59 protein-coding genes and 6 pseudogenes (1 of these 65 only partly in view) are annotated in these 55,416 nt (G+C 60.0%); 32 read left to right on the top strand and 33 right to left on the bottom strand.

The genetic code is table 11. The features are described from left to right. The 6 genes from IVA80_RS29875 to IVA80_RS29850 form a co-directional block, all read right to left on the bottom strand. Positions 1–405 carry the 5' portion of a VOC family protein gene (locus IVA80_RS29875; RefSeq protein WP_247438231.1) on the bottom strand. It extends 48 nt beyond the left edge of the window, so 405 of the gene's 453 nt are visible here — the first part of the coding sequence; the start codon lies at positions 403–405; its stop codon lies beyond the left edge, outside the window. 21 nt (positions 406–426) lie between these two features. After that, on the bottom strand, positions 427–2,190 hold the full coding sequence (locus IVA80_RS29870) for an MOSC and FAD-binding oxidoreductase domain-containing protein (RefSeq protein ID WP_247438229.1): 1,764 nt from the start codon (positions 2,188–2,190) through the stop codon (positions 427–429). 64 nt (positions 2,191–2,254) lie between these two features. After that, the gene (locus IVA80_RS29865; protein ID WP_247438227.1) at positions 2,255–3,118 is read right to left on the bottom strand and encodes a DUF427 domain-containing protein; all 864 of its coding nucleotides are present in this window, start codon (positions 3,116–3,118) and stop codon (positions 2,255–2,257) included. Positions 3,119–3,127: 9 nt separating this feature from the next. Then, positions 3,128–4,021: an alpha/beta hydrolase gene (locus IVA80_RS29860; protein WP_247438225.1), complete on the bottom strand. Its 894-nt coding sequence runs from the start codon at positions 4,019–4,021 to the stop codon at positions 3,128–3,130. Continuing rightward, on the bottom strand, positions 3,987–4,643 hold the full coding sequence (locus IVA80_RS29855) for a TMEM175 family protein (RefSeq protein ID WP_247438223.1): 657 nt from the start codon (positions 4,641–4,643) through the stop codon (positions 3,987–3,989). Before IVA80_RS29855 ends, IVA80_RS29860 begins: the two co-directional genes overlap by 35 nt. A gap of 9 nt (positions 4,644–4,652) precedes the next feature. After that, positions 4,653–5,540: a haloalkane dehalogenase gene (locus IVA80_RS29850; RefSeq protein WP_247438221.1), complete on the bottom strand. Its 888-nt coding sequence runs from the start codon at positions 5,538–5,540 to the stop codon at positions 4,653–4,655. 210 nt (positions 5,541–5,750) lie between these two features. Here IVA80_RS29850 and IVA80_RS29845 point away from each other — a divergent pair, with 210 nt between their 5' ends. The 4 genes from IVA80_RS29845 (at position 5,751) to IVA80_RS29835 (ending at position 9,241) form a co-directional block, all read left to right on the top strand. Continuing rightward, positions 5,751–7,700, top strand: a complete 1,950-nt coding sequence (locus IVA80_RS29845; protein ID WP_247438220.1) for a transcriptional regulator — start codon at positions 5,751–5,753, stop codon at positions 7,698–7,700. Positions 7,701–7,953: 253 nt separating this feature from the next. Then, positions 7,954–8,181, top strand: a complete 228-nt coding sequence (locus IVA80_RS38250) for a DUF417 family protein (protein WP_253075740.1) — start codon at positions 7,954–7,956, stop codon at positions 8,179–8,181. Between the two features lie 20 nt (positions 8,182–8,201). Further along, on the top strand, positions 8,202–8,450 hold the full coding sequence (locus tag IVA80_RS38245) for a DUF417 family protein (RefSeq protein ID WP_253075739.1): 249 nt from the start codon (positions 8,202–8,204) through the stop codon (positions 8,448–8,450). Between the two features lie 470 nt (positions 8,451–8,920). Next, on the top strand, positions 8,921–9,241 hold the full coding sequence (locus tag IVA80_RS29835; RefSeq protein WP_018454792.1) for a DUF736 domain-containing protein: 321 nt from the start codon (positions 8,921–8,923) through the stop codon (positions 9,239–9,241). 255 nt (positions 9,242–9,496) lie between these two features. Here the strand turns inward: IVA80_RS29835 and IVA80_RS29830 are convergent, their stop codons facing one another. Then, complete coding sequence (locus IVA80_RS29830) at positions 9,497–9,724, bottom strand: helix-turn-helix transcriptional regulator (RefSeq protein WP_007594546.1); 228 nt, start codon at positions 9,722–9,724, stop codon at positions 9,497–9,499. Positions 9,725–9,954: 230 nt separating this feature from the next. On the opposite strand from IVA80_RS29830, the gene IVA80_RS29825 reads away from it, so the two are divergent. The 8 genes from IVA80_RS29825 to IVA80_RS29790 all read left to right on the top strand — a co-directional run bounded on the left by IVA80_RS29825 (position 9,955) and on the right by IVA80_RS29790 (position 14,632). After that, a complete protein-coding gene (locus IVA80_RS29825) occupies positions 9,955–10,227 on the top strand; it encodes a DUF2285 domain-containing protein (protein ID WP_247438218.1) in 273 nt (90 codons plus the stop codon). Positions 10,228–10,392: 165 nt separating this feature from the next. Next, complete coding sequence (locus IVA80_RS29820; protein WP_247438216.1) at positions 10,393–10,587, top strand: DUF6499 domain-containing protein; 195 nt, start codon at positions 10,393–10,395, stop codon at positions 10,585–10,587. 136 nt (positions 10,588–10,723) lie between these two features. After that, positions 10,724–11,164: a DUF2285 domain-containing protein gene (locus IVA80_RS29815; protein ID WP_247438214.1), complete on the top strand. Its 441-nt coding sequence runs from the start codon at positions 10,724–10,726 to the stop codon at positions 11,162–11,164. 132 nt (positions 11,165–11,296) lie between these two features. Beyond that, positions 11,297–11,578 carry a helix-turn-helix domain-containing protein gene (locus IVA80_RS29810; RefSeq protein WP_247438211.1) on the top strand — a complete coding sequence of 94 codons (282 nt, stop codon included), beginning with the start codon at positions 11,297–11,299 and terminating at the stop codon, positions 11,576–11,578. A gap of 22 nt (positions 11,579–11,600) precedes the next feature. Then, on the top strand, positions 11,601–12,482 hold the full coding sequence (locus IVA80_RS29805) for a replication initiator protein A (protein ID WP_247438209.1): 882 nt from the start codon (positions 11,601–11,603) through the stop codon (positions 12,480–12,482). Between the two features lie 289 nt (positions 12,483–12,771). Continuing rightward, complete coding sequence (locus IVA80_RS29800; protein ID WP_247438208.1) at positions 12,772–13,236, top strand: DUF2840 domain-containing protein; 465 nt, start codon at positions 12,772–12,774, stop codon at positions 13,234–13,236. Continuing rightward, positions 13,233–13,745 carry a S26 family signal peptidase gene (locus IVA80_RS29795; protein ID WP_247438206.1) on the top strand — a complete coding sequence of 171 codons (513 nt, stop codon included), beginning with the start codon at positions 13,233–13,235 and terminating at the stop codon, positions 13,743–13,745. The genes IVA80_RS29800 and IVA80_RS29795 overlap by 4 nt, the downstream gene beginning before the upstream one ends. Further along, a complete protein-coding gene (locus tag IVA80_RS29790; protein ID WP_346348033.1) occupies positions 13,742–14,632 on the top strand; it encodes a lytic transglycosylase domain-containing protein in 891 nt (296 codons plus the stop codon). Before IVA80_RS29795 ends, IVA80_RS29790 begins: the two co-directional genes overlap by 4 nt. Before the next feature lie 429 nt (positions 14,633–15,061). On the opposite strand, the gene IVA80_RS29785 is transcribed toward IVA80_RS29790, so the two are convergent. The 4 genes and pseudogenes from IVA80_RS29785 to IVA80_RS29770 form a co-directional block, all read right to left on the bottom strand. Next, positions 15,062–15,250, bottom strand: coding sequence for a hypothetical protein (locus IVA80_RS29785; protein ID WP_247438205.1), 189 nt, complete (start codon positions 15,248–15,250; stop codon positions 15,062–15,064). A 151-nt stretch (positions 15,251–15,401) separates the two neighbouring features. After that, a pseudogene (locus IVA80_RS29780) lies at positions 15,402–16,922 on the bottom strand (IS66 family transposase). A 69-nt stretch (positions 16,923–16,991) separates the two neighbouring features. Then, complete coding sequence (tnpB, locus tag IVA80_RS29775; protein ID WP_027545505.1) at positions 16,992–17,345, bottom strand: IS66 family insertion sequence element accessory protein TnpB; 354 nt, start codon at positions 17,343–17,345, stop codon at positions 16,992–16,994. Next, positions 17,342–18,217 (bottom strand): transposase, encoded by an 876-nt coding sequence (locus tag IVA80_RS29770; RefSeq protein ID WP_247438204.1) that lies wholly within the window; start codon positions 18,215–18,217, stop codon positions 17,342–17,344. Before IVA80_RS29770 ends, tnpB begins: the two co-directional genes overlap by 4 nt. Positions 18,218–18,478: 261 nt before the next feature. Here IVA80_RS29770 and IVA80_RS29765 point away from each other — a divergent pair. The 8 genes and pseudogenes from IVA80_RS29765 to IVA80_RS29730 form a co-directional block, all read left to right on the top strand. Then, a pseudogene (locus tag IVA80_RS29765) lies at positions 18,479–20,242 on the top strand (DUF3363 domain-containing protein). A gap of 35 nt (positions 20,243–20,277) precedes the next feature. Further along, positions 20,278–22,268 (top strand): annotated as a pseudogene (locus tag IVA80_RS29760) (conjugal transfer protein TraG). 6 nt (positions 22,269–22,274) lie between these two features. Continuing rightward, the gene (locus tag IVA80_RS29755) at positions 22,275–22,703 is read left to right on the top strand and encodes a CopG family transcriptional regulator (protein ID WP_247438203.1); all 429 of its coding nucleotides are present in this window, start codon (positions 22,275–22,277) and stop codon (positions 22,701–22,703) included. A gap of 132 nt (positions 22,704–22,835) precedes the next feature. Continuing rightward, a pseudogene (locus IVA80_RS29750) lies at positions 22,836–24,147 on the top strand (MFS transporter). A 216-nt stretch (positions 24,148–24,363) separates the two neighbouring features. Continuing rightward, on the top strand, positions 24,364–25,278 hold the full coding sequence (trbB, locus tag IVA80_RS29745) for a P-type conjugative transfer ATPase TrbB (RefSeq protein ID WP_247438202.1): 915 nt from the start codon (positions 24,364–24,366) through the stop codon (positions 25,276–25,278). 1 nt (position 25,279) lies between these two features. After that, positions 25,280–25,606, top strand: a complete 327-nt coding sequence (locus IVA80_RS29740) for a TrbC/VirB2 family protein (protein ID WP_247438201.1) — start codon at positions 25,280–25,282, stop codon at positions 25,604–25,606. Next, positions 25,606–25,869, top strand: a complete 264-nt coding sequence (locus IVA80_RS29735; RefSeq protein WP_247438200.1) for a VirB3 family type IV secretion system protein — start codon at positions 25,606–25,608, stop codon at positions 25,867–25,869. The genes IVA80_RS29740 and IVA80_RS29735 overlap by 1 nt, the downstream gene beginning before the upstream one ends. Positions 25,870–25,879: 10 nt before the next feature. After that, positions 25,880–26,140, top strand: a pseudogene (locus IVA80_RS29730) (conjugal transfer protein TrbE); the annotation flags it as partial. Here IVA80_RS29730 and IVA80_RS29725 read toward each other — a convergent pair. The 3 genes from IVA80_RS29725 to msrP form a co-directional block, all read right to left on the bottom strand. After that, a complete protein-coding gene (locus IVA80_RS29725; protein WP_247438199.1) occupies positions 26,090–26,575 on the bottom strand; it encodes an autoinducer binding domain-containing protein in 486 nt (161 codons plus the stop codon). The pseudogene IVA80_RS29730 and the gene IVA80_RS29725 sit on opposite strands and share 51 nt — an antisense overlap. A gap of 282 nt (positions 26,576–26,857) precedes the next feature. Beyond that, positions 26,858–27,499 carry a protein-methionine-sulfoxide reductase heme-binding subunit MsrQ gene (msrQ, locus tag IVA80_RS29720; RefSeq protein ID WP_247438198.1) on the bottom strand — a complete coding sequence of 214 codons (642 nt, stop codon included), beginning with the start codon at positions 27,497–27,499 and terminating at the stop codon, positions 26,858–26,860. Then, positions 27,499–28,443: a protein-methionine-sulfoxide reductase catalytic subunit MsrP gene (msrP, locus tag IVA80_RS29715; RefSeq protein WP_247438197.1), complete on the bottom strand. Its 945-nt coding sequence runs from the start codon at positions 28,441–28,443 to the stop codon at positions 27,499–27,501. The genes msrQ and msrP overlap by 1 nt, the downstream gene beginning before the upstream one ends. A gap of 360 nt (positions 28,444–28,803) precedes the next feature. Here msrP and IVA80_RS29710 point away from each other — a divergent pair, with 360 nt between their 5' ends. From IVA80_RS29710 to IVA80_RS29700, 3 genes are all read left to right on the top strand, one after another. Beyond that, a complete protein-coding gene (locus IVA80_RS29710) occupies positions 28,804–29,223 on the top strand; it encodes a lysophospholipase (RefSeq protein ID WP_247438195.1) in 420 nt (139 codons plus the stop codon). Next, positions 29,220–29,555 (top strand): hypothetical protein, encoded by a 336-nt coding sequence (locus tag IVA80_RS29705; RefSeq protein ID WP_247438193.1) that lies wholly within the window; start codon positions 29,220–29,222, stop codon positions 29,553–29,555. The genes IVA80_RS29710 and IVA80_RS29705 overlap by 4 nt, the downstream gene beginning before the upstream one ends. A gap of 118 nt (positions 29,556–29,673) precedes the next feature. Then, a complete protein-coding gene (locus IVA80_RS29700) occupies positions 29,674–30,468 on the top strand; it encodes a TlpA disulfide reductase family protein (protein ID WP_247438192.1) in 795 nt (264 codons plus the stop codon). A gap of 259 nt (positions 30,469–30,727) precedes the next feature. On the opposite strand, the gene dsbD is transcribed toward IVA80_RS29700, so the two are convergent. The 12 genes from dsbD to IVA80_RS29640 all read right to left on the bottom strand — a co-directional run bounded on the left by dsbD (position 30,728) and on the right by IVA80_RS29640 (position 41,291). Then, positions 30,728–32,581 carry a protein-disulfide reductase DsbD gene (gene dsbD / locus IVA80_RS29695; RefSeq protein ID WP_247438191.1) on the bottom strand — a complete coding sequence of 618 codons (1,854 nt, stop codon included), beginning with the start codon at positions 32,579–32,581 and terminating at the stop codon, positions 30,728–30,730. Between the two features lie 6 nt (positions 32,582–32,587). Beyond that, entirely contained in the window at positions 32,588–33,088 is a 501-nt protein-coding gene (locus IVA80_RS29690) for a thioredoxin family protein (RefSeq protein WP_247438190.1), read from the bottom strand. Between the two features lie 2 nt (positions 33,089–33,090). Continuing rightward, positions 33,091–33,804, bottom strand: a complete 714-nt coding sequence (locus IVA80_RS29685) for a L,D-transpeptidase (protein ID WP_247438189.1) — start codon at positions 33,802–33,804, stop codon at positions 33,091–33,093. Between the two features lie 243 nt (positions 33,805–34,047). Next, a complete protein-coding gene (locus tag IVA80_RS29680) occupies positions 34,048–35,088 on the bottom strand; it encodes an acyltransferase family protein (protein WP_247438248.1) in 1,041 nt (346 codons plus the stop codon). A gap of 80 nt (positions 35,089–35,168) precedes the next feature. Continuing rightward, positions 35,169–35,738 (bottom strand): hypothetical protein, encoded by a 570-nt coding sequence (locus IVA80_RS29675; RefSeq protein WP_247438188.1) that lies wholly within the window; start codon positions 35,736–35,738, stop codon positions 35,169–35,171. Positions 35,739–35,933: 195 nt separating this feature from the next. Beyond that, entirely contained in the window at positions 35,934–36,452 is a 519-nt protein-coding gene (locus tag IVA80_RS29670; RefSeq protein ID WP_247438187.1) for a hypothetical protein, read from the bottom strand. A gap of 170 nt (positions 36,453–36,622) precedes the next feature. Further along, a complete protein-coding gene (locus tag IVA80_RS38720) occupies positions 36,623–36,772 on the bottom strand; it encodes a DUF2798 domain-containing protein (protein WP_346348034.1) in 150 nt (49 codons plus the stop codon). Positions 36,773–36,879: 107 nt separating this feature from the next. Then, entirely contained in the window at positions 36,880–37,950 is a 1,071-nt protein-coding gene (locus IVA80_RS29660) for a hypothetical protein (protein WP_247438184.1), read from the bottom strand. A gap of 16 nt (positions 37,951–37,966) precedes the next feature. Then, entirely contained in the window at positions 37,967–38,539 is a 573-nt protein-coding gene (locus tag IVA80_RS29655; RefSeq protein WP_247438183.1) for an MFS transporter, read from the bottom strand. Beyond that, entirely contained in the window at positions 38,497–39,312 is an 816-nt protein-coding gene (locus tag IVA80_RS29650) for an MFS transporter (protein ID WP_247438182.1), read from the bottom strand. The genes IVA80_RS29655 and IVA80_RS29650 overlap by 43 nt, the downstream gene beginning before the upstream one ends. Before the next feature lie 60 nt (positions 39,313–39,372). Beyond that, positions 39,373–40,566 carry an aminotransferase class V-fold PLP-dependent enzyme gene (locus tag IVA80_RS29645; RefSeq protein WP_247438181.1) on the bottom strand — a complete coding sequence of 398 codons (1,194 nt, stop codon included), beginning with the start codon at positions 40,564–40,566 and terminating at the stop codon, positions 39,373–39,375. A 41-nt stretch (positions 40,567–40,607) separates the two neighbouring features. Further along, entirely contained in the window at positions 40,608–41,291 is a 684-nt protein-coding gene (locus IVA80_RS29640) for a glutathione S-transferase family protein (protein ID WP_247438180.1), read from the bottom strand. Positions 41,292–41,381: 90 nt separating this feature from the next. Between IVA80_RS29640 and IVA80_RS29635 the strand changes: the two genes are divergently transcribed. Next, positions 41,382–42,293: a LysR family transcriptional regulator gene (locus IVA80_RS29635; RefSeq protein ID WP_247438179.1), complete on the top strand. Its 912-nt coding sequence runs from the start codon at positions 41,382–41,384 to the stop codon at positions 42,291–42,293. Between the two features lie 43 nt (positions 42,294–42,336). Here IVA80_RS29635 and IVA80_RS29630 read toward each other — a convergent pair whose 3' ends face one another. Next, positions 42,337–43,218, bottom strand: coding sequence for a LysR substrate-binding domain-containing protein (locus IVA80_RS29630; protein WP_247438178.1), 882 nt, complete (start codon positions 43,216–43,218; stop codon positions 42,337–42,339). Positions 43,219–43,379: 161 nt separating this feature from the next. Here IVA80_RS29630 and IVA80_RS29625 point away from each other — a divergent pair, with 161 nt between their 5' ends. From IVA80_RS29625 to IVA80_RS29615, 3 genes are read left to right on the top strand one after another with little or no spacing between them, the layout of a single operon-like run. Next, entirely contained in the window at positions 43,380–43,691 is a 312-nt protein-coding gene (locus tag IVA80_RS29625; RefSeq protein WP_247438177.1) for a DUF485 domain-containing protein, read from the top strand. Further along, complete coding sequence (locus IVA80_RS29620) at positions 43,688–45,211, top strand: cation acetate symporter (RefSeq protein ID WP_247438176.1); 1,524 nt, start codon at positions 43,688–43,690, stop codon at positions 45,209–45,211. The genes IVA80_RS29625 and IVA80_RS29620 overlap by 4 nt, the downstream gene beginning before the upstream one ends. Positions 45,212–45,234: 23 nt before the next feature. Further along, positions 45,235–45,975, top strand: a complete 741-nt coding sequence (locus IVA80_RS29615; RefSeq protein WP_247438175.1) for a haloacid dehalogenase type II — start codon at positions 45,235–45,237, stop codon at positions 45,973–45,975. Positions 45,976–46,045: 70 nt separating this feature from the next. On the opposite strand, the gene IVA80_RS29610 is transcribed toward IVA80_RS29615, so the two are convergent. The 3 genes and pseudogenes from IVA80_RS29610 to IVA80_RS29600 form a co-directional block, all read right to left on the bottom strand. Continuing rightward, positions 46,046–47,221, bottom strand: a complete 1,176-nt coding sequence (locus IVA80_RS29610) for an acyl-CoA dehydrogenase family protein (protein ID WP_247438173.1) — start codon at positions 47,219–47,221, stop codon at positions 46,046–46,048. Further along, positions 47,157–47,789 carry a hypothetical protein gene (locus IVA80_RS29605; protein WP_247438171.1) on the bottom strand — a complete coding sequence of 211 codons (633 nt, stop codon included), beginning with the start codon at positions 47,787–47,789 and terminating at the stop codon, positions 47,157–47,159. The genes IVA80_RS29610 and IVA80_RS29605 overlap by 65 nt, the downstream gene beginning before the upstream one ends. Positions 47,790–47,832: 43 nt before the next feature. Beyond that, positions 47,833–48,729, bottom strand: a pseudogene (locus IVA80_RS29600) (crotonase/enoyl-CoA hydratase family protein). A gap of 153 nt (positions 48,730–48,882) precedes the next feature. On the opposite strand from IVA80_RS29600, the gene IVA80_RS29595 reads away from it, so the two are divergent. From IVA80_RS29595 to IVA80_RS29575, 5 genes are all read left to right on the top strand, one after another. Further along, a complete protein-coding gene (locus IVA80_RS29595) occupies positions 48,883–49,836 on the top strand; it encodes a LysR substrate-binding domain-containing protein (protein WP_247438246.1) in 954 nt (317 codons plus the stop codon). A gap of 123 nt (positions 49,837–49,959) precedes the next feature. Continuing rightward, the gene (locus tag IVA80_RS29590) at positions 49,960–50,658 is read left to right on the top strand and encodes a DUF1223 domain-containing protein (protein ID WP_247438169.1); all 699 of its coding nucleotides are present in this window, start codon (positions 49,960–49,962) and stop codon (positions 50,656–50,658) included. A 116-nt stretch (positions 50,659–50,774) separates the two neighbouring features. Beyond that, on the top strand, positions 50,775–51,017 hold the full coding sequence (locus IVA80_RS29585) for a pentapeptide MXKDX repeat protein (protein WP_247438167.1): 243 nt from the start codon (positions 50,775–50,777) through the stop codon (positions 51,015–51,017). Positions 51,018–51,190: 173 nt separating this feature from the next. Beyond that, complete coding sequence (locus IVA80_RS29580) at positions 51,191–52,288, top strand: enolase C-terminal domain-like protein (RefSeq protein WP_247438165.1); 1,098 nt, start codon at positions 51,191–51,193, stop codon at positions 52,286–52,288. A 20-nt stretch (positions 52,289–52,308) separates the two neighbouring features. Continuing rightward, on the top strand, positions 52,309–53,061 hold the full coding sequence (locus tag IVA80_RS29575; RefSeq protein WP_247438163.1) for a fumarylacetoacetate hydrolase family protein: 753 nt from the start codon (positions 52,309–52,311) through the stop codon (positions 53,059–53,061). A gap of 8 nt (positions 53,062–53,069) precedes the next feature. On the opposite strand, the gene IVA80_RS29570 is transcribed toward IVA80_RS29575, so the two are convergent. The 3 genes from IVA80_RS29570 to IVA80_RS29560 are packed head-to-tail and all read right to left on the bottom strand — an operon-like array spanning position 53,070 to position 55,274. Beyond that, positions 53,070–53,690 (bottom strand): glutathione S-transferase family protein, encoded by a 621-nt coding sequence (locus IVA80_RS29570; protein ID WP_247438161.1) that lies wholly within the window; start codon positions 53,688–53,690, stop codon positions 53,070–53,072. Between the two features lie 44 nt (positions 53,691–53,734). Then, positions 53,735–54,538, bottom strand: a complete 804-nt coding sequence (locus tag IVA80_RS29565; protein ID WP_247438159.1) for an SDR family oxidoreductase — start codon at positions 54,536–54,538, stop codon at positions 53,735–53,737. 19 nt (positions 54,539–54,557) lie between these two features. Further along, positions 54,558–55,274 carry a glutathione S-transferase C-terminal domain-containing protein gene (locus tag IVA80_RS29560; protein WP_247438158.1) on the bottom strand — a complete coding sequence of 239 codons (717 nt, stop codon included), beginning with the start codon at positions 55,272–55,274 and terminating at the stop codon, positions 54,558–54,560. Positions 55,275–55,416: the final 142 nt, after the last annotated feature.

Raw genomic sequence — 55,416 nt, 5'->3', positions numbered from 1 at the left:
CGGGTCGGAGAACTCGCAGAAGCTGGCGTAATCCTTGCGTGCGGGATCGAGGCCGGGCGAGAAACTGCCGTCCCATGCATCAATTGGAGTCTTGTGCCTGATGTGGCCGACGGCGACGCCGCGTTTGCTCAGTCGGCTGCGTGCGACCTCGATATCGTTCACGACGAGATGGATGTTTTGCACTGATCCGGCGGGGGCGGAGCTGATTGCCTTGCCGATCTGGATCGAACAGCCGGAGCCCGGCGGCGTGAGCTGCACCACGCGAAACGCCTCGTGCGGTGCATAGTCGATGTCAAGGGCGAAGCCGACTTGATCGACATAGAACCGAAGCGCGCGATCAACATCGCTCACCGGCAGGACGACTACCTCGACCGAGAAATTGATTGCTGTGCCGGTTGCTTTCATTGCGCTTCCGTCCGTCTAATTTCAAAGATCGATAACGACATCGCCTGTCGGCTGCGAACAGCAGATGAGCACGTTGCCTTCCGGCGGCATGTCTAGCGGTTGTAGTCCATAGGCAACCGCCCCCGAGATCAGGCCGCTTTCGCAGTTGTGGCAGACGCCGGTCCGGCACGACCACCGCACGGGGACGTCGCAGGCCTCGGCCAGCTCCAGAATGTTGCGATAGCCCGAAGCGTTCCAGCGCGCCGCGACGCCGCTGCGCGCGAACGAGACCAGTGGGCCAGTGCCGGCATCGTCCGCCGGCGGATGCGGCGCGCGGATTGTTGCGCTGACGATGCCGGGATTGAGCGGCTCGCCGCCGTTGAAGATCTCGATATGCTGCCGCTCCGGCGCAACGCCATAGGCGACAAGCGCTGCCTTCATGTCGGCCATGAAGCGATTGGGCCCGCAGAGATAGAAGTCGGCATCTTGCGGCATCCCGACCACATCGAACATTGATAGAGACAGGTGCCCGGCGGCGTCAAAGTCATCGCCCGGTCTGTCTTGCGCGCCGGGTTGGCTGTAGCAGACATAGAGGCGGCCCCGGGGAAGCGCGCGTATCAGGCGCCGGACTTCGGCGGCGAAGGGATGATGCTGCCGGTCACGCGCGGCATGCAGCCACAGGATCGGCCGCGGCGAGCGCGCCTCCGCCAGCGCCGACAGCATCGCCAGCACCGGCGTCGCGCCGATCCCGGCGCTGAGCAGCACCACGGGCTGCTCGCCGAATTGCAGGATGAAGCTGCCGCGCGGCGAACTGACCTCGACGAGATCGCCGGTTCGGACATGGTCGCGCAGATAGGTGCCGGCGGCGCCATCCGGCTCGATCTTGACGCTGATGCGATGGTATTCGGTCGACGGCGGACCAGATAGCGAGTAGCTGCGCAGCAGCGGCTGACAATCGCCCGCCGGCCGCAGCCGCAGCACGACATACTGGCCGGGTAGGGTCGACGGCAGCTTCCGGCCGTCCGGATCGCGCATCGTCAGCGAGAGGACATCGGCGGATTCCTGCTCGATCGCGGTGATCGCTAGCGGGTGAAATCCCGGCGCAACCGGATGCGCGGCCGATGCAGGCGCAAGCCCCGCATTGCCGCTTGCGTTGCCGGTCGCCTGGCCCTTGAGCAAGGCCTCCAACGACCAGCGCCATCCCGGCGAAAGCGCTCCGATCCGCAAGGCGCTCTCAAGGCGCTCGCGCGGATGCTCGGACGAATAGAGCAGGGCATTTATCTCGGCGACGGTCATGCGCTCGTCCGCCCCGCCGACCTTGACGATCGCGTCGCCGGCGCCGACCTCGCCTTCGGCGAGGACGCGGAAGTAAAAGCCCGGCCGTCCGCTCGAGGTCAGCAGGGCCGGCATCCGCGGCTCGCCGACCCGGATGCCCACGCGATAACAGGTCACCCGTGGCTGCGTGACCTCGAACAGCGCGCTGCCGATGCTGTAGCGGTCGCCGATGCACACGGCATCGTCCGACAGGCCTTCGATGGTGAAGTTCTCGCCGAACTGGCCGTGGACGAAGTCAGTGCGCTGCAACTGATCCTGCCAATGGCGATAGGATTCGATCTGGTAGACGAACACGGCGCGCATCTCCCCGCCATGACCGGCGAGGTCGCCCTGGCCGTCACCGGCAAGGTTGAGCCGACCGACCTTGCAGCGGCCCTGCACCGGATCCTTCCAGATCCCGGTATGCACCGTGCGGCCCCTCCACGCGATGTCGCGCGGCAGTCCGACATTCACCGACAGCAGTCGCGCCATATCCAGCTCCGCTTCAGATGGCTCAGCCTCGCGGCCCGCGGCGACCACGCGTTGCGCGCGTTTCTCACGCGCGGGCAAACTCTTCGACATCGAGGTTGCGGTCGGGACCGTGCGGCACCACCGACTGACCGGGCTCGAGATGAAGCTGAACGCCGTCCAACTGGACCGTGACGACGTCGGGCTCGAATGAGACCATGTTGGCGATGCGGCGCACCTCGAGATAGGGGTCGGGATACGACCAGGCCGCTTGCCGCGCGTCGCCGATGGAGAAGTAGCTGCAGAGCCCCTTGTAGGGGCAGAAGGTCTGCAGCTTGACCGGCACAAGCGCCGCTTCGTCGATGTCCTCGCGCGGAACGTACCAGCGCGGCGCGAAGCCGGACTCGTAAAGCACCAGCGGCCGCTTGGTGTCCGCGACGACGCGGTCGCTGTGGCGAACCACGAGATTGCGCGAAGCCTGGCGAATGTCGATGCGGTGGTAGGGATCGGCGGCGTGGCCGACGATCCTCTCGTCCTCCTCATAGAATGCATCCATCCCCCGCCATGCGAAGGCGATGCGCCCCTGCAGATCGCTAGCGTGGGCCGGCAGGTCGGTGTGCTGCCACGCTCCGCGCGCCGCAACGTGCTGCGCGTCGGCGCAGACGCTGTACCAGGAGGTAGCTCCGAGATCGGCATGCTGAGTGACCTGCTCGACGCGCTCGAGCACGCCCGGCGCGATATCGGCCTCAGGGAAGTAGGCGACCGGATAACGGGCCGGCTCGAACAGGAGCAGGACGTTTTCGCTGTCTGCGACCCAGGCGCCGCCGAAACGCACCCGCATCCGCCGCCGCTGCCGCTCGATGTAAAGCAATCGCTTCGGCAATGGTTCGGGCACGATGAATCGGCCGACCGCGCCCGGTGACAGCGGACCTTGTTGCCAGGACAATCCCATGAGTTTCTCCTAATGCTCGAGGCCCTGAGACATCTTATGTTGCCCCCCATGTTCACCCAAGAATTCGTTGATGGCTTTCGCGATTTCAGCGCAGTGCGTCTCCAGCGCGAAGTGGCCGGTGTCGAAGAACCGAACCGTTGCCTCCGGAATGTCGCGCTTGAATGCTTCGGCGCCGGCCGGGAGGAAGAATGGATCGTTCTTGCCCCACACCGCCAAGAATGGTGGCGTGTATGTCCGGAAATATCGTTGGAACGAGGGATACAGCGCGATATTGCTTTTATAGTCGCCGAGAAGGTCGAGCTGAATTTCATCTGCTCCGGGACGTGCCAAGTAGAAGTTGTCAAGATTCCGACCGTCCGGCGACACGATCGAAGGATCTGGCGCGCCCTGCGCGTACTGCCAAGCCGTCGTTTCGGGCGTGAGAAATGCGCGAAGCACTTCGCGGTTCGCTTGCGACGCGTTCTCCCAGTACGCCCGGATCGGGGCCCACCCATCACTGAGGCCCTCTTCGTAAGCATTCCCGTTCTGCGAGACGATCGCCGTGATCCGTTCTGGGCGTCGGACCGCCATTCGAAAGCCGGTGGGCGCACCGTAATCGAAAACGTAGAGAGCGAAGCGATCGAACTCGACGATCTCCGTAAAGCGCTCAATTACCCGAGCTATGTTCTCGAACGTGTAAAGAAACTTTTCTCGCTCCGGCATCTCGGATTGGCCGAAGCCGGGAAGGTCCGGCGCGATCACGTCGAATCTTTCGGCAAGGAGAGGAAGCAGATCGCGGAACATATGACTTGCGGTCGGAAAACCGTGCAAGAGCAGCAGCTTCGGCGCACCGACATTCCGCGCTTCGCGATAGAAGATACTGATGCCGCTAACTTCGACTGTCTTGTATCTGACCGGACTCATCAGACCCTCCTATTATCCGCGCTGGACTCAGGTAAACGAATAGACAAAGGCAGATCAGCGCCATGCCTGCGATCGGATAGCGGAGCGCTACAATTCCCGCGGCGGCGAACACCGCCAGCGTCGCAAACGAGCGGATACGCATCATCGATCGGGCTCTCGGCTCAACCTTGTGGGGGGCGGACCTATCCACGGCCTCCAAGCACAGCAATAGATAAGTCACATTCACTAGGAAAAAGTCGCCTGCGTAGAAGGCGACCGGCACGGCGCCCAATCGGGTGCTCGCGATCCAGGCGGTGGCGAAAGGGATCAACGAGACAGCGAACAGATGCGCGAAATTTGACCAAATTAGGCGTTGAGATGCCACATCAGGAAACCGCAAAAGGTGATGATGATTTACCCAAACGATTGCGATGAAGATGTAGCTGATTGTGTAGCTGATGGCCGTCGGCCATAATTCCAATAACGCTGCAAAGCTCGCCTCCCTTGGAGGGTGGAGTTCCAGAACGAGGATCGTGATGATCACGGCGAACACGCCATCGGAGAAGGCGTTCATCCTCTCGGGCGTCACTGCCGGTTCATTCACCATCGCGTCACCGCTAATCGCTCGCCGGAAAGTGGCCATCGATTCGTGTCAACCAAGCGTCTTCATCCAGGTTGCGATGGCGCTGCCGATCTCGTCGGGCGAGTCCTCCTGGACGAAGTGGATTCCCTTGACCGTCACTTCGGTCTGCCTGGGCAAGCTTTGAGCCAGTTCAAGAACCTTGGGACTTGCCAAGATTCCACCGGGCTCGGCCTTGATAAATAGCTTCGGTACGCTGCTTGATTTCAGCCAGTCAGCATAAGCGTCCACTATTGCAGTTACGTCGGCAGGATCGCCTTCGATAGGGATCTCTCGGGGGAAGGTCAGCGTCGGCCGTCGACCCTCGCCAGGTCGGGCAAATGGCCGTCGGTATTCTGCCATCTCCTCTTCCGAGAGTTTGCGCAGTATAGCCCCCGGCAAGATCTTCTCGACGAAGAAGTTGTCTTGCAGGACCATCTGCTCGCCAGCCTCGGAGCGCAACGCTTGCAAGACCGAGCGCATTCCAAATTTGTCCCAGTGGTCCCAATACTGCCTTCCTAATATGGCCTCCATATACGCGATACCCTTCACGGCATCGCGGTGGTTATTCGCCCAGTCGAAGCCGAGGGCCGACCCCCAGTCATGGATGATAAGAAGCACGCGCTGGCGCACGTTCAGCGCCTCGAGCAGAGCTTCGAGGTGACGGCGGTGCTCGACGAAGCGATAGGAATCACGCCCACTGGAAGGCAACTTTTCGGAATCGCCCATCCCGATCAAATCGGGGACGATGCAACGTCCCAGCGGCTCGAGATAGGGTATCACATTCCGCCAAAGATAGGATGACGTGGGATTGCCGTGCAGGAACACGATCGGATCGCCATTCCCAACTTCAACGTACGCCATCTCATGGCCCAGGATACTCCGGCGCTTTTTTTCGTAAGGGAACCCTGCGGATATCATGACTGCTTCTCCGGATGAGTTCCGGGCTGCTGCTGCCCGCCGTGCGAAGTGAAAAACATGCGGAACGTTCATCTTCCTGCCATGGCAGGGCTGTGTTAGCTTGCCGCCAGCCAAAAAAACGTCCGATGCTCCCTGCCGTACACGGCCATCGTTGGAGCGAGCGTTGGAGTAATCGTGGAAATGGCAAGTCTGTCGGCGGATCGGGTGCTGTTGCTGGGGCCACTGCAGGTCATCCAGAATGGTGTCCCTTTGAACCAGCCGCCTTCCCGCAAAGTGCGGGCCCTCCTCGGTTACCTGGCGATGGCGCCTCGGCCTGTCTCCCGCGAAAAGTTATGCGATTTGCTTTGGGACGTCGCGGACGACCCCCGAAGCGAGTTGCGCTGGTGCCTTTCCAAGCTCCGCGCGCTCCTTGACCGGCCAACGGCGAACCGGATTGTCGCCGACCGATATGAGGTCTGGATCGATAGCGGTTCGCTGGACGTGGACGCCCAGTTGGTCGCGCGACGTGCGCAAAAGACGCTGACCGACTCTTCACCGGGCGAGCTTCGGTCGCTGTTGGAGTTGTTCAGGGGGGACTTTCTCGAGGGCCTGTCTGTCGACGGAGCTCCATCGTTCGAAAACTGGCTCGCCGGCCAGCGGCACCGCTTCAGTCAGATGCGCCAACAGCTTCTCGAACGGCTCAGTTCGGTCCTACCGCCGGAGAGCGACGATCGTATCGAATTCCTGCGAGAATGCATGGAAGTGGCCCCGTTCGACGAAGCGGTTCACCTCGAACTTGTTCGCTCGCTTCTCCGCCGTGGCCTGTATGAGGAGGCCCAGCGCCAAATCAACGCATCCGTAACACGCTTTCGGATCGAAGGCATCGACTCGGGATCACTCAAGGAAGCTTTCGCGGCAGCACGACGAGTTATGTCGAAGCCGGACGTCGTGAGCTTAGTCGACACCCCTCGCTTAGATGCTATTTCAAACTCACCGGCAACGAACGCGCGGGGGCCTGCGCTGCTTTTGCTCCCTTTCACAGCAGCCCCGGAATGCAAAGCGGATGCCAATAGCATCACTAGCGACATCATCTTTGGCTTTTCGAAATTGCGAAGTTTTAGCGTTATTGCTCAAGGAACGGCTTTGTCGCTCCGGAGCTTGACGCCCGGAACGGCTGCCGCTCTGGTGAATGCTCAATATGTGTCATCCGGCCATTTGCGACGCGACGGAAAAGGTTATGTTGTTTCAGTGGAGCTAATCGACCCCAAGACTGATCGTATCTTTTGGGTCGATGAGTTCAGGTGCAATGCTGAGGAGTCGTTTGCGGCACCTCCCTTGTTGGCCGCGCGCATCATCGCGGGTCTCGATGCCGAGATTCATGTTATTGAGCGAAACCGCGCGCTGCTTGTCCCACCGGCCTCTCTCGATGCGTGGCAAGCGTATCATCGGGGTCTTGCCAGCATGTCTCGCTTTACAAGCGACAGCAATCGCGAAGCCCAGTCCTTCTTCAAAAAGGCGATCGCTATCGATCCGACTTTCTCGAGAAGCTACGCTGGATTGTCCTTCACGCATTTTCACAATGCATTTCATTTGAACGTGCGTGAATCCGAACGCGAGATCGCTTTAGCATTCGAAGCGGGGGGAGAAGCAGTTTTGGCGGATCCCAGCGACCCGGCCGCACATTGCGCACTCGGTCGAGCGCAATGGCTCGCGTACGCCCACGATGACGCCATCCGGGACCTTAATCAATCCGTTCGATTGAGTCCCAACTATGCTTTTGCCCACTATTCCCTTGCGTTCGTGCAAGCTCAGACGGGTGATCCCAGGAACGCGATAGACGCCGCCGACATCGCAGCTCGTCTCAGCCCATTCGATCCGATGATGTTTGGGACACATAGGGTGCGGACGTTCGCATTGCTTCGTCTGGGCAAAGTTGAAGAGGCGGCTCGATGTGCCAAATTTGTCGGGCAAAGTGCCGGCGATCATGTTCATGCGCATGCCGTGTCGGCGCTGACGCTTGCGGCAGCCGGACGCCTAGACGAAGCTCGCGCAGAGCGTCGACGCATCAGCGACTTACGGCCGGATTATAGCTTTAGGCAATTCAAAGAGGTGCTTCACATGCTCGACGATCTTACGGATATTTACAAGAAGGCCGCAAGGCTGCTTGAAATACCTGAGTAAGTCAAAATGCCTGCTGGGCAAAATCTGACGTGACGTTCGTTGTTTTCCGTGGCTCTACCACTTTCCTCCTATCCCATTAGGCTCGTCTTTTCGGAACCCGTCACTTGATTGTCGACTGCCGACCTGCACGTTGCGCTTCGGCAATGCGTGATCGAAAGATCGCACGGTATCGTGAACTGAAGTTTCTGCAGCGTTCGTAACATGTGGGCCTACGCGCACGTACAGCCAGCATCCATAATATGGGAGCGGCGAGATGCGAGAGCTGACGAGAACCACCTTCAACATTGCAGAAGCTGGAGCGGGGTCCTATCGACTTTTGGCCGTCCTGCGCTGGGTCATGGTGGTGATTTTCGTGTCCTTCGGCATGCAGAAGTTTACCCTGCAGTCGGCTCAGGGCATCGAGCAGTTCATAAGTAACAGTCCGCTAGTTTCCTGGTTATCGCTCTTCGGCTTTAGGGGGAAGCTTATGTCCTTGGCGTAACCGAATTTGTCATCGCACTGTTGCTGGCTGCTGGCGCATTCATTCCGGTACTGTCGGCATTGGGATCGCTCATGGGGGTCGTCACTTTCATGGTGACCTGGTCGTTCTTCTTCACGACTCCCGGAGTCGTCAAATGGAGCATTTCAACGGACCCCATGGCGTGGAATTTGGCCGGCGAGTTCTTATTCAAAGACATTGTGCTGCTGTGCGTTTGCGCAGTGCTGCTTTTGGCATCACTGCCTCAGACCATCACGCGGCTGCGCGCCTAACCCCGCTTTTCCTCGTAGCCTTTTGACCAAGCCCCAATCTCCGCCTGGTCCACATTGCTGCGGTGGAGCGGCGCGTCGCGCTCGATCCTTCCTTCCGGGACGATACCGCCCTTTTGCGGCAGATTGTTTCTCTTTCTGCGCCGAACCGTACCAACCTCTTGTGCAGCTCAACCGAGATTCGCCAAGTCTTCTCCTTAAGATTGCGGTTCAGCACGCGGACGCACGCGCCTCTTTGATGGCTTGATCTGGCCGAAGACCGGCTTCGCCTCGATCGCCTGAGCCGCAACGCCGTTAATGCGACTTTCTTCCCCTGGGCTTACGCCCATTCCTCGCGAGGCAAGAAAGTCGCAACAACGGGTCCTCCGCTGCGCTCCGGCCCGCAAGCGGGTGCGTCGCCGATCGTCCTCGGCCTCTAGATCGCCATCGAGGCCGCGGTGGTCGCGGGCTCGAAACACAACAGGAGAAGTGACATGGCTAACATCGGTTCTTTCAAGAAGGTCGGCAACGATTTCCAGGGCGAGATCGTCACCCTGAGCCTGCAAGCCAAGGGCGTCCGTATCGTCGCCGAGACCAACCGATCCAACGACAACGCTCCCAGCCACCGCATCTACGTGGGCCGGGCGGAGATCGGGGCAGCCTGGTCGAAGCGCTCCGAAGAGGGCCGCGATTACCTCTCGCTCAAGCTCGATGATCCCTCGTTCAACGCACCGATCTACGCGAACCTGTTCGACGACGAAGGCGGCGAGGGCTACACGCTGCTCTGGTCGCGGCCCCGCAAGAACGGTGAGTAGACGCTCCGCCAAGCCCCGTCCGGTCCGCCGGGCGGGGCTTCTCAAATCCTACCTCGGCCGAAGATACCGACCGGTTGTTTTTAGGTCGTTGCGCCCATTTAAGGGAAATTTCGTTTGATGGGTCGCGCTCGGCGCGTTCTTCTGGGCCATGTTCGAGGCCTGATGCACGGCCGCCGATCCAGCAAGGCCGGATCGGCGGCCGTGACGCGTGTCCACGTCGGGCGCTCCCGGGCCGCCGGCCCGGCTCGCGGAAGTTCATGATCGAACTTTGGACACCTTCTCCTCAAGCAGATCTGCAGGCCGGACCCCTAAAGCTTGAGCAATCTGCCAGATTGTTAGCAATGTCGCGTTTTGCAGCCCTCGCTCCATGCTGCTTACGAAGGCCCGGTCGACGCCCATGCGTTCCGCCACGGCCTCTTGGCTCAAGCCAAGGGCCAGTCGAAATCGACGCGCGTTCGCTCCAAAGACCTTGCGAATATCCATCCGCAGGATAGGAAGCAATCGCGTATTTTGGCGCTACGTGTTATAATACGCGGAGCTGGATGTTGCAGGTTACGGACGGAGCTTCGATTGCTGAAAATGTGGGGAACGCGGCTTCTTGAACGCTCGCCCGAGCGCGTGGCATGCCATATGCTACAGCAGGGAACTGTTCGAGCCGGCAAGGCTTGCGTCTCGCGATTCGATTTTCAATCCCGCGCATATTGTAGCCTCTTATGTCGAAGCCACCGCTAGATCCTGACGTCGCGGATGTCGCGCCGAACGAGCCGGCGCTGACAGCCTATGACGAACAGCATGTCGTCACGTACGTTCGCCTTCTGCAGGCTGAGAGCGAAGGGGCTGACTGGATGGAAGTCGCTCGGATCGTGCTGCGTATTGATGCGGAGCGAGAGCCGGACCGTGCGCGGAGCGCATATCAGAGTCATCTTGCGCGCGCCAAGTGGGTGACTGAGCAGGGGCGGCTCTTGCGCGGCAGCGACTCAAAATAGAAGAAAATCGCCGACTGGCGGCTTGCACGCAGAACGATTTTCTTCCGTTATCCGGTGGTCATTCCAGTGCACCACGTGGTGCCAAACTAGGGGCTTCCTACAACCGCATCGTTCATACCTATTGCGCCGCAATCCTTGTTAGCTGCATGCAATGGGACGGAAGCAATGCCTGAATTCGACTGGCGGTCGCCGGATTCCTATAAGAGCCTACAAGACGCCGAAATCACTGACATCGCCTGGGAATGTCTTCGTCGCAACGCGGACTATCGACGCGACTTTGAGGCGATGATGGCTAGCGGCCCAGATGACGAAGCGACCACGGAGTTCAGGAGGAGGTGGGGCATCTGCTTTCGCCCATGACCCCCAGCGGTCCTTCGACGAGCAGATAATCTTTTGGGCGCCTGAGGTTCTAACGACCGTCGTTCCAGTCACGATCGCCTCGGCCGCCGATCGCAGTTCGGCTTCTCGGCCACTGCTCGACCTTACAGCGGGGCAGGTGCGCCGTGCCGCCGACGGCTGGCACATCGTGCTGCGCATCGGGGCGACGGATCACCGCGTCTGGTCCAAAGAGCCTCCTGTGCTCGGCGCGTCATACGCAGCCGAATTGCCGTTTGACGGCGATTTGGAAGCTCGCGCGTATGCAGCCCGACGGCTGTGGCGCGCGATGAATGGACGCGCGCCAGGTCCTGCATTGTACAAACTATCTAAACAGCGGCGCGAACGTCTGAGCGCCGCGATCCGTGCGCTCGATGCGCATACTGCGGGTGGCAGCTATCGCACTGTCGCCGAAGCGCTGTTCGGCAAAAAGAGCGTCCCTGATCGCGCCTGGAAGACGCACGATTTGCGCAATCGAACGGTCCGCCTGGTGAAGGGCGGCCTCGCGTTGGTACGCGGAGGTTACCGCAAACTTCTGCGGCCCGGCCGCAGGAACGAATAGCCCTCGGCCGAGGGGTATCGAAAATCATACCCTCAATACTCGGCATCCCCCTCCGAGATCGCGCTTCTCCATGATGACCGCACACACGCCGACGCCGCCATGCCCGGTGCGCTGTCACCTTGGAGTTCTCAAATGCCCGATCCCATGGCCGGAATGCCCCCGCGCTTCCTGCGTACACCGGAAGCCGCGCGTTACCTCGGCCTCTCCGGTCGTACGCTCGAGAAGCACCGCACGTACGGCACCGGGCCGACGTATCGGAAGATTGGCGGACGTGTCGTCTACGCCGTAGACGACCTGAAAGCCTGGGCCGACCTCGGTGCCAAGACGTCGACGTCTGATCCCGGCAAGGGGACCGTGCTGCCGGCCAAGAAGCATCCGGTGCTGCGCCCATACGCGGGCCAGGAACGTCGCTGATTGCCGCTTGAGAGCAGTGACGATGCGGCGCAAACACCATTCCGAGCGCGACCAGCTGGAGCTCTTTCGGGCGCTGCCCGGTGATCTCGCGCCGCGCGACGCGCAGGATCTGATGGCTTATCCGTTCTTCTCGCCCGCAAAAACAAAACGGGTTGTGCCGATCGATTTCCGCGCTGGTGCGATCGCGATTCGTGTCGAAACCGTGCCGGAACACGGCATGGCGACCATTTGGGATGCCGACGTTCTGATCTGGGCCGCTTCCCAGATCGTCGAAGCCCGTGACGCCGGCTTGAAGACGTCGCGCCTGATGGCTGCAACGCCCTATGAGATACTGACGTTTGTCGGCCGCGGCACCAGCGCGCGCGACTATGACCGGCTGAAGGCCGGTCTCGACAGACTTCAGTCGACGACCGTGCTGACGTCGATCCGGCAGCCGACAGAACGGCGACGGCATCGTTTCTCCTGGATCAACGAGTGGAAGGAGACGGCCGACGCAAATGGCCGGCCATTTGGGCTCGAGCTGATCTTGCCCGACTGGTTCTATGCCGGCGTCATCGATGACGCGCTCGTGCTCACGATCGACCGTGCCTATTTCGAGCTGACAGGCGGGCTTGAGCGCTGGCTTTATCGTCTTGTGCGCAAGCATGGCGGCCGCCAGGACGGCGGCTGGAGCTTTGACCTTGTGCATCTCCATGCCAAGTCCGGCATCCTCTCGCCGCTCAAGCATTTTGCTTACGACGTACGTCAGATTGTCCAGCGCCAGGCATTGCCCGGTTATCAGCTCCTGCTCACGCGCGATGCGAACGGCACCGAGCGGCTGAACTTCGCGCCAACGCCCGTCGATCCCCTAACAGCACGCCTGCGCCGGCGCGGTCTCATTCCAAGCTCGGAGGACAACCTGTGAATCAACTCGTGCTATCGGGGACCGCTATCCTCGTGCTATCGGGGACCCAATCCTCGTGCTATCGGGGACCGGAATCGAGCTTAAGAGCTTGTTTCTCCGCGCTTTCCAGCCGCTCTAACTTTACTAACCAGAAATCCTTCGGATTTCTTCTAACGGACCAGGCCGAAAGTCGCATTGGAGGCGTCCGGCAACAGGGTGCCGTCAGTCCTGCTTGCCTTCGCAAGCAGCCCGCGATCTCCACCGAGCCTCGAGCTCACGGTTGCCCGTTCCAGCTTCAGGGAGCGGCGCTATGAGCGATCTCACCGAAGTGGAAGTGCTGTGGCTCGAGAAGCGGATCGAAAACCGCATTCGGTTCGGCCGTATCGTCAAGGAACGGAAGCTGGATCGTCACCGGCGTGTCCTGTCATTTGCACCCGGCAGCATCCTTGCCTTCGTCCGGTGGACCTCCAACGACTTTGGGACAATCATTTCGCGGATAGACATCTTGCGCGCGGTCGCGCCAGGACAGCGCTGCACGACTGTCCCTTATGTGACACCCGGCGGAGAGATTCTGCTGCGCCTCTCTGGCTGGCCGAAGGTCGAACGCGTGCTGCAGATGACCGATGCCGTCGAGGCACTCGGCATCGATCCCGCCGACGTCGCACCTGATCACTGGCATCACGTTCATAATCGCCTGTCCGTCAACGAGAACCCCCGTCCCTACACCAAGGTACGCCATCAGGCCTGGCTTCACCGTCAGAGGGTAATGCGATGACAGGCCGCCTGAAGACGGTGATCGTGACGTTTGGCGCTGCTGCTGCGCCGGTCGCGACAATCGCTCTGGAACCGCTTCCGCTCTACATCTGGAATGCATCCGCGAGCGTTCCTATCGGTCTCTATCGTTTACGGCCGACGTCGTGCTTCCATGTCACGGAACTGCTCGCCGTCGAGCCGCCGGAGCCGCTCGCGACCTTCCTCCACCTGAACGGCTATCTGCCTCTTGGCGTCCCCATGCTCAAACGGGTCTTGGCGCTGCCCGGGCAAACGGTCTGCAGAGTCGGTCTCACGATTTCGGTGGATAGCATCGTGGTCGGCGAGGCGCGGGATCGCGACGGACGCGGTCGGCCGCTGCCGAAGTGGCAGGGCTGCCGCGTCGTCGGCGAAGGCGAGCTATTTCTCATGAACTGGCAGTCAGACGACTCTCTTGACGGCCGGTATTTTGGATTTCTTCCGGCATCGGCCGTGATCGGCCGTGCGCTCCCAGTATGGACGTGGGAGGAGTGATCGTGCGTATTCCACGTGTTCGCTGCACCATTCCTCTGTTCGATCGATTGCGGGACCATTCATCCCTGCCGATCGATCTCTGCAAGACCGGCGCGCGCGGCGCCGGTCCACGGCGGCCGAACGGCCGGCGCGAAGCAGCTCTGCCCTGGACGGGCGCGAGCACGACGGCATGCTTGGCTCGGCTGGGCGGGCGTGTTTGGGCTATCGTGCTCATCTGCGCTGTGTCGTACGGTGCCGCTGTCGCCGAGAGCGAAGCGGCCGCTGTCCGAGCGGTCACTCATATGAGCAACCAATTTGGGGTTTTCGTCGACGAAGCCTCAGAGCGCTTTTCAGTTCCGGTGAACTGGATTGGTTCGGTCATCAACGTCGAAAGTGCTGGTGAGGTGCACGCCAGATCGCCAAAAGGAGCAATGGGCCTGATGCAAATCATGCCCGCGACCTGGGCGGAACTCCGCGAGCGCTATAATCTCGGCAGCGATCCCTACGACTCGCGCGACAACATTCTGGCAGGCACAGCCTATCTGCGTGAACTGCTCGACCGATATGGTTCGCCTGGCGTGTTTGCCGCGTACAATGCGGGACCAGCTCGCTACGAAGAGCATCTCGCAGGCGGTTCTTTGCCAAACGAGACGCGAGCGTATGTGGCCAAACTTGCAACTCTGCTCGGGATAGAGTTGCGTGCGACGTGGACCACCAGCCGGCAGTTATCGACAGCTGCAACGTTGTTCGTCGCGCGTTCCGATCTGATGAAAACACGCGATCGGTTGCCGGCGCTCATTCCTTCGAGCGGCGCCACGACTGCAATCTCAATGCACGAAGTGTCGCGCATGGTCCCTCGGTCTATTGGCGTGTTCGTCCCTCGATCGGATGCGGGAGCACCGCAATGACCAGGTGTGCGGGTTCGATAATAACGTGCTGATGGCATACGGGCGATGCCTTCGGCCCGCGCGCTACTCGTCGCTTCGCTCCTCACCGAGCCACCCTTCGGGTGTCTCGGCCCTTCGGGTAACGATCGCTATCGCAAGCGCTCGCAAACGGGGAGCTTCGCAAGTCAACTGCCAAGTCGCGGCGGCTCTTTCGCGATGAATCGGCCACGAGCCGACGTGTTCGGGCAGGCGCTATTGGAGGATCCACCGCAATGACCCGAACTGTATTTTGTCGCAAATCGCCGCGAGTACCGAGAGTCTGCCTTGGAAGTTGGGCCCTGGGAATCAGCGACCGGGAGAACACGACGTATGCGTCCGGGGGCTGCACATGACGTCGGGCCTTGAAGTGCCTAACGGCCGGCCATGGCAATGCTCCGACTCAGAGAACTCTTACTCTGTGCGGGACTCAGCTATGGCAGCTTCCGCCTTCGCGATCACGGCTTCGGCACGCTCTATCGCGGCACGGAATTCCTCGCTCTTCCAAGTATCAACCGAATGGCCGTCGTCGAACGACTCGTCTGTGGCGTCTTGCGCGCGTGAGACCAACTCACGAAGCGCCGCAATGGCCTCGGAGAGCAACTTGGCATCCGCCCCGTTTCGGGAAGACTGCGTCACCTCTATAACCCCATCAGATCGCAAGTTCGAAACGTCGTGTAGTATCGTTACGAAGGACGATAATTGCAATTGCCCGCGGTCGCATCTTCGTCGTTTGGCGAGCGTCTGGCTTTGCTCAGGCGTTGGCGGCGGGTCCCGCGGAGCCCCAGTTCCACGGCAGAAGTTCGTCGAGGCGGTTGATGGGGTGTCCGCCGACCATGCGCTGCAGCACGTCGCGCAGGTACGCGTAAGGCTCGACGTCGTTGAGCTTGCACGTCTCGATCAGCGAACAGAGAATTGCCCATCGGTCTCCGCCGCCGTCGCTACCGGCGAAGAGGTGGTTCTTGCGGCCGAGCGCCACAGGTCGGATTGCCCGCTCGACGGGGTTCGTGTCGAGTTCGATGCGACCGTCATGCAGGAAGCGGGTCAATCCATCCCACCGCGACAGCGCATACCGGATCGCTTCGGCAAGCGTGCTGCTGCCGGGCACGCGAGTAAGCTGCGCCTCGAGCCAAGTATGCAGGGCCTGCGCGACCAGCTTGGAGAAGGAGCGCCGCTCAGCGAGCCGATGTGCAGACGACTTCCCACGGACGCGGGCTTCAATGGCATAGAGTTCGCCGATCCGGCGCAACGCTTCCGTCGCTATGGGCGAACCGGTGGCCTCGGCAACCTCGTAGAACTTGCGTCTTGTATGGGCCCAACATGCCGCGAGCATGACGTCGCCGTTGCTGGTCAGTTGCTCGAAGCCCGCATAGCCATCGACATGCAGGACACCTTTGAAGCCCGCCAGGTGAGATACCGGACGTTCGGCCTTTCGGTCGGGTGCGAACAAATAGACTGCCGCTGGCGGTTCAGGTCCGCTCCAGGGCCGCTGCTCGCGGGCGTAGACCCACAGGCGTCCGGTCTTGGTGCGTCCTCTTCCCGGATCGAGTACCGGGATCGGCGTGTCGTCGGCGAACAGATGGTTGGAGGCAAACACGTTCTTGCACAATCGCTCGTGCAGAACTTCCAGCCACCAGCATGCGCCGCCGACCTATCCGGCCAGCGTCGAGCGGCCGAGATCGACGCCGTGCCGGGCGAAGATTTGCGACTGCCGATAGAGCGGCGTGTGATCGCAATATTTGCTGACCAGCACGTGGGCGAGCAGGGTTGGAGTCGCCAATCCACCGGCGATCGGCCGCTCCGGCGCAGGTACCTGGGCAACCTTACCGCAGGCTCGGCAGCGCGTGATGCGTATCACGCGAAGCTGCGCCGGCACCCAGTCCAGCATCTCGCTGACGCTCTCGCCGATCGCATGCAGCGCGCCACCGCAGCAGCTGCAAGCCTCACCATCGACGTCAAGCAGAATGTCCTTGCGCGGCAGGTGGTCGGGCAGCGCCTTGCGCCGCGACGGTGCCTCGGGCGGCTCCGTTACAATGGCCGGCCGGCTTTCCTCAATGCGGCCGATATCGCTGTCGATATCTTCCAGAGTGAGCGCGAGCTGGTCGGGATCAAGGCGTTCGGAGCGACGCCCGAACTGCGCTCGCTGGAGCTTCTTAATGATTGCCTGAAGGCGCTCGATCTCACTGTCCCGATGCTCGACGGTCGCGGCGATGTCGCGCACCAAACGATGCAGAAGCGTCGTATCCGACGGCAGATTGTTGAGATCGAGCTGCATGTCCGATTCTACTCGAACATGCCGATTCGAAGAAGCAACTTCGCTATATTCTATGCGGGTTTCTGCGATTCAACCCGCGATGGCGGGGCGCCATCGACGCTCAGGTGTGCGCCAATCGATGCCCTCGATCAGCATCGCAAGCTGCGCCGGAGAGAGCGTCACGGTGCCACCCGGATCACTCATTCTAGGCCAGATGAAGCCACCTTGATCGATCCGCTTGGTGAACAGACAGAGTCCGTTGCCGTCCCAGAACAGGATCTTCAGTCTGCTCGCATTCCTACCGCGGAAGGCAAACAGGTGGCCGGAGAACGGATCCTTCTTGAGGTGTTCCTGAACGAGCGTAGCGAGCCCATCCAGGCCCTTGCGCATGTCGGTATATCCCAAGGCCAGATGCACCTTCACCCCGGCCGGCACGATCATCATCGTGCTATCTCCTGCTCGTTGACGTGTCGACGGACTGCATCCGGATCGCTGCCGATCGGTGCAAAGACACGTCGACCGTCGTCCAATTGGACAACCCTCATGCCGTCGGGCGGCTGCAACAGATCGTTCAGGACGAGCGTTCCCGGGTGCGCTCCGGTAACTTTCACAGCCACCAACTTCGCTCGCGCTCGCTTGCCGAACCCGAACTGTACCCGCCAACGGAACAGCATGCTGCTGACGATGCCGTGGCGCCGGCAAACCTCGGCGGCGGTGGCGCCGGGGTGTTCGGACTCGCGCACGATCTCCAGCTTTTCCTCGTCACTGAAGCGACGTCGGTTGGCAAATCCATCGCTGGGCGGATCAGCTGTCGGCGCATCTGTCAAGCGCGTTTCGGCGGCTGACTCCTTAGCAGCGCTGCTAGCACTAGTGCTTATTAGCGGACGGGCACTCGGATGAAGGTGCGTTCGCCAGTCGATTTCCACTTCATTGGCGTCGATCAAATCGCGCCACCGCCTCAGGCTGTGCTGCGATATGCCATGTGCCCGGGAATATGCTTGCATGCTCAGTCCGCACCATCTCATCGCTTCGACGTGCATCGCCCAGAACGCTTGCACGGCTCTGCAGCGCTGGTCCGTCGACACCGGACTCCGCTTCTTGCGGAGCTGCTCCCGACGTTCCTCTCGACGCAATTCCGCACGTATTTTCAGGGCTTCGGCGTCAATCAGATGCCGCAGCCAGCGATCGAATGTGCCGCCGGAGAGACGATGCTGACGACAATATTTGCGTTTGCTGAGACCGCTCCGTCGCCACGCTTCAACGTGCACCGACCAAAAAGAACGGAGCGCCTCGTTCTTGAAATATTCCGTACCCACCGGAGATCCTCCAATGCAGCAAGGAACCCGATATGGAACGACAACGCACTCTCGGAAAGTCGTGCAGGATTCGGACGCTTACAACACGACGGCAGGACGGCGAGATAAAAGGGGCTCGCCGGTCGAACCGCAAGCCATTGGCATGGCTTGGGTTCTACCGTGCCGGTCGGTCGGGGCGCGTGCCGCGCTTTGCATTTTGATGAATGCAATCAAAGGCGTTTTCAGCACCGTGTGCGCTTTTGATCGCTGGGAGGCCCTGCTGTGAGCGTGGGTGACAGCGACCTGCGTATTCGGCCTGGGCGTATCCGCAGTACCCGCGCGCCGAAGCCCAAGAGCTTCATCAACCAGGTGCTGCGGGCGGCGAAGAAAGCGGGGCACACTTCGGGTCAGACCGCGGCCGGCAGGCGTTCGACGGCCTACGGGCGCTCGACGTTTGGCCGCGGCCGGCTGTCCTTTGGTCGCGCCAGATTGTTCAGCCCGACGCGGCGCGTCGTTGTGAAGGCGCGTGTTGTCCGACACAAGGGACGGGCCTTCCGCTCAGCACCACTAACGGCTCTCCTCTCGTATCTGAAGCGTGACGGCGTGACCCGGGATGGTGAGCGCGCCGAGATGTTCGATGCCGGCAGCGATCGCGCTGATGGAGCGGCTTTCGCAGAGCGGTGCAAGGACGACCGGCATCATTTCAGGTTCATCGTCTCGCCAGAGGACGCCGGCGACATGACGGACCTCAAGGCCTTCACCCGTGATCTCGCCAGGCAGATGGAGGTCGATCTCGGCACGCGGCTCGACTGGGTGGCCGTCGATCACTGGAACACCGACAACCCTCACGTCCATCTTCTTGTTCGCGGAGTCGATGCGGAAGGAGCCGATCTGGTGATCTCCCGCGACTACATCAGTCGGGGCCTGCGCTCGCGCGCCGAGGAACTGGTCGCCATCGAACTGGGGCCAAGGCCGGAGCACGAGGTCCGCAGTTCGCTGGAGAGGGAAGTCACGGCAGAGCGACGGACGCGGCTCGATCGGGAGATCCGGCTGGCGGCAGATGAGACCGGCTATATCGATCTTCGCCCGGAGCATCCCGCCAAGTCAGATCCCGAGATCCGCCGCCTGATGGTCGGTCGTCTTTAGCACCTAGAGAAGATGGGCCTTGCTGCATCCGCCGCGCCGGGGGAATGGATGGTTGGGCTCGAGGCTGAGCGCAGCTTGCGCGACCTCGGCATGCGCGGCGACATCATCAAGACCATGCATCGCGTCTTTACCGAGCGCGGGGAAACGCGCGGGGTTGCCGACTTCGCCATCGAAGGTGGACAACCAACGTCCCAGATTGTCGGACGGTTGGTCGATCGAGGATTACATGATGAGCTGACTGGCGAGGCCTACGCCCTGATCGACGGAACAGACGGACGTGCGCACTACGTGCGCTTCCGCGGGGTCGAGGCCTTCGAACATGTGCCGCCGATCGGCGGTATTGTCGAAGTACGGCGCTTCGGTCAAGCCGACGAGCCGCGACCGACCGTGGTGCTCGCAACCCGTTCCGATCTCGATCTCGGTGGCCAGATCACCGCGAAAGGCGCGACTTGGCTCGACCACAGGCTGGTTGAACGCGATCCCATACCGCTCGCCATGGGCGGATTCGGCCGCGAGACCCGTGACGCCATGGAAGCCCGTACCGAGCATCTGGTTCAGGAAGGTCTGGCTCGGCGGCAGGGCCAACGCATCATCTTGCAGCGCGACCTTCTGGACACCTTGCGCCGACGTGAACTCGGCGAGATCGCCGCAAAAGTCTCGGCCGACACTGGCTTGCCTCATGTGAACGCCGCCTCTGGAGAGCACGTGGCGGGCACGTATCGCCAGCGGCTGACGCTTACCTCGGGACGCTTCGCCATGATCGATAACGGGCTTGGGTTTCAGCTCGTGCCTTGGTCGCGCGAGCTCGAACAGAAGCTCGGCCAGCACGTCACCGGCGTCGTGAAGGACGGCGGTGGCATCGAGTGGGGCTTTGGCCGCAAGCGCGACCTCGGCCTTTAGCATTCTCTCCAATTAGTTGCGGAAAGGGGTTCGGGATGTCCGGAACCAAAATCCTCTGGGGACAGGTAACCGTTGTCGGCCTGATCGTCTTGCTTGCGATCTGGGGAGCAACCGAATGGACAGCCTGGCGGCTCGCCTGGCAGCCGGAGCTCGGGCGACCCTGGTTCGAGCTGTTGGGCTTCAAGGTCTATTATCCGCCGGTCTTCTTCTGGTGGTGGTTCGTCTTTGATGCCTATGCCCCTCAGGTCTTTGTTGAGGGCGCCTTTATCGCGGCGTCCGGGACATTCATTTCGCGATCGCGGCGGCGATCGGCATGTCGGTGTGGCGGGCGCGCGAGGCCAAGAATGTCGAGACCTATGGCTCGGCGCGCTGGGCTGATGAGGAAGAGGTTCGAGCAGCCGGACTTCTCGGTCCGGATGGTGTGGTGCTGGGCAAGCTCGACCGCGACTACCTTCGTCACGATGGCCCGGAACACGTGTTGTGTTTTGCGCCTACCCGATCTGGCAAAGGTGTCGGCCTCGTTGTTCCTTCGCTGCTGGCCTGGCCCGGTTCAGCCATCGTTCACGACATCAAGGGCGAGAACTGGCAACTCACCGCCGGCTTCCGTTCGCGGCACGGCCGCGTCCTGTTGTTCGACCCCACCAATCCAAAGTCCTCAGCCTACAATCCGCTGCTCGAGGTTCGCCGCGGGGAATGGGAGGTTCGCGACGTTCAGAACGTGGCCGACGTTCTGGTCGACCCCGAAGGCTCGCTCGATAAGCGGAACCATTGGGAGAAGACCAGTCATTCGCTCCTGGTCGGCGCCATACTCCACGTCCTCTATGCCGAGGCCGACAAGACCTTGGCTGGCGTCGCCGCCTTCCTGTCCGACCCGAAGCGGCCGATCGAAGCGACGTTGAAGGCGATGATGACCACCGCGCATCTTGGCGAGCAGGGTGCTCATCCCGTGGTCGCCTCGACCGCCCGCGAACTTCTTAACAAATCGGAGAATGAGCGTTCCGGTGTCCTATCCACCGCGATGTCGTTCCTCGGGCTCTATCGCGATCCCGTCGTGGCCCAGGTCACCTGCCGGTGCGACTGGCGGATCGCCGATCTGATCGCAGATAGCCGCCCCACGACGCTGTACCTGGTGGTGCCTCCCTCGGATATCTCACGAACCAAACCATTGATCCGCCTGGTGCTGAATCAGATCGGCCGACGTCTGACCGAGGACTTGCACGCCCGCGACCGCCGCCATCGCGTCCTGATGATGCTCGACGAGTTCCCGGCACTTGGGCGGCTTGATTTCTTCGAGTCCGCGCTCGCCTTCATGGCGGGATACGGCATCAAGAGTTTTCTGATCGCGCAATCGCTCAACCAGATCGAGAAGGCCTACGGGCCTAACAATGCCGTCCTCGACAACTGCCACGTCCGGGTCAGCTTCGCGACCAACGATGAGCGGACGGCCAAGCGCGTGTCCGACGCGCTGGGTACGGCGACCGAGATGCGGGCCATGAAGAATTATGCCGGGCATAGATTGAACCCCTGGCTGGGGCACCTCATGGTCTCGCGGCAGGAGACGGCGAGGCCACTCTTGACCCCTGGCGAGGTCATGCAGCTTCCTCCGCGAGACGAGATCGTCATGGTGGCGGGCACGCCGCCGATCAGGGCGAAGAAGGTGCGCTATTACGAGGATCGGCGGTTTACCGAGCGGGTCTTGTCGCCGCCAGATCCCGCGGCCGCCGGACGCTCATCGCGAACGGACGGGTGGTCGGCGCTCGGAACGCTGAAAGCAGCGGCACGTTCAACCGACAGTGCCGAAAGCGCCGCAGAGGACACGGCCAATAGCGGTCTTCGTCGAGAACCCGAACTCCCCGATCACGTTGCAATCGCCAAGGAGACGACCGAGCCTACGCCGGCAGAAGAATTTGCCGTTGTTCTTGACGACGACGAGGACGCGGTCCGCCAGTCTCGGCTCATACGCCAACAGATGCGCGGCGTTGTCCGCCAAGTCGCGCTTGATCCAAACGACGGCATGGAGCTCTGAGGCGTTATGCGCGACCGGATGAACGTCTATTTCCCGCCGGAACTTCTGAAGCAGATCACGGATCTTGCCGATCGCAAGAAGCTGTCTCGGTCCGCGATCGTGGAAGCAGCAGTCGCTTCGTTTCTGTCACCAGATGGAGCAGACAGACAAGAGGCGGCATTTACCCGCCGACTGGACCGGCTGTCGCGCCAGATGCAGAGGCTGGAGCGTGATGTTGGTTTGACGGCTGAAACCCTGGCTCTCTTCATCCGCTTTTGGCTGACAATCACGCCGCCATTGCCCAACGACGCACAGGCGGCGGCCCAACTCAAGGGTCGGGAGCGCTTTGAAGGATTTGTCGAAGCGCTCGGGCGTCGGTTGCAGAAGGGACAGAGCTTCCTGCGCGAGATTCCAGAAGATATCGTTCGTCAGGAGCCGGCAGCGAAACCTGGTTGAACCACGTCGACGAGCTATCTCGCCGGTCCTTCTTTTTCTACGCCAGCCTGCGACCGCAGCAATTTAGCCAAGCCGGCATAACGCTGGACGCGCTATCGGCTCGAATGAGTTGAACGAGCAAGAAGGGCCAGCATGAAAATCTCAATGGCATGGCGCCTCATCGCGCGCGTTTTTCTCCCGTTTGCTGCTGGATACTATCTTTCATATCTGTTCCGAACGATCAACGCTCTGATCTCCGGCCATCTCATCTCAGATACCGGGCTCGGTACTGCCGACCTCGGGTTGCTCACGTCAGTCTATTTCCTGGTGTTCGCGGCGGCCCAGATCCCCGTCGGCATTTTGTTGGACCGCTTTGGTCTGCGCCGGGTCCAGAGTGCATTGCTCTTAGTCGCTGCCGCGGGCGCAGGACTATTCGCGATGTCCGGAGGGTTCGTATCCCTTTTGGTTGCGCGAGCCATGATCGGCCTTGGGGTGGCGGCGGCGCTGATGGCTGGACTGAAGTCCATCGTTCTGTGGTTTCCCAGGGACGAGTAGCCTTGCTCAACGGCTACATGATCATGCTCGGGTCGCTTGGAGCGGTGACCGCCACGGTACCCGCCGAGCATCTCCTCGCCTGGATGGTGTGGCGACAGCTCTTTGAAGTCCTGGCGGCCGCAACCGGTGCCACGGCCGTGCTCATCTACGTCATTGTTCCTGAACGAGTCGTCATCCCGTCAATAGGATCAACCCCCCGTTACCCTTAGCTCCGTTTTTAGCGACAGGCGCTTTTGGCGAATTGCCCAGTTGTCAGCGACTTGCGTGGGATCGGCCTGGTCTCTGCAGGTTTTGTGGGCGGCGCCGTGGTTCACGGAAGTAGAGGGATTTGATCGTGCCGGTCTTGTCGGACAGCTGTTCACAATGTCGATCGTACTTTGCGGCGGCGCCTGGCTGTTCGGTACCACGGTCCGTTGCATTAGACGAAGGGGAGTGGGGGCCGATATTGGCTTTTGTCGCGGTCCTGTTCATCGCAGCCCAGCTTGTCTTGATCCTGCGGGTGCCCGTGCCATCCATTTTACCGTGGTCCGTCGTCGCAATTGTGGGAACAGCGACCGTGGTCAGCTTCGCGGCAATAGTGGATTACTTTCCGCCAGAACTCACCGGTCGCGCCAATGGCGCCTTGAACGTCCTGCATTTTGGTTGGGCATTTTTGGCCCAATACGGGACGGGTGTGGTTTTGCAACAATGGTCCATAGATGATGGTCATAGATCCATTGCGGCCTATCAAGTCGCGTTCGGTCTCAATGTTGCACTTCAGATCGCGGCTATGGCCTGGTTCGCGCTACCAGGGCTCGAATCTTTCACTGTGCCGATGGTTTCTATTCCTTCCATCATGCCGATCGGTGCTTTCGACCCCGTCGAAGCAGGCATCTTCTGCGAACAAGCCGATGACGATGCAGAGTGGTGAACTGCGCCCGCAACGGGCCGATGCATACGAGTAGGCATCAACAGCAGTTTCCTTTTCTACGCCAATCTACGATCGCCGAAAGCACTCGTTGCCTTTGATCGTTTGGTGCCTTTTCTAATCATCCCATCTGAGGACGCCCTTTGGACGTTCTATTCGGTGGGGACCGCGGTGACAATCCATTCCATTCAATCGGAAGCGAGTTCGCGCGGTGCGCGAATGCTGCGTAGCGCACTTGGCGCGGCGATTGCCGGCTACCTCGAAGATGAAACGATCGTCGAGGTGATGCTCAATCCGGATGGGCGGCTATGGATCGACCGATTGTCCAGTGGCCTGATTGACACTGGCGAAACGCTGTCGGCGGCGGACGGCGAACGCATCGTTCGCCTGGTGGCGCACCACGTGGGCGCCGAGGTGCATGCCGGCTCGCCACGCGTCTCGGCCGAGTTGCCTGGGACCGGAGAGCGCTTCGAGGGTCTCTTGCCTCCGGTCGTTGCTGCACCAGCGTTCGCTATCCGCAAGCCCGCGGTCGCTGTGTTTACGCTCGACGACTACGTCGCCAAGGAGATCATGACCTCGGCGCAGGCCAAGATCCTGAAGAACGCAGTCGCCTCTCGTAAGAACATCCTCGTCGCCGGTGGGACATCGACCGGCAAGACGACGTTGACAAATGCGCTCTTGGCTGAAGTGGCAAAGACCTCCGACCGGGTCGTGCTGATCGAAGATACACGCGAACTTCAGTGCAACGCGCCCAATCTTGTCGCGCTACGGACCAAAGACGGCGTAGCCACGCTGTCGGATCTTGTCCGCTCCTCGCTGCGACTGCGTCCGGATCGCATCCCGGTTGGAGAGGTCCGCGGTGCTGAAGCACTCGATCTGCTCAAGGCCTGGGGCACCGGCCATCCCGGCGGCATCGGCACTATTCATGCGGGCACCGCGCTCGGCGCGCTGCGGCGGCTCGAGCAACTCATCCAGGAAGCCGTCATCACGGTTCCACGTGCCTTGATCGCCGAGACCATCAACGTAGTCGCCGTTCTTGCGGGCCGCGGTACCGATCGCCGCCTCGCGGAGCTCGCCGCCGTCTCAGGGCTCGGGGCCGCCGGCGACTACAGCCTTTTCTCAGCAGGAGATTGACATGCATATGAACTCTCGTTTTCTTCGGCAAGCCGCATCATTCGTTGCTTCCGGTTCAATTCTCTTTGCGATGGCGCCGGCCTGGGCGGCCGGCTCGAACATGCCGTGGGAGCAGCCGCTCAATCAGATCCTGCAGTCGGTCGAGGGGCCGGTCGCCAAGATCATCGCCGTCATCATCATCGTCGTGACAGGGTTGACGCTAGCCTTCGGAGATTCGTCTGGCGGTTTCCGCAGGCTAATCCAGATCGTGTTTGGTCTGTCTATCGCGTTCGCGGCTTCGAGCTTCTTCCTGTCGTTCTTCTCCTTCGGCGGCGGCGTGGTGATCTGATGCATGAGCAGGTCACAGGCTTTGTCGTCCCCGTTCATCGAGCGCTCACCGAACCGATATTGATGGGCGGTGCCCCGCGGTCAGTCGCGATCGTTAACGGCACGCTTGCAGCAGCCCTTGGACTTGGACTGCGGCTGTGGATCGCGGGTCTCGTGCTCTGGTTCATCGGTCACATGGCCGCCGTCTGGGCCGCCAAACGCGACCCTGCCTTCGTCGACGTGGTGCGCCGACATCTGCGCATTCCCGGCCATCTCAACACCTGAGCTCACGGTCATGATAAATCTTGCCGAATATCGTCATTCCAACGCGCGTCTCGCCGACTTCCTGCCTTGGGCAGCCCTGGTCGACGAGGGCATCATCCTGAACAAGGACGGTTCGTTCCAACGGACGGCCAAATTCCGGGGGCCTGACCTGGATAGCGCGGTACCGGCCGAACTTGTCGGCGTTGCCGGTCGTTTGAACAACGCCTTGCGGCGGCTGGGATCAGGTTGGGCTGTGTTCGTTGAGGCTCAGCGCCATTTTGCGGGTGCTTACGCGCCCATCAAAGACCCGATTTCGCGTTGCGGCGGCGAAGGTCAGCGCCGCCACGGGGCCATGACCGTCGTGAATGGGAACCGTAAAGCCAATCCGAAGCCCGAACTGAGATGCTTCGTCGAGGAGCTGCTCTTGAACGCGTGTCTGCATAGCCGATTGTGAGCCGACCCCCCATTTGAAGGGCTCGGAGGACTGAAGCGCTTGTCTGATGACCGGGTCAATGCGCTCATAGCGGCTCTGCAGATAGTGAGAGGTCCACCTCTCAGGATAAGTTGAGATAAGGCGTGGCGCGCCTCCGAATTGGCTGGGAAGTGAAAGATAAGCAAAACAGGCGAGCTCAAGGGCTGTCGCCGTCTCCAAGAGTACCTCTGATAAATCAGCAAGATCGTTTGCTGTCGCCAAATGGTCGATAAAATTCTGAAAGATGCGGTGCATCGTTGCACTAGGCGCCTGAAGTCAAAGTTGCTTTCGCCAAGGAGGATCCGAAATGCCGTGCTCGTGGCTGAAACCGAGCGAGCTCGGACCAGCGAAAGGTCGTTCGTTTAGTGGCGAGGTGTGTCCGGCGAGAAAGATGCAGATGAGAAGCTTCATCCTGGTTCTTCCTCCATGCGAAACTTAACGCAGACTTAAGTCGACAGACGCTTTAAACACGCGCAACGGCGCGAACCAGGAACGGTTCGACCGCGGCTCGCGATCCATCGAAAGCAATGGATTGCACTAGCTCCATCCCTTTACGGCAGCAGTATTCACGAGGCGCTGGCGTTTGGTAAACGGACGAATGCACCTGTGTAGGATCGACAGCGTTAGCAACGCTAAGTAAAGCCATTGTTCGATCGATAGGATCTTCGTCGCGAGAAAAAGGTGGATCGCCCCACAAATGGCAATAGCATAAATGAGTCGATGCAGTTGAAGCCAATGCTTTCCCAGCCGTCGTATCGAATTCGCGTTCGACGTCACAGCGAGTGGAACAAGCAAGACGAGGCCAGTCGCACCGAGCATGATAAAGGGGCGTTTCGCAATGTCCGCGACGATGGCGTGCACCGCCAGCTCCTGGTCGAGTAGCGCGTACACGGAAAAATGCATCAGGACATAATAGAAACACGTCAATCCTAGCGCGCGACGGTAGCGGATGAGATTGATCCCAAGGACATTCCGTATTGGCGAAATTACCAGCGTCAAAATTAGGAAGCGGATGGCCCAAAGACCAAGAAACCGTTCGAACGTTTTCACCGGATCGGCGCCAAGATTGTCGGTTACGCCTAGATAGAATTCCCAACCCGCAGGAAGCAGCGCAACAAAATAAAGTAACCAGATGCTGGCACTATTCCAGTTGCGGCCACCCTGCACTGCTCTCTCCATCAAAAACTCGCCTGCAAGTCCATCCCGCCATAAAGGCCCGCAACCTGATCGGCGTAACCATTGAACATCAAGGTGGGCACACGGCTCGAGCCGAAGAGGCCACTGCTGCCGATACGCCGCTCGGACGCCTGGCTCCAGCGCGGATGATGAACGCTCGGGTTGACGTTGGCAAAGAACCCGTACTCGCTTGGAGCGGCCAGGTTCCACGTATTTTTGGGCGGCTTGTCCGTTAAGGTGATGCGAACGATCGACTTGATGCCCTTGAACCCATACTTCCACGGCACGACGAGACGGATCGGCGCTCCATTCTGGTTAGGAAGCGTTTCACCGTAGACGCCGACGGCAAGCAATGCCAGAGGGTGGCGCGCTTCATCGAGCCGTAGACCCTCCACGTATGGCCACGGCAAGGATTGAAAAGCGCCTCGTTGCCCAGGCATCTCACTGGGTCTGACGATGCTCTCGAAGGCAACGTATTTGGCGCTGCCGAGCGGCTCGACCGGATCCAACAACGCCGAAAGCGGAAAACCATCCCAGGGTATCACCATCGACCATGCTTCGACGCAGCGCATTCGATAGACGCGTTCCTGAGGCGGAAACAGCTTCAACATGTCTTCAAGAGCGAAAGTCGTGGGCCTTGCGACCATGCCGTCGACCTTGACGCTCCAGGGCAGGGCCTTGAAGTCTCCCGACTTCGCCGCTGGGTCTTCCTTGCCAAGACCGAATTCGTAAAAGTTGTTGTAACCGATGACGTCCTTTTTCGGGGTCGGCTTGTCGGGAACGTTGTAGTCGCTGCGCGAGACTGCAAGCGATGCCGCGTGTCCGCTTTGCGTGAGGCTTGCACCGATGGCAAGCGCGGCGCCCATTGTCAGAACGTCTCTCCGTTGCAGCCAGACTTTGGCCGGCGTGATTTCTGATGAAAGAATCCGGGAAGTCTTATAGGTCATGTTGACGCTCCTGAATGACGCCTCGGAATGGGGGCAAGGCGCCGCCGGTTCCACAGCTGGATCCGAAAGCCTCCGTCGAAAACACTCATCCACTCGCTTGGCGGCAAGACAGCACATGTCTGGTCACGCAGGTCACCCAGCAGTGGTTTGAAAGTGGCTGGGTCAGCAATGGTCTGGGCATGTCTCTCACCGTTGCCTCGTCCGGGCCGGAATCGAAGGAGGCTCGCGTCGTTGCTAGCAGGTCTGCCCATGCAGCCAACACAATACAAATTGAGGGTCTCCCGCTGTAACAACAGAGGGGCAGCGCCGAACTCGTCATTAATGGAGCCATCGAACACCTCAAGCTCTGGGAGAGTAAGCGTGTCGTTCAAGCCACTGACGACGATGACATTGGCCATGACGCTGATATTTGGCTCGGCGTTGGGCGCCGCCGCATGTCCTCAGCCCTTAACGTTACAGGCGGCCGACCATGTATCGATCTCCGCCTTGAATTACGAGGCGCAGAGCCCGAAAGCTGTCGTCTTGCTGTTTCATCAGGCCGGCTCCAGCAAAGCGGAGTACGCCACAATCGCACTAAGGCTTGCCGCCTCAGGTTATTCGTCTCTTGCGATCGATCAGCGATCCGGCGGCACCTTGTTCGGACCAAACGAGACTGCTGGGCGCCTTTCGAAGTCGGCCTCCTATGCAGCAGCGAAGGCCGATCTGGTCGCGGCCCTGGATGGGCCACGCAGCGGCATCTTCCTGTTATCCTGTGGGGCAGTAGCTACTCGGCAGCGTTGATTTTCGAGGTCGCCGCGGACCATGCGGGGCACGTCAATGCCCTGCTCGCCTTCTCACCCGGTGAATATCTAGGGGATCCGGATGAGGTCGCCAAGGCAGCTGCACGAGTCCAGGTCCCGATCTACGTGACATCGTCGTCAAGTGCCGACGAAGTCGGTGCCGCTCGGACGATCCTTTCGGCGTCGCCGGCGCGCACGAAAATTCAGTACGAGCCGAAATATGGCGTGCACGGCTCGTCCACTCTCATCGAAACGCGCAATCCAAAGGGAGCGGCGGAAAACTGGGTCCACGTCCTCTCGTTTCTTGGCGCATTGTCCGTTCCGCCAAGCTAGCCCCGCTTCCCGTCCATGCCGGTTTAAGGTTGGCTTAAGGTGGCTACTAAACCTGTGCGCCCTCGGCGAAGCTGCAGTCCCAGTTGGACCGCGAGCTTGAGGCCGGTTGAGGTGTCTCATGGGCGCTGTTGCATTTGGTCCGTTTGTCTTTCCCGTCGAGTACTTCGCGGCGATCCTCGCTGCGATTCTTGTCCTATCCATCGCGTGGTACATGGCCGAAAAGGTCGACGCGCGTCTCCATCCCATGCCGGCCCGGGTCATCTGCGCATTTGTGATCGGCGCGCGGCTGGGACATGTGGTCGCACATTGGCCTTCCTTCGCCGCCGAGCCAAGCCGCATCCTTTCGTTATGGCAGGGCGGGTTTTACTGGCCAACCGGCGTTGCCGCCGCCATCATCGTGAATTTGGTCGTCCTACGGCATCCGCGGGCGATCGCGTGGTCCGCTATTCCACTCGGCAGCGCCGCGATTGCCGCCGCGATGGCCATCTATTTCTTGGCGGGCGTTCCATCTGCTCCTCTGCCGGGCGACGCTTTCGAGACAGCCGATGGTCGCGTCGTCGTGCCGCAGTCTCTTAAGGGGCGCAAGCTGGTCATCAATTTGTGGGCCAGCTGGTGCCCACCCGGTCGCAACGAGCTGCCCATGATGGCGGAATTCGCGCATGCCGATCATACGGCCGAATTCCTTTTTGCCGACCAGGGTGAAGAAATAACGGCCATCCAATCCTTTCTTAAGGGGCGTGGGATTGTCCTCGACACTGTCCTGCTCGACAAATACGGATCGATGGCGCAAAACTATCAAATTCGTGGACTGCCAACGACACTTTTCATCAATACGGATGGCACCGTTCAATCGGTCAACGTCGGCGAGCTTTCCAAAGAAAATCTGGGCAATGCGCTGGCCGAGCTGAAATGACTGCAATCGTTTCGCTACCGACGTCATCGATGCACACGCGCTCGGCAATTCTGATGACCGGGCCCCCGTTCGCGCACATGCTGCAAACACTTGGTGGATATCAGGCTGAATCCGGCTGACGAGGGTTCGGGACAGCATAAGCTGAAACGACTTTGTTTCTCTGCAGATCGATCCGATTTTCGCCGCGTCCCGATGCGGTGCAAGGTCATCTGAATTATTTCTCAGCCTCGGCCTCGTGGATCGAGCTTCTCCGGTCCCGTCAACGGATCGCCATCCGCGTCGATGCCAGAAAGGACTCCATTGAAAATTGACCGATCAAGCGGGACCCAGGGACCTCATTGGACGAAGGATTGAAGAAGATCAGGGTTGGAGGTCCAACGACTTTGAGATCACGCATCAGCATCTCGCTCCGCTGATCGGGATGTGTCAGGTCGAGCTTGACGAGATGCAAGTCGTTGGCCAGACGCCTGGCGCTCGAGGCGCTAAGAAATTTGCGATCGACATTCTTGCAAATAAGACACCAGTCAGCCGTCACGTAGACCAAGGCAGGCTTTCCTTCGACAAACGCTTCATGCAGCTCATCATCGAGTTCCGGCCGCGAGGAGATAATGGAGAATGCGGCAACCTTGTCGTAAGCCTCGCCTCCGCCAATCTTGTTCGATAGCTGGCGGATAATGTCGAATGGCTCACCGATGGCAACAGCTCCGACCAAGACTCCACCGAGAATCAACGCAATTCCCGTCACTCTGAGAATGAGACGTCGGGAGGCCGTTTCAAGCTCATGAAATCCGCCGATCAAGACACCGCACAATGCCAGCGCCACCGCTCCTGCTGGCGCGGCAACCGCATCGGTAAGGATACGTCCAAGCATCCAGACCGCGAGCGCAGTAAAGACAAATCCGAAGGCAGACTTAATGTGACCTCTCCATCGGCTCGCTCGGGCTAGGACGCCGGCGCAGAGCGCGCCGAACGCAATAAGCGGGATGCCCTGGCCAAAACCCAATGCCAATAGCGAGGTCGTCCCCAATGCGGTGTTCCCGGTCTGCGTGATGTAGAGCAGGGAGCCCGCAAGCGGCGCCGTAAGGCATGGGCCAACGATCAAGGTATACGCGCAGCCAAGGAGCGCCGCCGACCCCGTCGCGCTGGCGTACTTCTTTTGAATCCGATCGATCCGGTCGACCCAGCCACGGGGCAGGTCAAGGTTGAACGGCCCGAACATCAGCAGAGCTTGGCTCGCAAACAAGAGAGCTGCAGCGCCAACCACGACCGGAGATTGAAGCGCAACCTGGAGGTTCCGTCCGGATAAGGCCGCTACGATCCCCAAGAGCCCAACCGATAGGGCCATACTGATCACATATGCGAACGACAGTCGGATGCCTTTCGTCAACGACAGATCTGGGTTCGAACGTGCCATCGTTGCGGCCAGTATCGGGTACATCGGCAGCACACAGAGGGAGAACGCGAACAGGATGCCAAAGCGGAAAAAACTCGCAACCAGTCCCAGCGGCCTCCCCCTTGCTAATGTTGCCTGAACGAGACCAACACTGGGATCGGCGGAAAGGCGATAAGATGAAGCACTCGTATCGTGTACCGCAACCGCAGCGGCGGCGACCACGCTCTCGTCCGAAATCGACAACGATGTCAGGTCCACCCGTTTCGCATTTGGCGGGTAACAAATGCTATTCTCTTTGCAACCTTGGTACCCGATCATCAGCGCCTTCCGTTCCGCCGACACGATGATAATCGTGACTTCGTCGCGGTATATTTCGCTGGTACCAAAATTACGGTCAGATCTTTGGACGCCCGGCGGAAGGTTAAGGGGCAGCACAGCGTCGTACGTCATCTCGCGCGCGGTCATGTGCGTGCGGTAAAGGTAATGACCAGGCGCGATCTTCCAGTGCAAGATGATCGTCCCCGGCGTGCCACGTTCTGCCGAAAGCCTGAAGGCCTCATCCGCGCTCAATATACCGGTCTGTCCACGCGAAGGGCTGATGTGAAACAGCAAATTTACCAGCAGCAAGAGAGATAGGAGCAGTCCGCGCCTCGAAACGCCCAAGGCTGCAAAAAGCGGGCGATCGCTGCCTGCGACCGTTCTGTGACTGGACAAATCCATGCTCGGTCAGGAGGGCGATACGTTGGAAAAGGGCTGCAACCGCCGAGCTAAATCGGCTGCTTCAAACGCTCCGACCGAGCGCGTCGCCGGGATCTCCCGGCCACTCTCGATGTCCATGACAAAGACGGTCGGCGGACCATCAACGGACAAATATCCCAGGAGTTCTCGGTTTGCGTCGTCCATCGCCGTCACATCGACTTTGATGAGCGCCAATGAATTCATCAGCCGACTGACGATAGGATCCGGAAAGATCGTCCTATCGAGCGTTTCGCAGAACTCACACCAGTCGGCGCCGACGTCGACGACGGCCACGCGATGACTGAGCCATGCCTGTTGACGCGCTCGGATGAACTCGTCGATTGACCGGACCGGACCGATCCTTGTCACGGTGGCGCGGATACGTGCTGTTGCGCGCGCTCCGATGAGCGTAGACGCGATCAGCGCACCACCGCCCCTCAAAACGCAGCGCCGGGAGTACGCGGCGTGCGGCATTCGCGACATCTGCATCCCTATTCCATCCGAGACTGGCCGCGAGGGGATCCGCCGGTTGAGCCGCGGGCCAGACGGCGTGGCACGTTGGACTGCGCCGTTGCAGACACGCTCTGACCACCGGGGCTGCTCATCATCTGCGCATCAGGAATGACGACGATCTCGCTGCCAGGCTTTACGTGATCAAAGAGGTGAATGACGTCCTGATTCAACAATCTGATGCAGCCGGATGAAACCGCCTTACCAATCGAGTCAGGTTCGTTCGTGCCGTGAAGCCGGTACAGTGTGTCACGTCCGTTCTCGAAGATGTACAACGCGCGCGCTCCCAGCGGGTTGGCAAGCCCGGGCGCCATACCTCCAGCCGCCGCGCCGTACTTCCGGAGCTCGGGCTGTCTTGCAATCATGGAGTCAGGTGGCACCCATCGCGGCCAACGTCGTGAATACGCAACCTTCGCCCGGCCGGACCATTCGAAGCCCTCCCTGCCGACGCCTATTCCGTACCGCGTCGCGCGATTAGGCGCGATCACGTGATAAAGATACTTGGCGGGAGTATCGACGATCAGTGTTCCGATCTTCTCGTCCGATTTGTAATCCACGTCCCGTCTCCAAAAGCGCGGATCAACTTGATCGAAATTAATCTCCGGAATTTGGAATCCGCCGTCGAACGCTCCACGATATATCGCCGGACGTGCTGGTTCGGAGACCGTCTCGCTGCCCTGAATCAATGGAGCCATCGGGCCTCCCTCGGTTACGCAGCCGGAAAGCGTTATCGCCCCCAATCCCAGAACCGTGCGGCGCCCAAGCCTGTTTGCTAGTGCGACGTTCGGTCCATGACCATCGTCTGGCGCCACAACGTCAATCAGTGTTAGTAAGCGAAGAAGCCGCATTTCCCACCCCGTGATAAGCATGGGGTTTCAAGAACCTGGCGACCTTAAGCCAGCCTTAAGAGCAGCCACTTATTCGTGTTGCGCGAGTGGTCAGGCTGCGGCGTGCTTATCAGCCATGCGGGGCGTTGACGGAAGCCAGAAGCGTTTTGGTCGTTCGAACAGGAAATGTAGCCCCGTTCGGATGGCCACTTGCCACATCGCAAAAGGAACGAGAACTCCAATCGTCGTCACGATGATCGACATCAATCCCACAGAAGCAATTAACCCACTCTTGATCAGCACGGTACGCGTGAATGCCATGGGAAGGAAGAACGCCAAGTAGACAATGATCGATTGCTGACCAGCAAAGCGCAGCGCACCAAGCTGGCCGATGCGCGCTAGCAACACGCCTGACACCACAATGGCGAGGGCGCCCGCAAGGCCGAGGGCGAGGGAAATGCCCGGCATCCCTGCGGTGTCAGATGCCACGACCGCGCCGTTGACGGCAGCCCAGACGATCAGGCCGCCGGTAGCAAATCGAGGATGGGCTTCTGCGTTCGCGGCTACCGCGAAGATAGTGGGCGCACATCGGAAGCCCGCGTAGAAAAAGAAGAAACGCGAAGCGAATTCATCGATCACGGTCCAGCCGGTCGAAACGTGCGCCATCTCGAGCGCCGCTGCGATGATCCAGATCAGCGTCGACGGCAGCTGGCGCGTGATGCGGGTCACGAGGAAGAAGATGGGAAGCAGGTAGATGAACCATAGGGTCCCAAACGGCTCGATAAACGATTGCAGGTACATCAAGCCGACATAGTGCCAGCCATGATCGCTCGCGATCCCGGGCGTCTTGAACACGAATTGGATCGCGGTCCATAAAACGTAGAAATAGGCGAAGTGAACAACCTTCCGATCGAGGTAAAGGCGCCACGGCCGGTCGATAACCTGCGATACAAACAGTCCTGAGATCAGGAAGAAGTCCGGCATTCTAAACGGTCGGGCGAACTCGACGACGTAGTGCATGAAACCCTGCCGTTCCACGGCGAGTTCGACGCCGAGAGTGGAATGCATCATGACCACCATAATGATGCACAGACCCTTTGCATAGTCGACCCAAGCGACGCGTGACGTTTCCAAGCCTCTGGTAGTCGGCATAATGTTTATACCTTCGATTGGATGAGGTAGCAGTTTTGAATGATGCGGAGCGCCGTCGGTGGGCGCGTCATGAGGAGACATCACCGGTCCCGGACCCCTGTGATCGCGCGTGAGGCCCGCAGCGCGTGATAAATACGCGACAAGGCGAGCCCATAGAGGACATGCCCGATCAGGATCATCAGGCTGAGCCGCGCGCTGTTATCTATGAGCAGGAATGGCCGCTCGGAAATCAAAGCAAAGGCTCCCATTGGAAAGACAAACGTGGTCAGTCCCCAGAGCCATCCATCAAATGGGGGGCGATACCATCCGGACGAGAGCAATAACCAATAGCCGAGTGGATAGATGATTGCGCCGATGACGCAGTGAAGGATATTCGCTTTTACGGATGAGAGGTCCGTATCAAAAATGTAGGCAAACAGCTGGCGGATGAGTTGGGCTTGCTCAAGCGGGTTGCCCACGACAAGACCGATTGGTCCGTTCGCCCATACGGTCCAAACGCCGAGGGCCGCGCAACCGGCCAGCAGAAGATCCTGAACCGTGCAGGATCTCTGTCGCGCCAAAGGTGAAGCGTCTGGCTCGATTGGCTCGATGGTCTTCCCGCATGGAACGGGAAGCGCGTCATCAAAATCGGGGATAGGTGTCGTGTGCATCCCCCGACAAGAACCGGGAGCCTTAAGCCAGCCTTAAGGCGCGGCCCCTCCACGGGTGCTCGTCACGCCGTCGCAGAACTAAGGTAATATATAATTAATCAGAAAACGGCGGCGTATGGCCGCTGGTCTATGGAGGTTGGTGAACGTGTGGTGCCGCGCTCTGCGATGACGCGCAAGGCGTCACCATCGCCACCGTCAGGCGACGCTGTCGTACGCCGCGTCGAAGACCTCATTTATGACGGATTTGACGAACGTGTTCTGGTAAGCGGAGATACCACTAAAATACAGAGGCCCGCCGGCTTGGACGATCATCGTGCCGGAGGCAACAGTCGCGTCTACGCCTCCATGCTGGGATTTCTCGTCCAGTTTCCCATAGGCGTCTTTCAAATGAGCTGCAGCTTCGCCATCCAATTCGCCATTCTTGATCATTGAATCGATGAGCGATTGATAGGCGCTCGCCAGGTCATTTCCGGAACCTGTTTCGGAGACCGCCGAAAACGAACCGCGATTGACGCCCTTGTAGCTCTGGTAGGTCAGCTTTTCAGTCGTCGTCCCATCGCCGTTGGTTACGGTCTGAAGGGCAAGGTTGAAGGCGTCCCCGTAAGCACCCGTCGTGATCATATTGGGGTCGTTCGGATTCTGTCCCCGACGAAGCGCACTCGGGTCGGAAGCGGCGCGATAGTTGGTGGGCACATCAAAGGATACGCTGGTCAAGGAGGCCTCCGCAGCAATGCGGCCTGTCACCAGCAAGGATTATGCCATGTGCGCAAAGTTGCAACGCCTTGGACTGTCAGGCCTGTGCTCGCGAGAGCTAGGCAAATTGTAGTCTTTCGTCCGCACTTGATCGGCAAGATCTGCCGACCACTTCCCGCAGGTCGCCGGCGCTACGGCGCACGTCGGTCGGGTACACCGTTCGTGAGAGTCTGACTGAGCCACTTTATTGCCGGCGCGGCCAAAATGACGACGGGCACCATCGCCAGCCAAGAGGTGAGCCACGAGCCGACCCAATCTATCAGCACACCGTCGGCGCCCATTCGCCAGATCGTTATCGCGGCGGCAATGGCCGTGGTCAGCCCGGACTGGATCAATGCAAATAGGAAGTGCGCGTATCGCTGCGGCAGCATGGGAGCATTCGTCCAGGTCACGCGCTCTTTGCTTTTCGATTGACGTCAAGCCTACGATCCACAAGAGAGACGATCTGGTCGAGCAAGGGATGCTTCATGCCGCGCTGCAGCGCGACGAGCTGCACCAGCTTGTCGGCCCTCTCGATGTTGAGTGCCCCGTTGTTGAGCGCGCGAGCGGCAGAGGCCGGCCGTGACAGGTCTTTGGCGGCAGCAGCGTATTTTTCAAATGGAACCAGATCGTCAGGTGATGCGCCGATCTGGACGCACACGTCCACCACAAAATCGTAGATTGATTGTGAGGCGGCCAGGTCGGAATGGACGGCTTCTTGCGCCGTGCGCATTCCGTCTTCGGTAATGCATCGATAGTTGCCGGCCATGAGCATCGCCCACATTGCCAAGGGCACGAACACCGAATCGTGGAAACGTAGTTTGACGGGAAGCTCCAGCTCGCCCGCGGAAGACTTCCAGCGCGCCGCATCGATCTGCTTTTCGAGCGTGCGGACGATCTCGTTGCCGCGTTCCTGGCCGAAGCGAGCTACTTTGAAGTTTGTCGGCAACGTGACTTGCAGCACATTTGGCTTTTCGCCGGGGGGACGTATCGCCTGTGGGTCCGGGCTACAAAGCGTAATCACGCTGGTATCAAAACGCTCCCAGACCTCAGGCGCCGTGTAGGCAGGTTGCAACGCTGTGGCGTCGAGCGCGGGTATCCTTCGCATATACGCCAGGGGCGGCATGTTCATGATCGACATGCATGGGACGCCGGAGGCGGCGATCGCCTGCAGCAACTCTCTTACGCCCGCCGAGCCATATTGCGGCTCCTGCATCGCCAAGCCGATAAGATCGTAGTCTCGGGGATTGGCATCGGCCGCCGAAGACGCGGTCACCTTTCCCGGCAGATTGCGTGAATCGATCTCGACCGGCGCACTCTGCCCGCGGACCGGCATGCGAACGCGAAAACCTTCCGCATTGATAAGGTTCGCCTCTTCCGGGAGGCATACCAGCTTCACGGTGTGGCCGCCGAACATGATCTTGGACGCCAGCAGCGAGCCGTAGGACGCCCCGAGGATCAGGATATTGTATTTTTGCATGTTAGCTCCGAAGGCGTTAGCGCGTGCCAGTTGCAGGTTGTGGCGTCGCGGTGCCGGTCGCGGATTGGTCGGTCGGAAGCGACAACGGTAGATCAGGGCGAAGCCACGGGATTGCAGCGGCACCGGCGAGCAGAATACCGACGCCCGTCGCGAACGGCACATTCCAGTTGCCGGTCAGGTCAATGAGCCAACCAAAGACAACGGGCGAGACAATGCCAGACAAGCCAACGCCCATGATGACGTAGGCGCTCCCGAGACCCGCATACTCCTTGGAGATATCCATGGGGATCGCGTACATCGGTGCGATCGTGAGCTCCAAGAAGAACATGGCGCCCGCAAGGAGCGGGACGACAATTCGCAGATCGTCGAAGAACAGCGTCGGCGTAATCAGGCTTGCGGCCCCGAGCAACGACACAAGGATGACGCTGCAGCGTGCCATCTTGTTGCGGCCGGTTGCTTTGAGGATTTTGTCTGAGACGACCCCGCCCACGGTGTTGCCCACCAGTCCGGCAAAAAACAACGCGCTTGTGAGGAGTGCCGAACTCTTCAGATCGGTGTGATGTTGATTTCGAAATAGAGCGGCAACCACGACACGAAGGCCCAATACGTCCAGCCGTATGCGAACATTACGACAGTCACGGAAGCCATTCGCCGCGTGATCAGCCAGAACGGTATCCGTGCGTGTCGATCGGGCATCGAGACGCTCAAGTCTGCGATCTTGCTGGCGGTGACGCCCGGATGCTCGCGGGGATCGTCTGTAAAGGAAGTCCACCAAGCGACGCACCACAACAGCGCAGCGGCGCCGCAGACAATGAACGCAGAGCGCCAACCGGTCCAAAGAATGACGGCCGCGACGAGCGGAGGCGTCAAGGCCGCTCCCAAGCGAGACGCGCTGTGCGTGATGCCCTGGATGTATCCAAATCGCTGCGGCGGGTACCAGTTTCGCATCGCCTGGGTGGCCGCTGGAAATGCCGGTCCCTCACCCGTTCCAACGGCGAGGCGGGCGACAAATAGAGAGACCAGTCCGCCAGCCAGTCCGGTGGCGATGGTGCCCAAGCCGACAATGACCACGCAGACGATCAGCGTCAGTTTTGAGCCATATTTTCTGGCGCCCCATCCGCCAAAGATGACCGAGCCGAGATAGGCCCAGGAAAACGCGCTGAATATCAGACCCATTTCGGTATTTGTCAGCGCGAAGTTTGTCTTTAAAGACGCCGCCGCCGCAGAGATATTGACGCGGTCGAGGTACATGATCGCGAACAGGACGCACAACAGCGTCGTCACCATGCTGTGCGCGTCAAAAAAACGACTTGCGGGGGTCGGCTTGGACGTAATCTCGTCCGCTTCCTGCGCGAGGACCACGTTTCTCTCCCTGTTATGTCTACACGTCAGCGTCGCTCTTTCGGCGACTGCTGCGGGTCTTCACTCGGCGGCTTGTCTTCTGATTGGACGGTCTTTGGACAAGCCGTCGACTGCCGCTTCGATCGCTCCGCGCCCAAACGAGATCCCGCGCGCTTTCAGCCCCATTTCGACTGCGGCCAGCGTTCCAAGAACCGACGCATTGTTGAAGTCGCCGAGATGGCCGATCCGGAAAACGCGGTCGGCGAGAGGGCCGAGGCCGTTGCCGAGTGACATGTTTGCGTCGTCCAAAATCTGAAGCCGCAAAGCATCTGCCGAATGCCCGTCGGGAAGCCGAACCGCCGTCAACGATGACGAATATTCTGCTTCGCCGCGGCACTGGATCTCCAGTCCCCAGGCCTCGACAGCGCGCCTTGTCGCGAGGGCTGCACGGTCATGGCGTGCGAAGACGTTGGCCAGCCCTTCGGCCTCGATGAGGTCGAGAGCGACTTTCAGACCCTGCAGCAGATTGGTCGACGGCGTGTAGGGGAAAAAGCCTTGCGCGTTCGCCGTAAGCATCCCCTCCCAGCGAAGAAAGCTGCGCGGCCTGCGCGCCGCTTTCGACGCTTCGATCGCTTTGACGGAAACCGCGTTGAAGCCGAGCCCGGGCGGCAGCATCAGCCCCTTCTGCGAGCCGCCAACCGTGACGTCGACACCCCACGCATCGTGGCGATAGTTGATCGATCCAAGTGAGGAAATCGTGTCGACGAGCAACAGCGCCGGGTGCCCCGCTTCATCGATCGCCCGCCTGACCGCGGCGATGTCTGATGTCACGCCGGTTGATGTTTCGTTATGAACAACGGCGACGGCCTTGTACTTGTGCGTCTTATCCGCACGAAGTTTTTCTGCAAGCCGCTCGGCATTCACCCCGGATCGCCAGTCTCCTGCGATAATCTCGGGCTTCAGATCGAGTGCCGTGGCCATCTTGCTCCACAACGTCGAGAACCATCCGGTCTCAAACATGAGCACGTGATCCCCGGGTGACAACGTGTTGACCAGGGCAGCTTCCCAAGCGCCGGTGCCGGAGGTCGGATAGATGATGACAGGCCCTTGAGTGGCGAATATCGGGCGAATTCGCTTCAAGACGTTGAGACCCAACGCGCCAAATTCAGCGCTTCGGTGATCAATGGTTGGCTGTGCTATCGCCGCCAGGACGGGCAACGGGCAATTCGTCGGGCCGGGGATTTGAAGAAAGTGACGACCTGTCGAGGTATTCATGGCGGCTCCTCACGTAAGCTTCGAACGTTCAACGATTACGACTATGGCAGGCCGTTGCGGCCATGCCGCCTGAAAGCGGGCCGGTCTGTCATCAGCTCATAGTAGTCCGACAGAGCCGTGTAGTTCGGGCGGACAAGGCCGGGATGAGTCAGGCTGAACCAACGATTGACGACGAGGCCGACCGGGATGTCAGCAATCGTGAACCGGTCGCCCATGACATACGGTCCGGACCCTGCGAGGTGCCCGTTGAGCAAGCCCATGACGTGGACGAGTTCCTTCTGTCCTTGCGCCACATACCAAGGGTGATCGTAGGGTGCTTCCCTCAGCTGTCCGCCGAGAAAAGCGCCGCGCAGCGCGTGCGTAATGTCGTAGGCGACCCAGTCCATCCATTGCTCGATCGCCTGTCGCTCTTCGGCGTCCGCAGGGTAAAGATCCGTGGCGCCATGCTTGGCTGCGAGATATCGCACGATGGTGTTGGATTCGCGCATGACGCGGTTGCCGACGATCACGACGGGCACTTGGCCGGTTGGGTTCAGCTGGAGAAATTCAGGCGTATCGGTCGGAGCGAAGCCTCGGCCGAAATCCTCTCGCGTATAAGCGATCCCGATTTCGTCGCAGACCCAGAGCACTTTTCGTACGTTGAACGAGTTTGCTCGCCCCAAAATCCGAAGTAGATCCGCAGGCTTTGCTGCGGCATCTCGCTCCTGCGCCAAAGCGTCCGTCATCGATGTTCTCTCCCTGAAATTTAGAGGATTGAACAGGCGCACAATTTGGAAGTAAAATTCAAATATTCGATACATTCATGAGTAAACCCGATGAATGTCGGCATCCGCCAACTCCGCGCCTTTCTCGCGGTCGCCAAGCTCGGGAGTTTTAGCCGTGCGGCGAAAGAGGTTTCCGTTTCGCAAAGCGCCGTAAGTTTTTCAGTGCAGCAATTGGAAAGAGAGTTGGATCTGCGCTTGCTCGACCGCACAACCCGTCACGTTCGGCTGACGGCTGTTGGCGAGGTCTTGGCGGCAAGCGGGGCGCGGCTGCTGGGCGATTTGGATACGCTACTGCGTGAACTCAAAGATACCGGGGAAAGGCGGCGAGGCAAAGTTACGTTGGCTTGCGTGCCATCGGTAGCCCGAGGATTGATGCCGGCATGCGTTGTTCACTGCAGGAAAAAGTGGCCCGAGATCTCGTTTTCCATTGAGGATATCGCGGCAAAGGAAGTCATTGCGAGGGTAACGCGGGGCGATGTCGAGTTCGGCCTTTCGGGAGGGGAAATCGAGGCGACCGAACTGCACATGGAGAGCCTTACCCAAGACCCGTTTGTGTTGGCATGCCGCCGCGATGACGCGTTAGCCAAGTCGAAAGCGATCGCCTGGGCAAAGCTCTCCGACCATCGCTTGGTGATGTTGAACAACACATCTGGAAGCCGGCCACAGATCCTCAATACCCTCGCAAATGCGGGCGTGCGGGTGCAAATCGCGCTCGAACTGGCGCAGCCCAGTTCCGTTCTTGCCATGGTCGAAGCCGGGCTCGGTATAGCCGTCATCCCGACCCTGGTCGCCCCGATCAAAGTTCACCCGGCGTTGACAACCCGGAAGCTCATAAGGCCATCGGTAAGCCGCACCATCTTTCTGGTTCGACGGCGTGACAGATCGCTTTCGCCGGCGGCGTCGGCCGTTTGGGCGGCGCTGCTCGAGCTATTTGGTTCGGGGGAGCGCCGCCACAAGGCGTGAAGCGAGGTCCTTGAACCATCGACCGATGTCGCGAGCGGCTCGGTCACGCAATTGCGGCCACCTGCTGCGACCCCGCCATCGCCAGGCGGTCGGCCAGATAGTTGGCTAGCTCGCTGACCACCCGCGAATTGCCGCGCCGTCCACTTGAATATGCGAGCTCTACGGCAGGAAGTTGCGGCAGGTGTTTGCCGTGCCGAATGATCTTCAAGGGCGGTGCTACCAGCGCACGCGCGAGAACCGTGACTCCCATGCCTTCAACCGTCGCCGTCTTCAAGCATTCAAAGCTCGGGCTGACAAAGCTCACATGCCATGGGCGTTTCTGCTCCTTAAGGGACCTGATTGCGCAGCTTCGATACGTACAGCCTTCGGGGAACAAGACGAGCGGCGTTGAATCAAGATCTTCAGCAGCCAGTTTTGGACCGCCAACCCACACCAGTTGCTCGCGCTGCGCTACCGTGCCCAATGTGGCACCCGACTCCTGTTTGAAGAACGCCAGGTCGAAGTCCCCACGTGCACTTCGCTTTTGCAGGTTTTCGGATTGATTGGCCTCCACCTCGAGGCCGACCATGGGGTGTCTGGCCTTAAATCGGGCAAGCCAAACCGTGAAATCGCGACCGAAAAAATCGAGCGGGACGCCGAGCCTCACGAAACCGGTCAGGAGATCGTCCGACATGGACGCGTATGCCTCGTCGTTGAGCTGCAGTATCCGCCGGGCGTACTGCATCAGGCGTTCGCCCTCCGACGTCAGCTGCAACACGCGCCCCTTCCGACGCGACAGGAGCGGTCTGCCTGTCTGCGTCTCCAGCTTCGCAATTTGTTGACTGATCGTCGACTGCGAACGGCCAACCGTCTCCGCCGCGCGGGAGAAGCTCATAGAGTCCGCCACGACCAAGAAAGACCGCAGGCAGTCGATGTCGAGATTCACGTTCGCCTCCCAAATCGTAAAATCCGATGATGACGATCACGATTATTCATTTTGTCACTTGCGTTCACCCTCGTAAAGACCGAAGGCCGCTAGGGTCACTCCGCTTGGAGACGGCCGATGGGTGAACCCGCACATAATGCGGGACAACGGGAGGACATGTGATGCGAGGTGACAGGCGCGTCGAAGCAGCGCACGATGTCGTGCGTGCATTGGTAGCAGCGAAGGTTCGCTTCCTTTTGCCGATGACGATCGTTTATATCGTCGGCTATGTCGGGTTGACGGCTGTCGCCGGCTTCGCCAAGGACGCGATGGCCGTCAAAATTATTGGGCCGCTCAACGTCGGCTTTGCGCTCATCGCGCTGAACTACTTCCTATCGTGGGCTCTCGCTCTTAGCTACGAGCGCGTCGCCAATCGCGTTTTCGATCCGCTTGCGGCCACGGCAGCAGCGTCAGTTCGAGGAGCGGTTCGGTGAGCATTACCCTCGTCATCTTCCTTCTCATCCTCGCTGTCACCCTCGGCATCACCTACTGGGCAGCACGGCGCACAAAAACGGCGAGCGACTTCTATGCGGCCGACAGCCAGCTGACAGCCGCTCAAAACGGCTTTGCGCTTGCGGGCGATTGGTGCAGCGCGGCTGCCTTTCTCGGCTTCAGCGGGTTGACGGCACTTTACGGTATGGATGGCGCGTTTTACGCGCTAGGTCCTCTCGTCGCCTTCTGTACCGTCCTGTTCCTCATCGCGGAGCCGCTTCGTAACTCTGGCAAGTACACGCTTGGCGATGTCATCCGCAGCCGCATGAAAACGCGCTCGTCCCTGCTTGCGGCGATCGCCGGCACGATTGTCGTGAACTTTGCCTATCTGATGCCCCAGATGGCCGGCGCCGGCGTGCTCGTTCGCCTTCTGACGGGGATCTCGTATGATTGGGCTGTGATCTTTGTTGGCGTCAGCATGATCGTCTACGTCGCGTTCGGCGGCATGCTGGCGACCACGTGGGTGCAAATCGTGAAAGCCGTCTTGATGCTCGGCGCGGGGGCGGTCGTTCTGGTCATGGCGCTCTCGCTTGTGCACTTCAATCCGTTGACGTTTTTCGCGGATACCGAGGCAAAATACGGCGCAGGCTATCTCCTGCCGGGCAATTACCTGAAGAACCCCTTCGACCAGATTTCACTGGGCCTGGGATACGTCCTTGGCTTGGCCGGTCTGCCCCACGTGATGACGCGATTTTACACGGTCCCCGACGCCAAAACGGCTCGCCGGTCGGTGGTCTGGGTCATGTTCTTGGCTGGCGCCTTCTTCGCTGGGACAACCTTGTTCGGATTGGCGGCTGCCGATTTCGTCGGTCAGGATGCCATCCGGGCCGCCGACAAGGGAGGCAACCTGGCGCTACCCTTGCTCGCCCAATATCTCGGGGGAGGAAAAGGCAGCGTCGGGGGAGAACTAATGCTTGGCTTTGTTGCCGCAGTCGCGGTGGCAACCATCCTGGCGGTGGTCTCGGCGCTGACCTTGTCGACCTCGAGCAGCATCGCCCATGACTTCTACGTCAACTGGCTGAAAGGCGGGCAAGTCGAGGGGCGGCAGGAGGTCTGGATCGCCCGTCTGGCGGCCGTCATCATCGGCGTTCTCGCCATCGCCCTTGGGATTCTTGCCCAGGGCGTCAACGTCGCCGTCCTCGTCATTCTCGCCATCTGCGTCGCCGCGAGCGCAAATTTTCCCGTGCTCGTCCTGTCGTTGTTCTGGCGCCGCTTCAATACCGGCGGCGTCATCGGTGGCATGGCCGCGGGCCTCGTAAGCTCTGTCGCACTCGCCATGATCGGGCCAGCGATGCGCGGCAGTGAGGCGCTCTGGCCGTTGGTTAACCCGACCATCGTGTCCCTGCCGATCGGATTTCTGGGCGCGGTGATCGGTTCGCTCATCGCAGCACGCGATCTCGAAAACGAGAAGCGCTTCGACGCGTTTCTGTTGCAAGTGCACACAGGCAGTGCGCCTGAATAAAAGAAGACAAAGGAAGCCCTCTCGTGACCGTTAAAGCAATTGTGTTCGATGCGTACGGAACGCTCTATGACATTCAATCCGTGGCGACGATCACCGATCGCGCCTTTCCCGGGTACGGCGAACTCATCACCCAGATCTGGCGCATTAAGCAGCTGGAATACACCTGGTTGCGGTCGTTGATGCGCCGCTATGAAGATTTCTCCGTCATCACCAGGGAGTCGCTGTCCTACACGTTGAGAATATTGGGACTGAAGCACGACGAAAGGCTTTTCGAGCAGATCATGGACAAGTATGTCCATCTAGACCTCTACCCCGATGCGCGAACGACGTTGCAATCGTTGCAGAAGCACAAACTCGCCATTCTATCAAATGGCAGCTCGGAGATGTTGACGACCCTGGTACGGAATACCGGTCTCGACAGCGTGCTGGACGCAACCATCAGCATTGACAGCAAGCGCATTTTCAAGCCGAGCCCCGAGGCCTATTCCTTGATCGAGCCGCGTTTGAACGTGAGCCCGGCCGAGGTGCTGTTCGTATCCTCAAATCCGTGGGACGCGATCGGCGCAAAAGCTGCGGGTCTGAAGGTTGCCTGGATCGAACGCGTAACACTTCAATCCATGGCGCAAGCTTGCGCGAAAGCCGACCTCATCGCGCCCTTGACCATGTTCAAAGCGCTGCGCATGCAAATGGATGAACTAGGCCTGGGTCCTGATCACACGATCAACGGGCTTTCTGGGCTCGCCGAGGTCGCATCGCTGGCGTGACCGCTTTCGACGAGCGGCACCTCGGTGACCGCGTCGAATCTTGCTCCTCCCTTGCCTGCCTGGGAGGATTTCAGTGCTGCACGAAGTTTATCGCTTGGTCGATCGTCATCGGGCATTCAGAAAGCAACGCGCCGATCGCACCATCCTCCCAGTCACTGGTCCCAAGTTGAGGCGAGCGGGCTTCTCGAAGCCGATGATCAAGGACAAAACGCGCAATCACGAGGCGGCGAGCATCTCCTCCGGCCATGCCAAGTCGCGCTCCTTCGGCGGCGAGAAGCGTTGCTGTCTTGGCATGGTAGAGCTTGGCGGCAGCGACACGGCAGAAGCGCTCGTATTCCTTGTGGGTTGCGACTTCCCTTGCGAAGGCCACCGCTTCCGTTACCGCATCTTCGAGCCGCGTGCGGAATTGGCCGGGGATGTGAGGAGCAGCGGTGAGTGTCTGCGCCATCGCGTCGCGAAATGCGACGTGAGATCCCGCCTTGCCGATCGCTCGTTGGATCGCATCCAGCGCGTTAATGTTGCTCGTACCTTCCCAGATCAGGCCAAGATGGGCATCCCGAACCAGGCGCGCGTTGGGCCAATCTTCGACATAGCCGTTGCCACCCCGAACTTCCATGGCACCGGTGGCGACGGTCACGTTGTCCCGGCAAGCGCGATATTTCGAGATTGGTGTAACAAGCTGCAAGACATCGTCTGATGCAGTCGCTGCAAATAAAAGGGATGAAAGAGCTTGCTCAGTAGGGACCGACAACTTCATAAGCTGTCGGCGCATCAGGGGGTGATCGATCACCGGCCGCCCGAAGGAACGGCGATGGCGCGCAACGACCAATGCTTCATTGAGGCAACGTCTCATTATGCCAGCGGCCCGTGCAAGATGGGAGACCCGGCTCGAATTGACCATGACCAGCATCTGCTTCAGCTCTTGGTCGAGCGCTCCCAACTGATATGCGATCGCGCCGTCAAACACGATTTCTCCGCTCGCCATGGTGCGGCTACCGAGCTTGTTCTTGAGTCGCAAGATCCGGTAATCGTTTCGTCGGCCATCCGGCAATGTCCGCGGCACAAGGAAGAGACCAAGTCCGCGACTACCAGGTGGAGCGTTCTCTGGCCGTGCCAGCAAGACGACGAGTTCTGCATCAACGTTCGAGCAGAACCACTTCTCTCCCCAGAGCCGCCAGTGGTCACCATCTCGCACGGCTGCGAGCTCGGAAGCGCCGACATCCGAGCCGCCCGCCTTTTCCGTCATGAATTGCGCGCAGCGATGGAGCAGAGACATGTCTTGCGACCACGCCGCCGGCAAATATCGGCTCGCGAAGCGGCTCGGATCCAAAACGCCTGATAAGTTCCGACGAGCTGTCCGTGGGGTTGACAGGACAGAGCAGGCCAAATTCAGCCTGGGCAAATACGTAGTGAAAGACGTACTTGGCCAGGGGAGGAAGAGCATCTCCCTGATCGAGAACGCCAGGACAATGGCTCATGGCGTGAATTCCGAACCGGCCGAACGCGATTTCCTCCATGCGCCGATAAACCGGATGGTACTCGATCCACTCCTCGTCTCGTCCATAAGCGTCGCGCGTATGGAGGATGGGCGGACAGGCTTCCGAGAGATCGTAGAGCTCGTTGCCCGCGAGCTCTCCGAGTTCGACGAGATGCGGATTGATGCGGGACAGGAGAGAGGCGCTGGCGTGCAGCGGCAGAATTGCCCGAAAATGAGGGTCGGCCTCATAGTAATTCAAGCCGCGGCAAGTCGGCGCGAGGGCTTCGGAGCGCCGGTTTGCTGCTTCCCGACTGTTCGGAGCGATCTCTGGCATCATCGCTGGGCTTCTCTTGTTTAATGGCTTGCAGGTAAGTTCGAAGCTACTGTGGCTCCTTGTTGAGCTCGCTTCGCTTCCGCGGCTGGTCCTCAGGGCGGCCTTGGCTGTAATCGCCGAACGGACCATCCCGGTCTTTGACGGCTTGCTTCACGCGTTGCGTGGCTGCCGTGTGCACGAAGGCAAGGCCTTCCGGGGTATTCCGCATGGCAGCATCGAGTATGGGGCCAAGCAATTGCGTGCTCTGGAGGCCCATATTGTCGTAGGTCTGATTGACGATCAGCTTCATGACCGCAAGCTGCGTCATGGGAATTTTGGCCAGCTTCTCGGCAAGCGCCGCCACCTGGCCGTCGAGTTCTTCGAGAGGATAGGAGAAATTGATCAGCTCAATTTTGGCGGCTTCCTTCCCGCTGATCCATTCACCGGTCAAGGCGTAGTATTTCGCTTTGGCGAGACCGAGGCGGTAGACCTACATGCCGCTTAAGTGGCAGCCCCAGACGCGCGCATAGGGCGTGCCGAAACGCGCGTCGTCGGAAGCCAGCACCAGGTCGGCGCATAGTGTCATCTCGGAGCCGGCGCCAAGACACCAGCCATGGACCTTTGCGATGGTCGGCTTCAGTCCCCGCCACATGCCCATATAGATTGGAATGCGACCGGTGTAGGGGTTGGCGGACGAGTAGACATCCATGCCGGGATCATAACCGTCCTTCTTGAAGACGGCGTGGTGATCCAACCCGCTTGAGAAATCAAAACCTGCGCAGAAGCTGTCACCGGCTCCTTCCAGCACGATTACGCGGATGGCATCGTCGCGATTGGCATCGCGCAAATAGTCGTCGATGGCGACCGCCATTTCCGCCCGGATCGTGTTGTACTTCTCCGGCCTATTCAACGTGATGGTGGCAATTGCGCCTGCCTTGGAATAGCGGACAAGATCGGTCGTCATGGTCATCCTCCCTCTTTCGGAGCCTAGGCCTCCCACCTCGGAAGGTGTTGACAAGCGAAAGCAAGCGCCCATCAGATGAGCCAAATTCATTCGACGAAGGTCGGAGATTTCCCGTAGGAAACGGAATGCACGTGAAAAGCCCGATTGCGCGAAATGAAAGAAAGCCCGTGCGGCCCTCCGGCTCGCGCCTCGCCGCCATCAAAGGCTCTCGGTGCCGCGTTGAGGCTGACGCATCTGCTCGCTTTGCAGGCCTTTGACCTTGCGTTCAAGTTCGGCAGTTTCCAAAAGGCCGCCCGGGCACTGAACCTTACGGCATCGGCGATAAGTCACCGCATTCGCAATCTCGAACGCATGCTGGGCGTTTCACTGTTCATCCGTACGCACCGGGCGATAAAGCCCTCGGCCGAAGGGAAGCGGCTTGCTGTCATAATGGGCCGTGCGTTCGCGCAGCTAGCGAGAGCGCGTTTGGCATCAAGCGGCGGCCGGACGCGTCAGCGGCTCACACTGAAGGTCTTCCCCCTGTTCGCATCGGCGTGGTTGATACCTCGCCTTTCGACGTTCATAGCACAGCATCCCGATATCGACGTTGTGATCGAAACCTCAAGCCGGATGGTCGACTTTGATATCGAAGCGTATGACGCCGGAATCTGCGTCAGCGATCCCCAACCGACGTCTCTTAAGTCGCTCCACTTGGCACACATCAACGCCATGCCAGTCGCGACGCCGGCGTTGGCAAGGCGGCTTAGGCTGAGGCGGCCTCAGGACTTGCGCCGGGCGGTGCTCATTCAGGTAGCAAGCTTCCCGCGCGCCTGGCCGGAATGGCTCGCCCGTGCGGGCGTGCCAGACCTTTTGCCGCTTCGCACCATAACGGTAGACAGCTTCGTCTCCGCAATTCAGGCCGCCGAGCAGGGCGTGGCTGTCGCGCTTGGAATGGACCTGTTTATCCGAGACCAGGAGAAGCAGGCGCGGATATGCCAACTCTTCTCAACCGTATCTCCCGCTGGCAGCTATTGGTTAATGTCGCCCCCAGAAAACCGCGAGAACCGAGCTTTGACGGCGTTCAAGCGCTGGTTATCAAGCGAAGCCATCGATTTGCACAGCAACTGAGTAGTCCAGGCGGATTGTCCAATAGCCTCTGACCGCATCGATAGATCACCAAGTTGTGTGTCATGACCTTGTAACGAAGCGATCCGGGAAGCGAATTCTGGAAGTAACAACCCGGAGGATGCCATGACACTACGCACGCTTTTGCTGGCCGGTTCGCTTTTTTGTCTGCCAGCTATGGCGGCGGCTGCCGAAAGACCTGTGGTCGTTGAGCTCTTTACATCTCAGGGGTGCTCTTCCTGTCCGCCGGCGAACGTCTTTCTCAACGAAATGACGAAAAGCCGCTCGGATATCCTGCCGCTCGCCTTCCACGTCACCTACTGGGACGGCCTCGGTTGGAAAGATCCATTCTCCATGCAAGCCGCCACGTCTCGTCAAGGCCGCTATGGGCACCGTTTCGGAGACGGGTCCTATACGCCGGAGATGGTCGTTGACGGAGGGGTCGGCCTCGTTGGCTCGCGTCGCGATGACGTCAATGCGGCAATCGAGCAGGCCAAGCGCGATCAACGAACGGTAGCCTCGGTTCGCGTCAGCAAGGAAAACGGAAACCTCAAGATCCAGGTAGGATCCGGCCGCGGAAGCGGCAAGATCCTGCTTATCGGATTTGATCATGAGCATACCACGCGGATCGGCCGTGGCGAGAACGGAGGTCGGACCCTGACGGAAGCCAATGTCGTTCGATCAATCCGCCCGATCGCCGAGTGGTCCGGTGAGGCGACGTCGATCAACGAACGCTTTCCCCTGGGCGAAGATGTCGCTGTCGTCATCGAAGCTGCCGACGGCGCAATTGTCGGGGCCGCGCGTCTGACGGAGGGCGTCACGTGAGAAGCGACCAGTAACGCTGAAAAAGTCTCTCACACGCGTAACAACGATCAGAAGCTTACGTAAGGAAATTGAGCGGCATCCGCCGCTTCAACCAAAGCCAAGAAGGATGACGCTCGATGACCATTCGCTCCCGCCTCGTTTTCGGCCTTTCTGCCGCTGCAGTCTCCCTCAGCCTCGCCTTTGCGCCGACTGCGTTTGCCCAGGACAAGATGGGCAAGGATGACGGCATGAAGAAAGATTCGATGTCCAAAGACGGCATGAAGAAGGACTCCATGTCGAAGGACGCAATGTCGAAAGACTCCAAAGACAGCATGTCGAAGGACGGCATGAAGAAGGACGACGCGATGAAGAAGCACTGATCTCGTCGCTCGCTCTGCCTCCTGCACACGCCGTGACCAAGCCCCGGGTCACGGCGTGTCTTCGTTGGGGGAATTATTTACGCAACTCCGGCCAGTCCCTATTGACCTCCGGCGCCACCGGAGCATTATAGATCGACTGTTAAAAAACGTAGAATTGATGTTGGAGAAGGCCGTTGACTGCATTTCAACCGCAACGGCTTCGATCGTTGTCTGCGACCGCAGTCAAGTTGCCTATGCGGCGGCCGCTCGGGACCAGTGCCAAGAGCATCGATGAAGCAAACTTGCTGCTCGTCGATGTCGTGACCCAGGACGGCGTCACCGGCCATGCCTACGCGTTCTGCTACCAGCCGTCGATCGCGCAGTCTTTGGTCCCAATTATCGCGGAGCTCAACGAGCAGCTCGCGAGCCAACCTCTGCATCCGCTAAACATCGCCCAAACCATCGGGCGGTATTTTCGTCTTCCAGGCGTGGCTGGTCCGATCACAATGGTCGCTTCATCGATCGATGCGGCTGTTTGGGATGCTTTGGCAAAGGCCGCAAATATGCCACTTGCCGCCTATCTTGGCGCGGCGCCAACCTCCGTGCCCGCGTACAACAGCAATGGACTCGGCTTGATGCCGCCCGCAGCGGCGGCCGATGAAGCGGAGGCACTGCTCGAAGGTGGCTTTAAAGCGGTAAAGCTTCGGCTAGGCCGCAGCCATTTCGCACATGACCTCGCGACCGTCCGGGCCGTTCGGAAGCGGTTGCCGGATACGGCTCGTCTCATGGTGGATTTCAACCAGGCACTGACCTTCTCTGATGCCATGCACTACGCACTGGCCCTGGATCACGAGGGGATTTATTGGATCGAGGAGCCGACCAGGCATGACGATTACCGTCGCATGTCGCAAATCGCCCAAGCGGCGGTGACACCGATCCAGATTGGCGAGAACTTCACCGGCCTGCCGCCTATGGTAGCCGCATTGGAGGCGGGCGCTTCCGACTACGTCATGCTGGATCTTGATCGCATCGGCGGCGTGACCGGCTGGCAGCGAGCGGCAGGCCTTGCAGCCGCCTATAATCGCGCCGTCTCCTCGCATCTTTTCCCAGAGGTTAGCGCACATCTCATGGCCGCGACGCCCGGCTGTCATTGGCTTGAATATGTCGATTGGGCGAACCCCATTTTGCAGGAGCCGCTTCTGATCAAGGACGGCCTGGCCGTGGTTTCGGACCGTCCCGGCAATGGGCTGGCTTGGAATATGGAAGCGGTCGCGAGATATCGGATTAGCTAAGATTATCTTGGGAACATAGAATGGGTCCAGATCCACGGCTCGAAGTGCTTGCCGAACGACAATGGCGCGATTACCGAAGTGGCCGGCCCGGCAGCGCGTTTGCGGATCCAGGATTGGTCCTGACGCTTTCCGAAGCCTATGACGTTCAAGCAGAAGTGGCCCGCCTTCGTTGCGAAGAAGGAGACACTGTCGCAGGCCATAAGATCGGCTGCATCGGACCTGGCGTCGTCGAACAGTTCGGCATGGCAGGACCGATTTATGCGCGGCTGTTCGGGAGCGAACGTCGAAGGTCGGGAGCCGTGATCCGGCATAAAGACCATACCAATCTTGCGATCGAAGGTGAGATGGCAGTTCGCATCGGTGCCGGCGGTGCGATTGTCGCGGCGTTTCCCGTGATTGAATTGCACAATTTCGTCTTCCGAGCGCCCCGCAAGACGCTTGCCGAGCTTGTCGCGAACAACGGGATAAATGCTGGGGTTGTCGTCCCGCATCACCTTGCCGAGACACCGGTTGAGCGATGGCTCGGCGCCAAAAATCTGTCGGTGGAAATCAATGGCAAGGTAGTGGCTTCCGGGCCTTTGTGGGCTTTCTCGGGCGGGCCGGAGGAAGCCGTCGCGTGGCTGAGGAGTAATCTGGGCCTTTGCGGTCGATCTCCTACATCCGGCGATCTGGTACTGACGGGCACGCCCCTGGGCCTCTATCCGGTCAAGCCCGATGATCGTGTGGTCGTCAAAGTCGACGACGAAATTCATGTCGATTGCGTCATAGCCTAGATGACCCGTCAGCTGAGCGGGATCATGACGGTCTGCTGGAACGGCTTCCGCTGACGCAGATGTTCATACCATCTTCGCACGTTCGGGAGATCGGGATGGTGCGTTTCCAGCTCGTACCATCGATGCACGGCGACAGCGGCCGGGATGTCGCCCATGGTAAACTCACTGCCCGTTAGAAACGCACGGCCGGCGAGATGTGTGTCGAGTATCCGCACCGACGCAAGAGAAAGGTGTTCGGCTCGCGCAGTCACGGCCGCGTCGCGGTTGTCTTGGGGCGTCCGAATAAGCTGGATGAACAACGGGCGAAGCGCGGGCCAGAACACGGTTGCCTGCCAATCCATCCAACGCTCTGCATCGAAACGCAGTTGAACGCTAGGCGGGCAGAGGCGTCCGTTCCCCGCTTTGTGCGCGAGGTAGCGGACAATGACGTTGGATTCCCAGAGACAAAAGTCGCCGTCCTCGATCGTCGGAACAAGTCCGTTGGGATTGAGAGCCCGGTAGCCCGGGCTCCCCGTCACACCATATTCATTGCCAGCGTCAACCCTGTCGTACTTGAGATTTAGTTCTTTGCAGCACCAGAGTACTTTCTGGACGTTGATCGAATTGGCGCGGCCCCAGATCTTCAGCATGTGCACTCTTTACCCCGCTGCGTCGAGACCGGCGCCTCCGCTTGCTAAAGCGCCGAATGGTCCCGCACCGCTTCCGCCAATGCCGGCTTGAGATCGAGAAAGCGCTTGTCGAGCGCCGCCGGATCCTCGCGGTTCAACGCAATCATTTTAGCGCGTGCTTCGCCGCCACGAACGACCTCGAACGCAAGGTTATCGATGCCGTCGAGAACCGCAGCGGCCACGGCGCTTGCTGGCTCCTTGACGAACCCAAGCTCAGGGCCGGCGCGCGAGGATCGCATCATGGGGGTGTCAGTTGCGCCAGGGTAAATGGTCAAAACATGCACGCCTTCGCCTTTCAGCTCCCGGCGGAGGGACTCGCCAAATTTGGCGAGCCCTGCCTTCACCCCGGCATACGTGGCGTAGAAAGGAGCTGCAACCAGGGCGATCCCGGACGTAATGTTGACGATGAGGCTGTCTCCGCCCGAACGGAGAGCTGGCAGGGCAGCCCGCGTCAACAAGATCGGCGCAACCAGATCGACTTCGATCATGGCGCGTATTTCCGCCTCGCTGGTGTCCTCAAGGCGGCCGGCCCGTACCCCACCTGCGTTATTGATAAGGATGTCTAGACCGCCCAGCGCTTTGAGCGTCGACGCCAGTGTGGCCTCGCGTCCCTCTTCCGTGCCGACATCCGCCGCCACAATCTTTACCGAGCCAGATTGCTGAAGCTTTTCGGCGGCCTCGTGAAGGGCGCCAGGCCGGCGGCCCGTGATGACGACGCGCGCGCCCCGTTTGAGCATCGCTTCGGCAATGGCATAGCCGATGCCGCTGGAGCCTCCGGTGACGAGCACCCTTTTTCCTTGCAGATCCATGTTATCCTCGCGCTTCCTATTAAGCCTGCTTATGAGCCGTTTTCGGGTAATTGGATGGAAACAGCGCTCGGCGCGTCTCTTCATCCACTTCCTTCTTAAAGGCATGCCCTCTACCGATCGCACGCGCTTTGGCGACGGCTGGGCGCGCATCAATGGCTTTGAACCAGCGTGAAAGATTCGGGAACGCTGACAGCGGCTCGGCATCCCCGGGCAAGACGCGGGGCGCCCGGTCGAGCCATCCCCAACCGGAAATATCGGCTATCGAAAAGCCGCTGCCGACGATGAATTCGCGTCCTTTCAGATGCAGGTCGAGCACTTCGTAATGGCGCTCGACTTCGCGCCGATAGCGGTTGATCGCGTAATCCAGCTTCTCGGGTGCGGCATGTTGGAAATGAACCGCTTGGCCGGAAAACGGGCCGACGCCGGTGGCGATGAAAAATAACCACGACAGCAGTTCGCCCCTATCTTGCGGCGCGCCGAGCAGTTTCCCGGACTTCTCGGCGAGATACAACAGTATCGCGCCGGAATCGAAGACCCTCGTCTCCTTGCCGCCAGGTCCGTCGGTATCGACGATTGCAGGCACCTTGCCATTCGGATTGACGGCACGGAACGCGGCCGTGTGCTGCTCTCCTTTGCTGGTATCGATCGGGCAAAGTTCATAAGCGACCCCGGTTTCCTCGAGCAGCAGCGCAATTTTGGCCGGGTTTGGCGTCGGATGATAATAGAAGCGGATCACGGTCTTTCTCCTTTCAGGGAGCTGGAGGTGCCGCTGACTGCGGGAGCTATGCGGGATTTTGGGTGACGAGGTGATCAGGCGGCGTGGTTTGCCGGCATGTGGATGACCTCGATGCCGTCGTTGAATCTGACACCTGCGATCA

The sequence above is a fragment of the Bradyrhizobium sp. 139 genome, from assembly GCF_023074175.1.
Taxonomy (GTDB): Bacteria; Pseudomonadota; Alphaproteobacteria; order Rhizobiales; family Xanthobacteraceae; genus Bradyrhizobium.
This window is presented reverse-complemented; position numbering and strand designations above follow the sequence as displayed.

Bases quoted from the DNA above. Each gene is read 5' to 3' on its own strand.
- IVA80_RS29870 (WP_247438229.1), bottom strand. From the start codon at position 2,190: ATGGCGCGACTGCTGTCGGTGAATGTCGGACTGCCGCGCGACATCGCG.
- IVA80_RS29865 (WP_247438227.1), bottom strand. From the start codon at position 3,118: ATGGGATTGTCCTGGCAACAAGGTCCGCTGTCACCGGGCGCGGTCGGC.
- IVA80_RS29860 (WP_247438225.1), bottom strand. From the start codon at position 4,021: ATGAGTCCGGTCAGATACAAGACAGTCGAAGTTAGCGGCATCAGTATC.
- IVA80_RS29855 (WP_247438223.1), bottom strand. From the start codon at position 4,643: ATGGCCACTTTCCGGCGAGCGATTAGCGGTGACGCGATGGTGAATGAA.
- IVA80_RS29850 (WP_247438221.1), bottom strand. From the start codon at position 5,540: ATGATATCCGCAGGGTTCCCTTACGAAAAAAAGCGCCGGAGTATCCTG.
- IVA80_RS38250 (WP_253075740.1), top strand. From the start codon at position 7,954: ATGCGAGAGCTGACGAGAACCACCTTCAACATTGCAGAAGCTGGAGCG.
- IVA80_RS29835 (WP_018454792.1), top strand. From the start codon at position 8,921: ATGGCTAACATCGGTTCTTTCAAGAAGGTCGGCAACGATTTCCAGGGC.
- IVA80_RS29830 (WP_007594546.1), bottom strand. From the start codon at position 9,724: ATGGATATTCGCAAGGTCTTTGGAGCGAACGCGCGTCGATTTCGACTG.
- IVA80_RS29825 (WP_247438218.1), top strand. From the start codon at position 9,955: ATGTCGAAGCCACCGCTAGATCCTGACGTCGCGGATGTCGCGCCGAAC.
- IVA80_RS29820 (WP_247438216.1), top strand. From the start codon at position 10,393: ATGCCTGAATTCGACTGGCGGTCGCCGGATTCCTATAAGAGCCTACAA.
- IVA80_RS29810 (WP_247438211.1), top strand. From the start codon at position 11,297: ATGCCCGATCCCATGGCCGGAATGCCCCCGCGCTTCCTGCGTACACCG.
- IVA80_RS29805 (WP_247438209.1), top strand. From the start codon at position 11,601: ATGCGGCGCAAACACCATTCCGAGCGCGACCAGCTGGAGCTCTTTCGG.
- IVA80_RS29800 (WP_247438208.1), top strand. From the start codon at position 12,772: ATGAGCGATCTCACCGAAGTGGAAGTGCTGTGGCTCGAGAAGCGGATC.
- IVA80_RS29795 (WP_247438206.1), top strand. From the start codon at position 13,233: ATGACAGGCCGCCTGAAGACGGTGATCGTGACGTTTGGCGCTGCTGCT.
- tnpB (WP_027545505.1), bottom strand. From the start codon at position 17,345: ATGATGATCGTGCCGGCCGGGGTGAAGGTGCATCTGGCCTTGGGATAT.
- IVA80_RS29755 (WP_247438203.1), top strand. From the start codon at position 22,275: ATGCGCGACCGGATGAACGTCTATTTCCCGCCGGAACTTCTGAAGCAG.
- trbB (WP_247438202.1), top strand. From the start codon at position 24,364: ATGCTGCGTAGCGCACTTGGCGCGGCGATTGCCGGCTACCTCGAAGAT.
- IVA80_RS29740 (WP_247438201.1), top strand. From the start codon at position 25,280: ATGCATATGAACTCTCGTTTTCTTCGGCAAGCCGCATCATTCGTTGCT.
- IVA80_RS29735 (WP_247438200.1), top strand. From the start codon at position 25,606: ATGCATGAGCAGGTCACAGGCTTTGTCGTCCCCGTTCATCGAGCGCTC.
- IVA80_RS29725 (WP_247438199.1), bottom strand. From the start codon at position 26,575: ATGCACCGCATCTTTCAGAATTTTATCGACCATTTGGCGACAGCAAAC.
- msrQ (WP_247438198.1), bottom strand. From the start codon at position 27,499: ATGGAGAGAGCAGTGCAGGGTGGCCGCAACTGGAATAGTGCCAGCATC.
- msrP (WP_247438197.1), bottom strand. From the start codon at position 28,443: ATGACCTATAAGACTTCCCGGATTCTTTCATCAGAAATCACGCCGGCC.
- IVA80_RS29700 (WP_247438192.1), top strand. From the start codon at position 29,674: ATGGGCGCTGTTGCATTTGGTCCGTTTGTCTTTCCCGTCGAGTACTTC.
- dsbD (WP_247438191.1), bottom strand. From the start codon at position 32,581: ATGGATTTGTCCAGTCACAGAACGGTCGCAGGCAGCGATCGCCCGCTT.
- IVA80_RS29690 (WP_247438190.1), bottom strand. From the start codon at position 33,088: ATGCAGATGTCGCGAATGCCGCACGCCGCGTACTCCCGGCGCTGCGTT.
- IVA80_RS29685 (WP_247438189.1), bottom strand. From the start codon at position 33,804: ATGGCTCCATTGATTCAGGGCAGCGAGACGGTCTCCGAACCAGCACGT.
- IVA80_RS29680 (WP_247438248.1), bottom strand. From the start codon at position 35,088: ATGCCGACTACCAGAGGCTTGGAAACGTCACGCGTCGCTTGGGTCGAC.
- IVA80_RS29675 (WP_247438188.1), bottom strand. From the start codon at position 35,738: ATGCACACGACACCTATCCCCGATTTTGATGACGCGCTTCCCGTTCCA.
- IVA80_RS38720 (WP_346348034.1), bottom strand. From the start codon at position 36,772: ATGGGCGCCGACGGTGTGCTGATAGATTGGGTCGGCTCGTGGCTCACC.
- IVA80_RS29660 (WP_247438184.1), bottom strand. From the start codon at position 37,950: ATGCAAAAATACAATATCCTGATCCTCGGGGCGTCCTACGGCTCGCTG.
- IVA80_RS29645 (WP_247438181.1), bottom strand. From the start codon at position 40,566: ATGAATACCTCGACAGGTCGTCACTTTCTTCAAATCCCCGGCCCGACG.
- IVA80_RS29640 (WP_247438180.1), bottom strand. From the start codon at position 41,291: ATGACGGACGCTTTGGCGCAGGAGCGAGATGCCGCAGCAAAGCCTGCG.
- IVA80_RS29635 (WP_247438179.1), top strand. From the start codon at position 41,382: ATGAATGTCGGCATCCGCCAACTCCGCGCCTTTCTCGCGGTCGCCAAG.
- IVA80_RS29625 (WP_247438177.1), top strand. From the start codon at position 43,380: ATGCGAGGTGACAGGCGCGTCGAAGCAGCGCACGATGTCGTGCGTGCA.
- IVA80_RS29610 (WP_247438173.1), bottom strand. From the start codon at position 47,221: ATGACGGAAAAGGCGGGCGGCTCGGATGTCGGCGCTTCCGAGCTCGCA.
- IVA80_RS29605 (WP_247438171.1), bottom strand. From the start codon at position 47,789: ATGATGCCAGAGATCGCTCCGAACAGTCGGGAAGCAGCAAACCGGCGC.
- IVA80_RS29595 (WP_247438246.1), top strand. From the start codon at position 48,883: ATGAAAGAAAGCCCGTGCGGCCCTCCGGCTCGCGCCTCGCCGCCATCA.
- IVA80_RS29590 (WP_247438169.1), top strand. From the start codon at position 49,960: ATGACACTACGCACGCTTTTGCTGGCCGGTTCGCTTTTTTGTCTGCCA.
- IVA80_RS29585 (WP_247438167.1), top strand. From the start codon at position 50,775: ATGACCATTCGCTCCCGCCTCGTTTTCGGCCTTTCTGCCGCTGCAGTC.
- IVA80_RS29575 (WP_247438163.1), top strand. From the start codon at position 52,309: ATGGGTCCAGATCCACGGCTCGAAGTGCTTGCCGAACGACAATGGCGC.
- IVA80_RS29570 (WP_247438161.1), bottom strand. From the start codon at position 53,690: ATGCTGAAGATCTGGGGCCGCGCCAATTCGATCAACGTCCAGAAAGTA.
- IVA80_RS29565 (WP_247438159.1), bottom strand. From the start codon at position 54,538: ATGGATCTGCAAGGAAAAAGGGTGCTCGTCACCGGAGGCTCCAGCGGC.